At 52.0% G+C, this 51331-nt stretch carries 40 protein-coding genes; 16 read left to right on the top strand and 24 right to left on the bottom strand.

Annotation, left to right across the window (positions count from 1 at the left end; genetic code table 11):
• Positions 1 to 316: 316 nt before the first annotated feature.
• The gene (aspA, locus tag ACRPFF_RS06155) at positions 317 to 1714 is read left to right on the top strand and encodes an aspartate ammonia-lyase (RefSeq protein ID WP_411713149.1); all 1398 of its coding nucleotides are present in this window, start codon (positions 317 to 319) and stop codon (positions 1712 to 1714) included.
• A 66-nt stretch (positions 1715 to 1780) separates the two neighbouring features.
• Here the strand turns inward: aspA and ACRPFF_RS06150 are convergent, their stop codons facing one another.
• The 6 genes from ACRPFF_RS06150 to ybaK form a co-directional block, all read right to left on the bottom strand.
• Complete coding sequence (locus tag ACRPFF_RS06150; protein WP_411713150.1) at positions 1781 to 3271, bottom strand: surface lipoprotein assembly modifier; 1491 nt, start codon at positions 3269 to 3271, stop codon at positions 1781 to 1783.
• 270 nt (positions 3272 to 3541) lie between these two features.
• The gene (locus tag ACRPFF_RS06145) at positions 3542 to 4525 is read right to left on the bottom strand and encodes a Slam-dependent surface lipoprotein (RefSeq protein WP_411713151.1); all 984 of its coding nucleotides are present in this window, start codon (positions 4523 to 4525) and stop codon (positions 3542 to 3544) included.
• Between the two features lie 213 nt (positions 4526 to 4738).
• Positions 4739 to 8170 carry a TonB-dependent receptor domain-containing protein gene (locus ACRPFF_RS06140; protein ID WP_432674112.1) on the bottom strand — a complete coding sequence of 1144 codons (3432 nt, stop codon included), beginning with the start codon at positions 8168 to 8170 and terminating at the stop codon, positions 4739 to 4741.
• A gap of 204 nt (positions 8171 to 8374) precedes the next feature.
• Positions 8375 to 9250: an EamA/RhaT family transporter gene (locus ACRPFF_RS06135; RefSeq protein WP_432674111.1), complete on the bottom strand. Its 876-nt coding sequence runs from the start codon at positions 9248 to 9250 to the stop codon at positions 8375 to 8377.
• A gap of 1 nt (position 9251) precedes the next feature.
• Positions 9252 to 9944: a DnaJ domain-containing protein gene (locus tag ACRPFF_RS06130; protein ID WP_432674110.1), complete on the bottom strand. Its 693-nt coding sequence runs from the start codon at positions 9942 to 9944 to the stop codon at positions 9252 to 9254.
• Between the two features lie 21 nt (positions 9945 to 9965).
• Entirely contained in the window at positions 9966 to 10445 is a 480-nt protein-coding gene (gene ybaK, locus ACRPFF_RS06125; protein WP_002246942.1) for a Cys-tRNA(Pro) deacylase, read from the bottom strand.
• Positions 10446 to 10519: 74 nt separating this feature from the next.
• On the opposite strand from ybaK, the gene ACRPFF_RS06120 reads away from it, so the two are divergent.
• From ACRPFF_RS06120 to ttcA, 3 genes are all read left to right on the top strand, one after another.
• A complete protein-coding gene (locus ACRPFF_RS06120) occupies positions 10520 to 10882 on the top strand; it encodes a RidA family protein (protein ID WP_002241621.1) in 363 nt (120 codons plus the stop codon).
• 33 nt (positions 10883 to 10915) lie between these two features.
• Positions 10916 to 11779: a YgfZ/GcvT domain-containing protein gene (locus ACRPFF_RS06115; RefSeq protein ID WP_432674117.1), complete on the top strand. Its 864-nt coding sequence runs from the start codon at positions 10916 to 10918 to the stop codon at positions 11777 to 11779.
• Positions 11780 to 11876: 97 nt separating this feature from the next.
• Positions 11877 to 12836 carry a tRNA 2-thiocytidine(32) synthetase TtcA gene (gene ttcA / locus ACRPFF_RS06110; RefSeq protein WP_432674109.1) on the top strand — a complete coding sequence of 320 codons (960 nt, stop codon included), beginning with the start codon at positions 11877 to 11879 and terminating at the stop codon, positions 12834 to 12836.
• Between the two features lie 93 nt (positions 12837 to 12929).
• Here the strand turns inward: ttcA and ACRPFF_RS06105 are convergent, their stop codons facing one another.
• The 10 genes from ACRPFF_RS06105 to ACRPFF_RS06060 all read right to left on the bottom strand — a co-directional run bounded on the left by ACRPFF_RS06105 (position 12930) and on the right by ACRPFF_RS06060 (position 24046).
• Positions 12930 to 15869 carry a type III restriction-modification system endonuclease gene (locus ACRPFF_RS06105; RefSeq protein WP_432674108.1) on the bottom strand — a complete coding sequence of 980 codons (2940 nt, stop codon included), beginning with the start codon at positions 15867 to 15869 and terminating at the stop codon, positions 12930 to 12932.
• 12 nt (positions 15870 to 15881) lie between these two features.
• Entirely contained in the window at positions 15882 to 17810 is a 1929-nt protein-coding gene (locus tag ACRPFF_RS06100; protein ID WP_432674107.1) for a site-specific DNA-methyltransferase, read from the bottom strand.
• A 115-nt stretch (positions 17811 to 17925) separates the two neighbouring features.
• Complete coding sequence (locus ACRPFF_RS06095; RefSeq protein WP_411712890.1) at positions 17926 to 18483, bottom strand: peptidylprolyl isomerase; 558 nt, start codon at positions 18481 to 18483, stop codon at positions 17926 to 17928.
• A 64-nt stretch (positions 18484 to 18547) separates the two neighbouring features.
• A complete protein-coding gene (locus ACRPFF_RS06090) occupies positions 18548 to 19465 on the bottom strand; it encodes a CobW family GTP-binding protein (RefSeq protein ID WP_432674106.1) in 918 nt (305 codons plus the stop codon).
• Between the two features lie 60 nt (positions 19466 to 19525).
• Positions 19526 to 19918 carry a HepT-like ribonuclease domain-containing protein gene (locus ACRPFF_RS06085; RefSeq protein ID WP_432674105.1) on the bottom strand — a complete coding sequence of 131 codons (393 nt, stop codon included), beginning with the start codon at positions 19916 to 19918 and terminating at the stop codon, positions 19526 to 19528.
• Positions 19915 to 20208 carry a nucleotidyltransferase family protein gene (locus tag ACRPFF_RS06080; RefSeq protein WP_002222402.1) on the bottom strand — a complete coding sequence of 98 codons (294 nt, stop codon included), beginning with the start codon at positions 20206 to 20208 and terminating at the stop codon, positions 19915 to 19917. The genes ACRPFF_RS06085 and ACRPFF_RS06080 overlap by 4 nt, the downstream gene beginning before the upstream one ends.
• Positions 20209 to 20252: 44 nt before the next feature.
• Positions 20253 to 20729 (bottom strand): Fur family transcriptional regulator, encoded by a 477-nt coding sequence (locus ACRPFF_RS06075; protein WP_107997423.1) that lies wholly within the window; start codon positions 20727 to 20729, stop codon positions 20253 to 20255.
• 70 nt (positions 20730 to 20799) lie between these two features.
• Complete coding sequence (locus ACRPFF_RS06070) at positions 20800 to 21312, bottom strand: low molecular weight protein-tyrosine-phosphatase (RefSeq protein WP_432674104.1); 513 nt, start codon at positions 21310 to 21312, stop codon at positions 20800 to 20802.
• A gap of 7 nt (positions 21313 to 21319) precedes the next feature.
• Positions 21320 to 22426 carry a conjugal transfer protein gene (locus ACRPFF_RS06065; RefSeq protein ID WP_432674103.1) on the bottom strand — a complete coding sequence of 369 codons (1107 nt, stop codon included), beginning with the start codon at positions 22424 to 22426 and terminating at the stop codon, positions 21320 to 21322.
• Positions 22427 to 22507: 81 nt separating this feature from the next.
• Positions 22508 to 24046, bottom strand: coding sequence for a methyltransferase regulatory domain-containing protein (locus ACRPFF_RS06060; RefSeq protein WP_432674116.1), 1539 nt, complete (start codon positions 24044 to 24046; stop codon positions 22508 to 22510).
• A gap of 183 nt (positions 24047 to 24229) precedes the next feature.
• On the opposite strand from ACRPFF_RS06060, the gene ACRPFF_RS06055 reads away from it, so the two are divergent.
• Both ACRPFF_RS06055 and ACRPFF_RS06050 read left to right on the top strand, forming a co-directional pair.
• A complete protein-coding gene (locus ACRPFF_RS06055) occupies positions 24230 to 24376 on the top strand; it encodes a hypothetical protein (protein WP_432674102.1) in 147 nt (48 codons plus the stop codon).
• Entirely contained in the window at positions 24349 to 29577 is a 5229-nt protein-coding gene (locus tag ACRPFF_RS06050) for a RecQ family ATP-dependent DNA helicase (protein WP_432674101.1), read from the top strand. Before ACRPFF_RS06055 ends, ACRPFF_RS06050 begins: the two co-directional genes overlap by 28 nt.
• Before the next feature lie 72 nt (positions 29578 to 29649).
• On the opposite strand, the gene ACRPFF_RS06045 is transcribed toward ACRPFF_RS06050, so the two are convergent.
• Positions 29650 to 29868: a heavy-metal-associated domain-containing protein gene (locus ACRPFF_RS06045; protein WP_432674100.1), complete on the bottom strand. Its 219-nt coding sequence runs from the start codon at positions 29866 to 29868 to the stop codon at positions 29650 to 29652.
• 146 nt (positions 29869 to 30014) lie between these two features.
• Between ACRPFF_RS06045 and ACRPFF_RS06040 the strand changes: the two genes are divergently transcribed.
• From ACRPFF_RS06040 to ACRPFF_RS06000, 9 genes are all read left to right on the top strand, one after another.
• A complete protein-coding gene (locus ACRPFF_RS06040) occupies positions 30015 to 31172 on the top strand; it encodes a sugar transporter (RefSeq protein ID WP_432674099.1) in 1158 nt (385 codons plus the stop codon).
• A 129-nt stretch (positions 31173 to 31301) separates the two neighbouring features.
• The gene (locus ACRPFF_RS06035; protein WP_432674098.1) at positions 31302 to 32738 is read left to right on the top strand and encodes an MBOAT family O-acyltransferase; all 1437 of its coding nucleotides are present in this window, start codon (positions 31302 to 31304) and stop codon (positions 32736 to 32738) included.
• Between the two features lie 10 nt (positions 32739 to 32748).
• Positions 32749 to 33720 (top strand): peptidoglycan O-acetyltransferase PatB, encoded by a 972-nt coding sequence (patB, locus tag ACRPFF_RS06030; protein WP_432674097.1) that lies wholly within the window; start codon positions 32749 to 32751, stop codon positions 33718 to 33720.
• Entirely contained in the window at positions 33717 to 34910 is a 1194-nt protein-coding gene (locus ACRPFF_RS06025; protein ID WP_432674096.1) for a GDSL-type esterase/lipase family protein, read from the top strand. The genes patB and ACRPFF_RS06025 overlap by 4 nt, the downstream gene beginning before the upstream one ends.
• 105 nt (positions 34911 to 35015) lie before the next feature.
• On the top strand, positions 35016 to 36068 hold the full coding sequence (locus tag ACRPFF_RS06020) for a microcin C ABC transporter permease YejB (protein ID WP_432674115.1): 1053 nt from the start codon (positions 35016 to 35018) through the stop codon (positions 36066 to 36068).
• Between the two features lie 50 nt (positions 36069 to 36118).
• Positions 36119 to 37141 carry an ABC transporter permease gene (locus ACRPFF_RS06015; protein ID WP_432674095.1) on the top strand — a complete coding sequence of 341 codons (1023 nt, stop codon included), beginning with the start codon at positions 36119 to 36121 and terminating at the stop codon, positions 37139 to 37141.
• Between the two features lie 107 nt (positions 37142 to 37248).
• A complete protein-coding gene (locus ACRPFF_RS06010) occupies positions 37249 to 38796 on the top strand; it encodes a fatty acid--CoA ligase (protein ID WP_432674094.1) in 1548 nt (515 codons plus the stop codon).
• A 130-nt stretch (positions 38797 to 38926) separates the two neighbouring features.
• A complete protein-coding gene (locus tag ACRPFF_RS06005; protein ID WP_432674093.1) occupies positions 38927 to 40480 on the top strand; it encodes an ABC transporter ATP-binding protein in 1554 nt (517 codons plus the stop codon).
• 44 nt (positions 40481 to 40524) lie between these two features.
• Positions 40525 to 42537 (top strand): site-specific recombinase, encoded by a 2013-nt coding sequence (locus ACRPFF_RS06000; RefSeq protein ID WP_432674114.1) that lies wholly within the window; start codon positions 40525 to 40527, stop codon positions 42535 to 42537.
• 194 nt (positions 42538 to 42731) lie between these two features.
• Here ACRPFF_RS06000 and ACRPFF_RS05995 read toward each other — a convergent pair whose 3' ends face one another.
• The 7 genes from ACRPFF_RS05995 to trxB form a co-directional block, all read right to left on the bottom strand.
• The gene (locus tag ACRPFF_RS05995) at positions 42732 to 46781 is read right to left on the bottom strand and encodes a YadA-like family protein (protein ID WP_432674092.1); all 4050 of its coding nucleotides are present in this window, start codon (positions 46779 to 46781) and stop codon (positions 42732 to 42734) included.
• Between the two features lie 470 nt (positions 46782 to 47251).
• Positions 47252 to 48319: a lytic murein transglycosylase B gene (gene mltB, locus ACRPFF_RS05990; protein ID WP_432674091.1), complete on the bottom strand. Its 1068-nt coding sequence runs from the start codon at positions 48317 to 48319 to the stop codon at positions 47252 to 47254.
• A gap of 202 nt (positions 48320 to 48521) precedes the next feature.
• On the bottom strand, positions 48522 to 48923 hold the full coding sequence (gene rplI, locus ACRPFF_RS05985; protein ID WP_432674113.1) for a 50S ribosomal protein L9: 402 nt from the start codon (positions 48921 to 48923) through the stop codon (positions 48522 to 48524).
• 67 nt (positions 48924 to 48990) lie between these two features.
• On the bottom strand, positions 48991 to 49221 hold the full coding sequence (rpsR, locus tag ACRPFF_RS05980) for a 30S ribosomal protein S18 (RefSeq protein ID WP_002213306.1): 231 nt from the start codon (positions 49219 to 49221) through the stop codon (positions 48991 to 48993).
• Between the two features lie 6 nt (positions 49222 to 49227).
• Positions 49228 to 49530: a primosomal replication protein N gene (gene priB / locus ACRPFF_RS05975; protein WP_432674090.1), complete on the bottom strand. Its 303-nt coding sequence runs from the start codon at positions 49528 to 49530 to the stop codon at positions 49228 to 49230.
• Positions 49531 to 49899: a 30S ribosomal protein S6 gene (rpsF, locus tag ACRPFF_RS05970; protein WP_432674089.1), complete on the bottom strand. Its 369-nt coding sequence runs from the start codon at positions 49897 to 49899 to the stop codon at positions 49531 to 49533.
• A 155-nt stretch (positions 49900 to 50054) separates the two neighbouring features.
• Complete coding sequence (gene trxB, locus ACRPFF_RS05965; RefSeq protein ID WP_003710105.1) at positions 50055 to 51005, bottom strand: thioredoxin-disulfide reductase; 951 nt, start codon at positions 51003 to 51005, stop codon at positions 50055 to 50057.
• Between the two features lie 139 nt (positions 51006 to 51144).
• Between trxB and ACRPFF_RS05960 the strand changes: the two genes are divergently transcribed.
• The coding region (locus ACRPFF_RS05960; RefSeq protein ID WP_432674088.1) for a cation transporter at positions 51145 to 51331 on the top strand (187 nt) is incomplete at its 3' end.

Below are 51331 nucleotides of genomic sequence, written 5' to 3'. Positions count from 1 at the left end.
GACGAAGCCGCAGACAGTACAAATAGTACGGAACCGATTCACTTGGTGCTTCAGCACCTTAGAGAATCGTTCTCTTTGAGCTAAGGCGAGGCAACGCCGTACTGGTTTTTGTTAATCCACTATACAACCCGCCGCGCTATGTTTCGGCTGCCAGCAGAGCTTGCCGGAAAGCATGTCCTAAAACGGCGGTTCCCGTTTTCAGACGGCATACGATATAGACAATTTCATCCGAGTGGTATAGTGTTCGACTTCATGCGTTATCCTTCCGATACCGCATTTTTTCAATATTAATTATCCGACTTACAAAGGTAAAAACATGACTGTCCGTACCGAACACGATTTATTGGGCGACCGTGAGATTCCCGCCGAAGTGTATTGGGGCATCCACACCCTGCGCGCCATTGAAAACTTTAAAATTTCCACACAAAAAATTTCCGATGTACCGCAATTTGTCCGCAGCATGGTGATGGTCAAAAAGGCGACGGCACAGGCAAACGGCGAATTGGGTGCAGTAAAACCCGAAATCGCCGCCGCCATTGAAAAGGCTTGCGACGAAGTGTTGCTCAAAGGCCGCTGCCTCGACCAATTCCCGTCCGACGTGTATCAGGGCGGTGCCGGCACTTCGGTCAACATGAATACCAACGAAGTCATTGCCAACCTCGCATTGGAAGTCTTGGGATACGAAAAAGGCCGCTACGACATCGTCAATCCGATGGACCATGTCAACGCCAGCCAATCTACCAACGACGCCTACCCTACCGGATTCCGCCTTGCCGTGTATTACAGCATCGGCGAATTGCTCGACAAACTGACCGTCCTGAAAAACGTCTTTGCCGCCAAAGCCGAAGAGTTTAAAGATGTTTTGAAAATGGGCCGCACCCAGCTTCAAGATGCCGTGCCGATGACTGCCGGACAAGAATTCCAATCTTTCCAAGTGTTGTTGGAAGAGGAAATCCTCAACCTCGACCGCACGCGCCAACTGCTCTTGGAAGTCAATTTGGGCGCAACGGCAATCGGTACGGGCGTGAATACGCCTAAAGGCTACGCCGAACTGGTGGTCAAAAAACTCTCCGAAGTCAGCGGTTTGGCATGCAAACTGACTGAAAACCTGATTGAAGCGACCTCCGACTGCGGCGCATATGTGATGGTACACGGCGCATTGAAGCGCACGGCGGTCAAACTCTCCAAAATCTGCAACGACTTGCGCCTGCTCTCTTCCGGCCCGCGTGCCGGCTTGAAAGAAATCAACCTGCCCGAATTGCAGGCCGGTTCTTCCATCATGCCTGCCAAAGTCAATCCCGTGATTCCCGAAGTCGTCAACCAAGTCTGCTTCAAAGTCATCGGCAACGACACCACCATCACTTTCGCCGCCGAAGCAGGTCAGCTGCAGCTGAACGTTATGGAGCCGGTAATCGCCCAATGTATGTTTGAAACGATTTCCCTCTTGGGCAATGCCGCAGTCAACCTGTCCGACAAATGCGTCAAAGGCATTACGGTCAACCGCGAAATCTGCGAACGTTACGTTTTCAACTCCATCGGTTTGGTCACTTATCTGAATCCGTACATCGGCCACCACAACGGCGACTTGGTCGGCAAAATCTGCGCCCAGACCGGTAAAGGCGTGCGCGAAGTCGTACTGGAGCGCGGGCTGTTGAGCGAAGAAGAACTCAACCGCATCCTCTCCCCTGAGAACCTGATGAACCCCCATCTGTAACGTTGCAGGCAAATGCCGTCTGAAAGGAAGTGCCCTTTCAGACGGCATTTTTTATCACCCGACTGGTCAAAACCGATATTTAAAACCCAACAGCCATTCGTTTTGGCGGTAGCGGTAATACACCGCGTTGCTGTGTGCGATTGTTCGCCTGAAACGCAGTTCGGGATATACGCCTTTGATATTCCATTGCGGAAAACCCGCCGCAGCCATCATGATGTATTGCTTGTCGCTCCGCCGTTTGTTATCGCTGACGAAACTTGCCGCGTCATAAAGGCTGCGGCGGTAGAGCAGGACGGCGTTTAAATAAGTACCGCCCGAAAAAAGCCTATACGCGCCCAGCCGAGCCGTATATTCTTTGCTGGAAGAGGATTTTTCGGGATAGGCTTTGCGTGCGGCATTGAAATTTACAAGCAGGCCGCTTTTCGGCGTGATAGAAAATTCCGCCCCCGCGCCGAGTTCGTATTGTTTGAAATCGGCAAAATAAGTTTTGCTTTGTCCGCCGTATCCGGTCTTTTTTGCTCCGGCACGGGCGTTGATGCGCCAGCGCGGGGAGAGTGTGCGCGACCAGTCGGCATCCGCACCCCATGCGCGGTAGTGGGTGTGGCGGTTGCGGAAGTCGTATTCGAAATAAGGCAGCAGGGAAAAGGAGGAGCGTGCGTCGGCATAGGCGTATCCCGCGTACAGCGAACCGTTGCGATAGCCGTAATCCGGCATGGCCGCCGAATCTTTATCTTTTTCCGTGTAGCGGTTGCCGTACAGTACACCGCGCACCTGTACGCCGTGATGCCCTTTGAGTGGGACGGTTTTTTCGGCGGTCGCGCTATAGGATGAGAAGGTCGAATCCGTTGGCGCAGGCAGGGTGCGCTCCATCAGGCACATGCCCGCAATTTCCCACACGCATTGGTTGATGCCGTTGCCTTGGTTTACATTGCTGTTGTAGCCGTAGCCGAGGCTGATTTGGCCGTGCCAGCGGCGGCGTTTGCCCAGTTCGGACAGGTAGTTTTCCACGATGGGGCGGGTTTCAGCAGGAATATCTGTTTTCAGAACTTTCTCAAACGCGGCGGCGGACTCTTTGTTTTGGTTGTCTTCGGCATAAAACCGCCCCGCTTCGAGCAGAAGGCGGGAGTTGTCGGGTTCGGCTTCCAAGGCCGTCTGAAAACTGTTCCCCGCCGCGTGGAAATCCCCTTCGTCCCGTTTTTGCAGCGCATCGGCTAAATGAATCAGCGCAGGTTTGTGCCGGGGCAGTTTGGCGTAGCGGGCGGCGAACTGCCGCACCTTGTGCCACTGCCGCGTATTGAGGGCGTGGTAAATCGCGCTTTCCAGCTCTTCCGCCGTGTCGCCGACTTGGTAGACTGTACCGTCTATCATAATGTAGCCGTCGTTTTCCCCCACTTCCCCGCGTGCCTGTTCCGTGTCCAGCCAACCGCTTTCGCGGTATTGCTGCGTTTGGCGGCTACCCTCGTCCAGCAGGCGGCGGCGTTCGTCTGCGGGGTTGTCGGCGTGGGCGGTGATGGGCAGAAGCAGGCAGAAGAGGGCGAGGCTGAGTGGTTTGTTCATGGTTGCCTTCCGAAAAGATAAAGTAACGCAGGTTTTAATTGCGGTCCCAAAATGTCCGATAGGCCGAAACCGTATGGGATAGGCGATGTTTATTTACAAATATCAAATTTCAGGTAGCCTGTGTTGAACACGGGCTACCTGAAACCGAGCAGCAATCCGTATCGGACGGATGATTTATATGGCTTGGCAGTCGGCATAAAACGGCAGCTTGAAACTCCTCAGGGGTTAAATCCAGCCTAGCCGTTGCCAAACCAAATCGGATGGCAGCTGTTATTTGCGGGTCTCAATATCGGTGGCGCTACCGCCGAAAGCTACGTCATCGCCGACATTACCGGTACCACGTGTGGTATAGCCGGCCATGGCTGCCGCCTGGTTGCCGTAGAAGCGGCCGGTCATGCCTTGACTGGGATCGGCAAAGGTACCATTTCTGTTATCGATTTTGGCGTGATCAAAATCGACGTGATCGGAACTGCGGCTGATTCTGCCTGCCATCGTCCCGGTTATACCAGAACCGAAGGTGGCGGTTACCTGACCGGTATAGAAATCGTTCTGCCCCGGGGTGTGCTTATTGATACCCAGCACATTGTAGGTGGCGGTTCTCACACCGGCAGTATTGCCAGTCGGATTGTCGCCCACATACCAAACGGTGCGTTTACCATCCGCCATATTCAGGTCGGTGCTGATTTTCTGCGGGTTACCGGCACGCGGCGCCCATTCGCCGAAGAAGACGTTGCCGTTGCTGCCGCCCATGTCCGGCACTTTGGCGATTACCAGGCCGCCGAACTTGGGTGCGGCTGGGATTGCCGGGTTGGCTATCTGGCGTACACTGTACACTTCAGTGTTGTTGTGGCGGTTTTCATACCACACCTGACCCAACGTTGGGTTGTAGAACCAGCCGATAACCGGTTTCACATCACCTAAGTACAGATATTGCAGATTGCGCGTACCATCAACATTAGCATAGGGATCGTTGCCGTTAATCGGTGCCTGATATTTCGCACGGATATATTTGACCGGACCATCATCCAGATTGATGGATTTCGACCAACTTCCACCGTTATTGATACTGAATGCCAAACCGGCCTTACCGGCACCGAAAGGTTGCTTGTCAGAGGTGCCGGGGCGAACTGTCGTCGGGTCACTAATTGGATCTTGGCTTCCCCTTTGGCTGGAACCACCAGCCGGAGCAGCCGCAGCCACACCAAAAACGCCGCACAGCAAGACGGCCAACAGGGTTTTATTACGTATAAACATAATCGTTTCCTTAATTAAGAGTTAAACAAAAGCCACCGTTTTATTACCGCCGAACCGGCGGAAAAAACGGTAAAAACCATTACCTCGGATAAGCGGGGCCGGTTGGGTTTTGCGTCCGGAGTGTTCAATTGTTTGTTGTTATATCCAATCCGTTTTCAGGTAGCCTTCCCGCCATACCCGCAGGCTACCTGAAAACCCCACTCCGCCCTGCGGCTAGAACTTGGCAGTCAGCCCAAAGGTAACCGTCCGGCCCGGCCCGGGGGCGGCAACGTTGGACATCGGGTCGAGATAGTAGCGGTTGGTCAGGTTGGTGATGCCGAGGTTGACGTTGAGGTTTTTGTGCAGCTGGTACCGGCCGTATACGTCCCAAGTCAGCGAAGACCGCCAATGGTGGGGCTTGCCGGTGGTATCGAAGATGATGCCCAAATCCTTTTGCAGCAGTTGGTCGTATTGCTTGGTGTTGACCCGGCTGTGGTAGATGCCGCGCAGGCCGAGCTCCAGTTTCTCGCCCAACAGGCGCACCCCGGCATCCAGGTTTATTGAATATTTCGGCTGCAAGGCCTGATAGCCGCGCGTACTGCCGTAGCCGCCTTCGATGCAGATCGGCACGCCTTTGGCGCCATAAGGGTCGTAATCGAAAGTGGTATCGCGGTCACACATCTGCTGTTTCAGGCGGTAGGTGGCACCGAGCGCGGCAAAGAAGCGGCCGGTGTCGATGCGGCTCTGCCATTCCAGCCCGGCGGTGTCCTTGCGGTCATATTGCACGGTGCGGAAATAATCTGTGGTTTCGATCACATTTTGGATACGGTTGCGGTAGTAGGTCAGGCGCATATCGCCGGCACGCAGCCGGCTCCAATACGGGGCAAAATTGAAGCTGTAGCCGATTTCCCAGCTGCGACTGCGTTCCGGCTTGAAGCGGAAATTTGGGGCCTTCGGCATACCGACATAGGTCACGTCGTTATAAAAACTGCCCACCTCATACACGCTGGGGAAGCGGCTCATCTGCGCATAGCGTACGGACAGGCGGCTGTTGTCGGTCAGATCGTAGCTGACGGCGATGGTCGGCGCCCAGGCATGGGCACGGATCGGTTTGGGCTGCGCCCAATACTGTTCCTCGGTATAGTGCCGACCGATGATTTTGGAACCGGTATTGGTATCATCACTGTACTCGGGATAGCCGACTTCAAAATTGGTTACTTTTCCCGCATGGTTATGAGCAAGGCAAGAGGTCGCATCACTTCTTATACAGTCGAAAGTATTCCCCATGCCTGCCCAATATCGATAATGCGTCCCGTGCAGCCCCTGCGGATTGGTCACTTTTTCCTGATAATTGCTGACGAAATCATGAAAATGCTGGGGCAATGCGCCGCTGTCCAGCTTGCCGTTGACAAACGGCACATAAACGGGGCGCACCCGATAGAGCGGTTGGTTCTGTACCTCGTTAACCTCGCCGAACCGTCCGCCAGCAGAATAGGCACGGCCATCGTTGCCGATATACACATAACCATCGGTACGATACGAGCCGTCATAGTATTTCAGCAAATGGTAACGGGCACCGTGCGCCTGTTCTGCCTGTGCTGCCGCGGCAATGGCGGCAGCATCGCCTGACTGATACGCCTGCCGAAGCTGTTCGGCCACCACATTCCAGTCACGCCGCTCCTGATCGCCTGCCAGTTCGAAATACGGCAGATAGGCACCATCGGCATAATACTGGTTTCCATCGCCTGCCTGATAGCGCGGGTCACGGCGGGCACGCCCTTCCGCCAAGGCGGTATCGAAGCCCCGGAAGTTGTTGTAGCGGATGCCGGCGGAGATTTTCAGACGGTTGGTGGCCTGCCAGTCGAATACCAAATTAGTGCCCCATTCGCGCCGATCGCCGCCGCGCGGGCCGGCCAGCTTGGCCATGCTGGTGACCATGCCGGCCAGATTGAACAGGTCTTTTGAATTGACGATTTCCACTTCCTCCGCCAGTTTCTCTTTCTGATAATCGGCGGCCAAGGTCATGCTCAGGCGGTCGCTGAGGCGGAAGCGGTTGCTGATATCGAAACCGGTGCGGCTGACGCGGGTTTTCTGCTCGGCGCCGGAAATCACGCGGAATCGGCCGTTGTCATTCGGGGTCATGGCCAACACCTGTTCTTTGGTCGTGCCGTTGACGCCGAAATCATTCATCAGGTCGTTGCAGCTGCTGTAGTTGTCGACGTGCTCGGGCGGTATCCGGCCGCGTTGGGTACACCAATACCAAACGTCGTAGAAGGGATCGGGGTAGGCGGAAGACAAATCCATGCCGCCGCTCTGGTGGCGGGTGCTGTTGGTTTTGATGCGCCACAGGTTGGCCTGCAGGTCGACCCAGCGGCTGCCTTCCGGCTTCCAGGCCCAGCCGAGTTTGTAGGTATCGGTGCGGATGGTGGAATCAACGCTCTGCGCCTGTGGCGACAGTTCTTTGGGGCGGCTGCTGGGATTATGCTCTTCCATATTCATCACATAGGTGGTGTGGAAGGGGTTGATTTCGCCGAAGCGCACGTCGGTGCGCATATATTGCCAGCCGAGCCGATGGCTGCCGGGCAGGTGCCAGTTGTTTTTCAGCAGCAGGGTTTTGGTTTCGGTGTTGCTGTTGAGCACTTCCACGCCGGGATGGTAGATCTTGGCCATATTGGGTACGAAGGTGGCGGAATTTTTGCAGTCGAAGTCGCTGCCGCCTTTATCGTAGCATTTTTGCAGATCGTGCACCGGGTTATTCAGGTAGCCTTCCGCCCCCTTGGTGCCGGCAAAGTAGTTGCCTTTGTTGCGGTAGCTGTAGGCGGCCAGGCCGTCTGAAAGTTCGGTTTTGAAGGCGGCGGCGGCCATATAACTGCGGTCGCCGCCGAAGCGCCAGTTGTCGCGGCCGCTTTTGTGTGCGGGCGGGGTAAAGTTGTCTACCACCAACGCCTGCGGGCTTTGCTCGCCGGTGAGCGGGTCGACACCGCCGCCCGCGCCGTCGGCGGTGGCACCGAGCGGCAGGGTGCGGTAGTCTTCCCAGCCCAGCCATTGGTTGAGGTTGTTGGCTGGGCGGCGGCTGTTGTTGGCAAACTCGGTTTTCAGCTGGAAGCCGAATTTTTTCCCTTCCGGCACGATGTCGTCGGCTTCGATGGTGCGGATGGTTACCGCGCCGCCGACACCCGATTTCACGCCGCGTGTGAGCGCCGGGCTTTTTTCCACGGCGATGCTGCGGAACAGGGCGGGATCAAGATAGTTGCGGTCGCCCACGCCGTAGTTGTTCATCCATACGTCGATGGTTTGTTCGGTGCCGTCTATGGTAACCGGGATACGGCCCTTGCCGGTAATGCCGCGTATATTGGGCGTAATCGCGCCGCCGGCGGTGCGGGTGTTCATGTTGTACACGCCGTTCAAGCCTTTGAGCACGTCACCGGCGGATTGGACGCGGTAGCGTTCGAGGTATTCCTTGCCGACGTAAACGTTGGAGACGTTTTTGTAATACACGTCGTCCGCACCTTTTTGGTCGGCACTGGGTTTGCCATGGACGACTATGGTATTCAGTTCTTTCTGCTGTTCGGTATTGTTCGGGGTGTCTGCAAAAGCCAATGCGCCAAATGCACCTGCAAGGCTTAGGATAATGGTCTTAGGTTTGGGGGAGAATCCGGACATCATGTATTCCTTATTGAGAATATAAAATGAATTTATTAAGATACACTCACATAAGGATTATTTGAAATTTTTAATTATTATTAATATTTAAATTATCATTAATAATAATTATTATTGATTAAGTTTTGAATCTGCCCATATAACAAAATGCCGTCTGAAGCAGCATTTCCTGTTTCAGACGGCATTTAATTATATCAATCAGCCGGATTATATGCCGAACAGTGCCTTGACTTCCCCCCAATAAAACAGGCAGGCGATGGAACACAGTGCCAACACGATTCCCGCCGTATTGATTGTGTTGATTTTTTCCTTAAAAAACAGTGCGCCCGAAAGCGTCCCCAAAACAATCACGCCGATATTCATACCGGCAAAAACCAAGGTTGGATTATCCTTCATCATTTGGTGCGCNGTGATGTAGGTTACGATATTCATGAAGTTCAAACCGCCCAATAGTGCGCCGCCAGCCACACTCTCAATGCGCCATTTGACTGATTTGGACAATAGGTAGGCAAATATCAAAATACCGGACAAAGCAAATGCAATCAGAAGGTTGCCTGAAAATGCTGTTCCGCTTTTGGCAAGCTGCTTAAACAAGATATCGATAGTGCCGTAACCTGCCCATACGCCCAGCAGCAATACCACCTGCCGCCATGCGCTGCCTGATTTTTTGCCACCGCTGTGTTTCCAAAGCAGGCAGAACAGTGCAGCAAATGCGAGGCACAGCCCGATTAGTTTGCCTTCGCTGAGTTTTTCGCCAAACAGCGTCAAGGCGGCAACAATCGGCAAAAACAGCGACAAACGCTGCGCCGCGTCGGATTTGACGATACCGGCGGCTTCTACAGATTTGCCCATTATCACGAATACGGACGGCAGCAGCACGCCCAAAGCGGCAAACAGCGGCCACGTCGGCAAAAATGCGCCGATATTGCCGATATCCGGCTTCAATACCAGCAGGGTCAGTATGACCGCGACCACATAATTGACGGCGACTGCCTGCGCGATGTCGATTTTTTTCTTTCTTGCCATTTTCAGCAAAATGGAAACCGACACGCTGAACACGATGCTGATTAACAGGTAAGCCATACTATATCCATTTCTCGGGTGCAACCGCCCTGCCGCCGTTGAAGCGGATAAAGCCGACGATGATGCGGCAGAAATACCAGACGTTCGTTGCAATAATAATCAGCACGTCGATACCCAAAAGGGCAGTCAGCGCGCCCAAAAGATAAAGCCAAAATGTGCGCCAAAAGGTTTTAATCAGGTATTCGGCATGTGCGGCATAGACAATGCTGTCCAAACTGTTCCGTTTCATATAGGCGAAAATCACGCCGTCTATGGGCATGAACTGCATGATTGCACCCAAACCGAACAGGATGTAGGCGGCGAGGACATAGTTGCGCCCGCTTCCGCCGCCGGACGGTTCGTAAGCATGGCGCGAACGTGAGGCCTGCCGTTCAAACTCCTGTCTGAACGCCTGTTCGCGGCGCATCTGTTCGCGGTAAAACTGCTCCCTGCGCGCCTGTTCGCGGCGGAATGCCTCTTCCTGCCGCCCGCGTTCCTCATGCCGTCTGAAGGACGCGTCGTATTGCATCCGTTTCGACAGGTCGGAAAGCGTATCGTAAGCCCGTTGGATTTCTTTGAACTTTTCTTCCGCCTGCGGATTGCCCGGGTTGCGGTCGGGATGGTACTTCATCGCCAGCTTGCGGTAGGCGCGTTTGATTTCGTCCGCCCCCGCCTGCGGCGACACGCCCAATACGGCATACAAATCTTTGTCCATATTGCTCCTTATACTTCCCGGTCAAACCGCTGCCTGTATTGTTTTCGGGTTCAAAATATTTAAATCTCCGGGACGGATGCCGATAATGAACCCGCGTTTTCCGCCGTTGATATAGATGGTTTCCAAATCCATCACCGACTGTTCGACGTAAATATCCAATTTTGTCCGGATGCCGAACGGCGTTGTGCCGCCGACCAGATAGCCCGTCCACTTGTTTGCCTGTGCGGGCGTGGCGGGTTCGATGTGTTTCGCACCCAAATGCCGCGCCAGATTGCGGGTTGAAATCTGTTTGTCGCCGTGCATCAAGACAATCAGCCCCTTACCGTTTTCATCTTGCAAAACAATGGTTTTAATGACCAAGTGTTCGTCTTTGCCGAACAGTCGGGCAAACTGCGCCGTGCCGCCGTGTTCCTCATAGGCATAGGTAAAAGGTTCAAATTCGATGCCGTTTTCACGCAAAACGCGCACGGCAGGTGTTATCGGATAAGTGTGTTTACTCATTTTTCGTCATGCAAAACATGGAAATCGGCCAAGCGCAATGTTACCATATATCCCCTTTATCGAAGGAAACCGATATGGATATCCGATATTTCGGCACAACCCCCCGTTACTCGGAAGCAGTTTGCGTCGGCGATTTGATTTTCCTCTCCGGCATGGTTCCCGAAAACGGTGAAACGGCTGCCGAACAGACTGCCGACGTGCTTGCCCAAATTGACCGCTGGCTGGTGGAATGCGGCTCGGACAAGGCACACGTTTTGGATGCGGTCATCTATCTGCGCGATATGGGCGACTATGCGGAAATGAACGGCGTGTGGGACGCTTGGGTTGCCACCGGCAGAACGCCCGCCCGCGCCTGCGTGGAAGCGCGGCTCGCCCGTCCGGAGTGGCGCGTCGAAATCAAAGTAACCGCCGTGAAGAAAGATGCGGCAACCGCATAAACAGATTTCCTTATATTTCAGAGTAGGCAAATGATGAAAACCTTACTGCCCTTTTTCGGCGTGGCGCGCGTCAGCGGCGAAGACCGCCAAAGCTTCCTGCACGGACAGCTTTCCAACGACATCAACCATCTTCAGGCCGGACAGGCGTGTTACGCGACTTACAACACGCCCAAAGGCCGCGTCATCGCCAATATGATTGTCGTCAACCGAGGCGGCGATTTGCTGCTGATTATGGCGCAAGACCTGCTTGAAGCAACGATCAAACGCCTGCGGATGTTTGTCCTGCGTGCCAAAGTCGTTTTTGAAATCCTTGAAGATTACGCCGTCGGCGCGGAATTGGCAGCATCCGCCGAACCGCTTGCCGCGCAAGAACCCAGTCTCGCCTTTACCTCCGAATGCGTCTCAGACGGCATCTGTTCCGTCATCCTGCACCATCGGGGCATTTTGCACATCGCCCCCGAAACCGCCCTGCCCCCTTATGACGCTGCCGCCGAAAACGCGTGGCGGCTGCACGAAATCCGCAGCGGTTATCCGTGGATATGCGCGGCTACCAAAGAAACCGCCGTTGCCCAAATGCTCAACCAGCACATCATCGGCGGCGTACACTTCAAAAAAGGCTGCTATCCGGGACAGGAAATCATCGCGCGTGCCCAGTATCGGGGGCAGGTCAAACGCGGCTTGGCGGTATTGTCGGGAAATTCGGCCGTCGAAGCAGGAACCCTGCTGACGGCAGACGGTGAAGAGGCCGGCATCGTGCTCGACAGCGTTAAAGATTCGGAAAACTTTACCGCCCTTGCCGTGATTAAATTCTCCGCCGCACAAAAAGAACTGACCGTCCCAAACGGCGGTATCTTCAAAGCGGTTCATCTCTTCTTTAAAACCGAAAATGCAGAATAATCCCTCTAATGCCGTCTGAACCTTTTTCAGACGGCATTTTAAAACCGCCCCTGTTTTCGGTTACAATGCCGCATCCCTAATTTTTCAAACCACCGCCATGTCCAAAAAAACCAAACAAGAACTGGAAAACAACAAACTCAGCAAACGCCTGCGCCACGCCGTCGGCGACGCGATTAACGATTTCAACATGATCGAGCCGGGCGACAAAATCATGGTCTGCCTCTCCGGCGGCAAAGACAGCTACGCCCTTTTAGATATCCTGCGCCAGCTCCAAGCCAGCGCGCCGATTGATTTTGAACTGGTCGCTGTCAATCTCGACCAAAAGCAGCCGGGCTTCCCCGAAGAAGTATTGCCGACCTATCTCGAAAGCATCGGCGTGCCGTACAAAATCGTCGAAGAAGACACCTACTCCACCGTCAAACGCGTATTGGACGAAGGCAAAACGACTTGTTCGCTGTGCAGCCGCCTGCGCCGCGGCATCCTCTACCGCACCGCAAAAGAATTGGGCTGCACCAAAATCGCCTTAGGACACCACCGTGACGACATCCTTGCCACCATGTTTTTAAATATGTTTTACGGTGGAAAACTCAAAGCCATGCCGCCCAAGCTGGTGAGCGACAACGGCGAACACATCGTCATCCGCCCCTTGGCTTATGTGAAAGAAAAAGACTTAATCAAATACGCCGAATTAAAGCAATTCCCCATCATCCCGTGCAACCTCTGCGGCTCGCAGCCCAACCTGCAACGCCAAGTCATCGGCGATATGCTGCGCGATTGGGACAAACGCTTCCCCGGCCGCATCGAATCGATGTTTTCCGCCCTGCAAAACGTCGTCCCTTCCCACCTTGCCGATACCGAACTCTTTGACTTTGTCGGATTGGAACGCGGTCAAAGCCTGAAACACGGCGGCGATTTGGCGTTTGACAGCGAAAAAATGCCCGAACGCTTCTCCGACGGCAGCGAAGAAGATGAGAGCGAAATCAAAATCGAGTCGCAAAAAGCCGAACGCAAAGTCATCAACATTCTGGCGAACAAGCCGAAAACCTGCGGCGCGTAAACCTCCGCCGTCAAAAATGCCGTCTGAAGCCCGTTTGGCGTTTCAGACGGCATTTTAAAATCCCGAAGCAGACGGCTTCCAAACATTTGTTTCTCAGTGTCCGTTTTCAGAATGCCCGCCTGCGGGCATATTTTGCCCGATCAGTTCGGCTATCCTCTCGCCGTCAAACTGCGTTTTGAACACCACCTTGATTTCTTTGGAAATCTCGGCAAACAGCTTTTCGGCATGTTTGATTTTCCGCTCTTCGCTTTTTCGCAAATCTTCCGCCCCGTCAGTCCCTTTGGCTTCAATCACAAAGTTCAGAATCTCGCCGCTTTGGGTTTTCACGATATAGGCAAAGTCGGGCGAATACGTGCCGCCGCCGGCAACAGGGATTTTAATGGAGTTTCTCGGTATTTTGGTGAATACGGTTACGCCTTCAATTTGGTTGTTGGCGACATTTTCATGTTCTATATCCGAATCGTAGAAAATCTCGCCGAAGAGATAGCCGGCGGCAGGCCGGTGCTCCGTATCTTCAAATCTGCCCAAATCTGCTTTTTTCACCGCGCGCGGTTTGCCGTCTTTATCGGTAAATTTGGTCGGATGGATTTTGCTGCCGACAAGCCAGTAATCCAGTTCGAATTTATGGAAGGAATGATGAAGCAAAAACCGGTTGAAGCCGTTTTTGATTTGGGCGATAGTCTGCATATTCAAAAAATCGCCAATGTTCAGTTCGTTGCGGACGCGGTAAAACGCCTGATGCAAAGTCTGCATGCGGATTTTTGCCGTTTGTGCCAGTTTTTCCAGAAACTCTCGGTAAGTCATTGTGTTGAAACAGATAAAATCTTCATCTTCAAAACTGTCTATGCGGCGGGAAAGCATAAGCCCGTTGTTGATATAAGCTTCGTTTACCGCCGTGCGTATGCCTGCCTGCGGGAATTTGGCGGCGTTTTCACGCAAATAGGCGGTAAATAAATCGACAAATTCGGCTTCATCCTTGATTTTGTACTGCAAAACGGCTTTATGGTGAATCAGCTCCCACAAGGCTTTGAGTTCTTCATATTTGCCTTCGCGCATGATGATGGTGTCTTTGCCCTCGTCTTTGGCGTTGCTGACTTTGCCTTTGTCCAAACCTTTGGGGAAGGCTTCGGGATAGGCGGCTTTTAATTTGTCATAGCCGTCTTCGGCAAAGTTTTCATTGTCGTCAATGATGCCGTCTGAAAATAGTTTGTTTAACAATACCAGCGGTTTGATATCGGGGTATTTTTGCAATATTTTTTGTTTCAAGTCCTCGGTAAACTTTTTGGAGATTTCTTCCTGAAAAGAATTGTCGTTGATTTCGCCGACAAGCTGCTTCACAAAGTCTTTTTCGCTGCTATCGACAAAATAATTCAGCTTGTACGGCACATCGCGCACCCGCGCCATCAGCTCGTTTACCGGCAGGCGCAGGCCGCGTCCGACTTCTTGCAGCTTGGAAGTCGTGCTGCCGCTGGAACGCAGTTTGCAAATCTGGAAAACGTTGGGATTGTCCCAGCCTTCGCGCAGCGTCCATTTGGAAAAAATAAAGCGGCGCGGGTTGTCCAAAGACAGCAGTTTTTCCTTATCGTGCAGAATCTCATTGATTTCCTGCTCGATTCTATCGTCGCTGTCTGTATTGTCTTTGGAAAAATAACCGCCGTGGCAGGCGGATACATCGTCCAACGTCTTTTGCAGGTAATCGCGGTAAAACGGGTCGCTTTCCGTTTTCAGGCGGCGTGCGGCTTCCGCGCGGATCCAGCTTTCAAATTTATCTTTCAGGCTGCCTGAAAGTTCGTTGCCGCTGCGGTAGCCCGCAATATCGTCAATAAAAAACAGCGTCAGCGGCTTGATTTTGGGCTGTGGCGCGCGTTCTGCCAAAAGTGCGCGTTCCAGCTTGAAATGTTCGGCAACCGCCCGCTGCATCATCGCATCCTGCACCGTTTGCGAATAGGAATAAGGGTTGATGACGGCCCCCGTTTTCAACTCCAAGCCGTTGCTTAATACCACCACGGTTTTATTCATTTTGTCGATTTTCAAATCCGAAATAGCGGGATGGATTTTCGACAAATCTTCGCCTTTTGCCAGTTTGAAGGTCTGCTTTTTGTCCTTTTCGTTTAATTCAAATTTCGCTTCTTTGCCGTCCGACGACACCAGTTTTACCGCCGCATCCATGCCGCCCTGCATTTCTTCCTGAAACACGCGCACGCCTTTGACCAGCCCGTCGTTAAACGCGTCCACCGCCGTCAGACGGTAAAGCAGGTTGTAATATTCATCGTTAAATGTCGCACCGTAGCGCAAAATATATTGCGGTTTTAATCGTTTAATATTGCCCCACGTTTTCGCGCTATCTCGGGTCGGGAATTTATGCGGTTCGTCCACAATCACAAACGGGCGCACGGCAGCCAATGCATCAACGGGATTGTCAAACAAATCCTTCAATGCCTTGTCGCCCGTATCGGTCATGGACGACGAATTAACCATGCCCGCGTTAATCAGCAGCACATGGATTTCCTTTTTATTTTCCGCTTTGACAAATTGCTCAATCGTGATGGGCGCATTGGACTTTTTGCCCTTATTCTTTTTCGCGCTTTCCACCACATAGGTTTTCAGGCGCACGCCTTCATAATCTCCGCCGAAATCCTGTTCAAAATGCTCTGCCAAAGCCTTGCTTTGCAAAAACTGCTGTGTTCCCGCCTTAATGGACAAAGTCGGCACGACCACGATAAATTTGAACACGCCCAGCCAACGGTGCAGCTCGAACATGGTTTGTGTGTAGGTATAGGTTTTGCCCGTGCCCGTTTCCATGGAAATATCAAGGATATTTTGGTCGTCCGAACGGTCGGGGAATCGGCCGCCTATGCCGTTTTGGCTTTGCACTTTCAGGATATTGTTTGCGTATTGTTTTGCAGCAAACAAAAGTTCGGGATTTTCGTCTGCCGTCCGATATTTGGGCGTTGCCCCGTCAAACACGCCCAAAACTGCCGAAACCGCCCGCATTTGGTGCGGCTGGTTTTTCTCGTAATTAAAACCGCTCATAAACTTTCTCCGTCAAACCCTGATAATCACGTTTAACTCAATCTCTTTTTTATTGGTATAACCGCGTACCGCCTGGTCAAGTTCGTGCTGCATGGCGCTTGCCATATTGCTGCCGAATACAATCACGCGGTTGGGATTGAAATCCGCATCGTCGTCCAGCTTGCGGATAAACGCCAACAAATCGGCGGAAGTAAAACCGGCATTCATCAGATACAGCCGTTTTTCGCACAGATACGCCGTGTAAGCCCCTAACCGCACAGGCTCAACCGGCGTGGTCAGTGCCGCCCCGTCATACAGCGTCCAGGTGGTCAGAAGCGTTTGCAGCTGTTCTTTGCTTAATTCATCGTTAAGCGGCAAATCCGGTTGTTCGGGCGAAAAATCCTTGTCCGGATACTGCCTGAAATTGTCTGCCGTTTGAAAGATTTTGAAGCCCAAATCGCCGGTGTAATCAGGATGTTCGGCGCGGATTTTGGCGGAGGCTTTTTCTATGCGGGCTTTGGTGATGTCGAAGATGGTTGGGTAGCCTGCTTTACGGGCTTCGGATTTTTCACCGGTTTTTTCGGGAAGCTGCACGCAGATATAGCGGCGGCTGCCGTTTTGTTCTTCGGCGTTAAGCTGCATCACGGCGTGGGCGGTCGTGCCGCTGCCTGCGAAGAAGTCTAGGATTAGGTCGTCTGGATTTGTGGTTAATCGCAATGTTTGTACAATCAAACGAATTGGCTTCGGTGTATCAAAATAACTATCGCCATCAAATAATTTACGCAATTCTTGGCTTGCTTCTTGATTGTGTCCAACTTCATTAAATTTCCAAATTGAAATGGCTTTCGTACCATCTTGAACTTCGCTTAAAAAGCGTTTGATACGAGGAACATTTCTACCGTCTTCACCAAACCAAATGCGATTATCGGCAACCATTTCGGTAAATTTAGTTTGCGAAACACGCCAGCTTCTACCGCTGGGTGGATTGTATTGTGTACCGTTTGGCGTTGTAATTGTATAAATTCCGCTTTGTTGCACATCTTTACGCAATAAATCTCCCGAAGTCCAAGCACCGCGTGGGTCATTATCAATATTTTTATAACGAGCATTTGTTCCTTCTGTACGCGGTAATAATTTGATTTCCAATTCAGTAATATTTTTTGCGTAACAAATTAAATAATCGTGATTTTCTGAAAAATATTTTGCATCATTTTGGGGGCTGAATTTCTTTTCCCAAATAATCTGTTCTACAAAATTCCCTTCCCCAAACACTTCATCACACAACAACTTCAACTGTGCCGCTTCGTTATCGTCAATCGAGATAAAAATCACGCCGTCGTCCTTTAACAGTTCGCGGGCGATATACAGGCGCGGATACATAAAGGTGAGCCATGCGCTGTGCGAGTTTGAGCCTTTGTCGGTGAAATCTAAAATCCGCGCGGCTTCGTCTTCGTCAATATTCGCCAGGAGGGCAAGTTCGGCGGGTGTGAATTTGCGGTCGTCCTGATAGACAAAGCCGTCCGATCCGGTGTTGTAGGGCGGGTCGATGTAAATCATCTTCACGCTGTTTGTGTAGGCGTTTTTTAAGTGTTTCAACACTTCTAGATTATCACCACGAATCAGCAGGTTTTGGCTGCCTGCATTTTCGGGCTTGGCGTTGTGCGTTTTGTCTTCACTTATCAGGGTTTCGGGCGGCAGGTTGCGAAGCAGGCGGGCATAGGATTTGCCCAGCCAGTTCATTTCGTAAAATTCGCGTCCGATGTCGGTCTGTGGCGCAATTTCGGCTTGTAATCTGTCGATAAGGAAATTTCCGTCTGCGTCAAAACAGGCGGGAAACAGTTTTTTGAGCTGTTCGAGTTGGGTAGAGTTGGCGGTAATGCCGTCTGAAGTGTAGATTGCCTCAGTGTTCGCCCCGGCTGTGTCGATTAGGTCAGGGCTTGGCTTGGCTTGGCTTGGCAGCATTTTAAAATCCTCGGTTTGAATTTGTCAATATCAACTGTCTGTTTTAAAATATTTTTTCACTTCAGACGGCGTTTTTTGGGAAACGGACGACACCGTCTGAACGTCTGTCTGCGTGTTACTGTCCGACAACAACGCGGCGGATTTTGACGGGCTGTACGGGTACGTTTTGATAAAGGCCGCGCGTGGCGGTTTTAACGCGGGCGATTTTGGAAACGGTGTCCATTCCGCTTTCGACCCTGCCGAAAACGGTATAGCCGTATTGTCCGTTTTTGTAGTTGAGTGAATCATTGTCCGCCAGATTGATAAAGAATTGGCTGGTGGCGGAATCCGGATCGGCCGTCCGCGCCATGGCGATGGTACCGGCAGTGTTTTTCAAGCCGTTACCGGATTCGTTGGCAACGGCTTTATCGGTTGCCTTTTGTACCAAGTCTTCGGTAAATCCGCCGCCCTGGATAACGAAACCGTCGATAACGCGGTGAAAAATCGTATTGTCGTAAAAGCCTTTTCGGGCATAGCGCACGAAATTGGCAACGGTTTTGGGTGCTTTGGACTCGTCCAAAACCAAACGGATATTGCCCATATCGGTTTCCATCAAAACATGGGTTGCCGCCATAGACGGCAGGAAAGCCGCCAAAAGCAGCGCGGTTAAAACGGTTTTGAATTTGGGTTTCATCCCGTCCTCCTCAGACCTTCAGACGGCATTTTCATTTCCTATGCCGTCTGAAGGCGCGTGAACGCTATTCCAATGCGTCTTTAAGTTTTTGTTCGATTAAATCCGCGTCAAACGATTTGGCAATCAATTCAAAACGCGAATCGCGCCGCCAAGACACTTGGTTTGCACCCCATTGTCCGTCCACCCAGTTGAGCCATACCCACGTTCCCAATACTTGGAACACGCCTTTGGCACGGACGAGTCCTTCGGTCATTTTGGGCAAATCATTGAAGAAGTTGGTCAGCTTTTCGCCGTCGAAATCGCGTCCTGCGGGGAAAGTGAAACCTTGCGACTGGAAGCCCATGGTGTTGTCCGGCAGGGCTTTGAGGCGGTAGCGTGATTTTTCGACGACGGGAATATCGAGCCACCGGATGTCGAGCTGTGCGTTTTGGACTTCGACCACTTTGGCCTTGGGCGGGAACAGTTTTGCCGCTTTGTCGTGAAATTCGGCCAGCTGTTCGGGTGTGCATAAATCGGTTTTGCTGGCGACCAATACGTCGCAGATGCCGATTTGGTCTTTATACAATGCCTGTTGCGCGTAATCGGGGTTGACGAACTGGCGCGGATCGACGACGGTAAAGACCGCGCCGATTTCCAAAAGGCTGTCCAGCGGTTTGGCTTTGAGTTCGTCGATGACGCTGGCTGCGTGCGCCAGTCCGCTTGCTTCAATCATCAGGCGGTCGGGCTTGGCGTCGCGCAGCATTTTCTGTACGGTTACGCCCATTTGCGGGCCGGCGGTGCAACACAAACAGCCGCCGGCGATTTCTGCCACAGGGATGCCGTTGTCGCTCAATACCGCGCCGTCAATGCCGATTTCGCCAAACTCGTTGACGATGATGACCCATTTTTCGTTCGGGTCTTTCTGCGCCATCAGGCTTTTGAGCGCGGTGGTTTTGCCTGTTCCCAGAAAACCTGAAATCAGGTGGACTTTGGTTTTTTTCATTTCTATATGATGTCCCACTTTAAAATTTGAAGATAGGGTGTTTTAAATGATTAAATAATATTAAAAGTGATGGCAGTTGTTATCATGTTCTTCATCGATTGACAACTGTTCCAGCAAATTCGATATATCGGCCGACATCGGCGGTATGGCGTTCAAAACCGTCTCCCAAACGACAGACAGGTTCATTTCAAAGTAGCCATGGGCAATCCTATTGCGCATACCCCTCATCCCTATCCAATTCAAATATTTGGTTTCCTCGGCAAATTCCGGATACGATTTAAGGATATGGGTTGCGTTTTCACCGATAAGGAACAAATTAAAAACGACTGCCTGCACAGTCTTTGTGTCGGCAGAAAATTGCCCATAATCTATTTTGTCGGTATATAGCCGGATATATTGCGCTGCCTGCAATATCTGTTTCAAATAGACCGACAATTCTTTCTGCATTTTCATAATGCGACAGCCTCAGTCAACACCTTATCTCTAAAGTGGGCCGAGATGTCATCGGGTGTCAGCAAATCGACCTTTATGCCCAAGAGTTTCTGCAATTCCTCTTGCAGCCCGCCCAAATCCAATAATGTTGTCCCTGTTTTTGCATCCACCAACAAATCAATGTCGCTGTTTTCCGTATCATCTCCGCGAGAAACCGAACCGAATACCCTTGGATTGCAAATCAATGGATATTTCCCGAAAACTGCCAATATTTCTTTCTTTCTGCTTTGCAACAAAAGAGACGGTTTCATTATCTGCTCCTTCCAAAAGGCTTATTATCAATGCAAACCACCGATTACTTCTGACATTTTTTACAAATCCCGGTTAAAACGACGTGTTCTTCTTTCAGCGCGAAGCCGCTTTCGGCAACGCCTGCGCGCAATGCCGCCCACTCGTGGCTGAGGGTTTGCTCGTCCGCCGTGCCGCATTCGGTGCAGACCAAAATAAACGCGCTGTGGTGCGCTTCGGCTTCTTCGTGGTCGTGGCAATGGTCGTTGCACTCGTGCTGCGCGTGGCTGCACAAAATATAGCCGTTGACCGCCGCCACTTTGTGCAAAACGCCCTGCTCCGCCCAAAAATCAAGGGCGCGGTAGGCGGTAGGCGGCGCAACCACGCCTTCGCTTTGCTGCTGCATCTGCGACAAAACATTGTAGGCTTTAATCACGCCGCTTTGCTGCAAAACGATATCGAGTACCTGCTCGCGCAAAGCGGTTACCTGCAAGCCCTCTCTGCGTGCCTGTTCGATAATTTTCTGTTTGAAATTTGTTTTCATAAATTCCCTGTTTATGCCGTCTGAACAACCAATACGGCAGGAGGCGGTTTTATATTTGTATTCAATTACTTTATTTGGAAATCTTTTCCAACAATGCCCGACAGCCCGCATCCGCAAGCCTGTATGTTTCTTCAAAATCACCCATGTACCAAGGGTCGGGGACATGGTCGTAACCGCTTTCGGGTATCAGGTCGGTCAGCTTGAATATTTTTTCCGGCTGCCTACCGAAGGTTTTTTCCAATTCGGACAAATTCTTGCCGTCCATGGCGATAATGTAGTCAAACGCCGCCGCATCGCTTTGGCGGATTTTGCGGCTGGTAAAGCCTGAAGCATCGATACCGTGTTTTTCCAATATCTTTGCCGTTTCACGGTGCATATCCTCGCCGTCGTGCCAGCCCGATGTCCCCGCGCTGTCCGCTTCAAGGAGAATCCCTGCTTCGGCGGCGCGGCGGCGCAAAATGTATTCCGCCATCGGCGAACGGCAGATGTTGCCGAGACAGACAAAAAGGATTTTCGGTTTTTTCATATCCGCACCCTGTTCCAACACGATGCCGTCTGAAGCGGAAACCCTTTCAGACGGCATCGGCAGGTCAATCGTATTGTGTACTGAAAAACGGATTGTGCCCTTCCCGTTTCAACGCTTCCGCATAGCTCGGGATGTTTTCCTGTTCGCCCAAGGGATTGTGCAGCAGGTAAACGTGTTCTACACGGCATTCTGCCATTAAATCCAAAAAATTTTGCTGAACAACGGCGATGTTGTCGGTAAAGGAAAGCTGCCACGAAAACACCTGCGGCACGACTTCAAACGCGCCGTCTGTCGCATTAAACCCGAATAAAACCTGCCCGCCCGCCTTTGCCGCAGCGACCACGCCGACGCGCGGGCTCTGCATACGGACGGCGCGTATCGCGTTTGCCGCAAAAACATCCATCGCCATACGTTGGCGCGTGTGGCTGCCGTCTGAAAGCGCGCGTACCGGAGAATCCGGGGAAAGCGGATTGGCAAACAGCGTAACGCCTTCCGATGCGAGATTTTCCTGCCATACCTGCATTAAGGGCAGGCCTGCCTGAAGAAGGTTCTGACCCAATGCCGTCTGAACTTTGCCGCTGCCGAAACCCAGTGCATAGACCACATGGACAGATTGTCCTTCAGGCATGACGAGCGGACGTTCCTCAAAACTGCGCAAATGTCTGGCAGCCGCCTCTTCGTTCTGTTTTGCGCGCCACCATATATCGGGGGTAACGGCACTTAAATCGGACGAATGCACAAGATAAGGCAGCCATTGTGTCTCTTGCGTCAACGCGCGCAGGTGCGGATAGTTTTGCAAACAGGCAAACAATGCCTCCGTCGGCAGCTTCATCTCGATTGCCCGTTCTTTCTTGCAGCCTGACACCAGCACGACCGGCAGGGCGAACCACTGCACTTCGCCTTCTTTCTCGCAATCGAGTACCGCGTTCACACTGGAAAGCAGCGCGGCATAAGTTCCGGCATCGGGCGACATCGTCAGCGCGAGGGAAAGGTTGATATAGTGGTTTTGCTCAAGCATCCCCCTGATTTCGGTTTGAAGTTGGCCGGACGAGAGTTTGCGCGAAGCCTGGGAAGAATTATGCGCCAACTGGTAGGCATTGAGCAGCAGGTGGTTTTTAATCGGATTTTGGGGATACGGGCGCGTATCGGGCAAGGTAAATGTCTGGTTCATATGTGTCGTGTACCGCTTTTCGCAGTGTGTGTCTTTCCTGTCTGAAAATATATCGGACGGATTGCCGCCGAGCCTTGCCCGTCAATCCGCCGAAACGAGAAAATGCCTGTCTGCCAAGTCTGCCAATATTTCTTCCACATACACTTCGGCAGGCGGATGGAATGTCAAACCGTCGGGCGTGGTGCTGACGATGTTCAAGTTTTCGGCAACCGCATCTATCACCGCCTGTTTGCTCGTCGGCCGCGACAATTGCCGCATAATGTACAAATGCCCGTACCCGAATGAGGGCGTGCTTTCGTTGTAACGGTTGGCAGGCCGGACAAACGCTCCCGCACCATGTTCCACAAAGGCAGCGACATAATCTGTAAAACGCGTCGGCACATAGGTTTTATGGTCTTCAAAAAATGGTTTGCCCGCATTGTCTGATGAAACAGAAAAACGCCCGAGAATGGTTTGCAATAAAAGCTGGGAATTGATTTTCATGCGGTCGAATGTCAAACCGGGAAATCGGCGGGCAAGATTTTCCGCAACATCTTCCGTTTTAAACGGCTCTCCGGTTTTCATCACATCGCGTATACCCGAAAGCAGGGTATCGTTTTCATCAAAGTTGATTGTTCCCCCTCTTGCCGGGCGGAAATTCAAACTTTCTATCACTTCGACAGTAACCGACTCATCACGCCTGATAGTATCCCCAACTTCCTCACGGCATAAAAGCGAACAGCGGAATTGGCGGTCAGATAAAATATCGCTGTAAAATTCTTTGGCAATATAATCGTCCCCTGCCAATGCCAGAATCCGCTCCCGCGTATGCTCCGCCATCCAAGAAACAAAAGACACGTACAAATCGGTATCCCCGATATACGCCAGCCGGTGGCGGTTTGCCCATTCAATGAAGCCGTTGACGTAAATCGGGTCGTTGAATATTTCCATATATTCGTGTGCGACATAATAAGTATTGTGATTCAATATTTTTTGAATCGCCGGAAGTTTGCCGCCGCCGCCCAAGCCCTTGTCGTTTTCCAAAATTTCTGCCAACGCCTTGAGCGCGTCCAAGCCTTTCCGCGTTCGCGCTTCCAAGGGTTCTTCAAGCACATCCCTGCCGGCAAAGTACATAATTTCGCGCAACTGCTCCTGCCGTTTCCAGCCCGGGTAAACATTGTATGAAATATAGGCAATGCCGTGTTCGGTCAGGTTGTTCCGGCAAATCGAAAAGATTTTGTCTTTAACTGCGTCAGGCACCCACGACCAAATGCCGTGGACGATGATATAGTCGAATTTTCCGAATGACTCATCGATGGTCAAAATATCTTTTTCTTCCAGACGCACATTTTCCAAGCCCATTTTTTCAATGATGGCATTGCCCTGCGCAACCTGCCTGCCGGACAAGTCAATACCGACAAATTCCGCATCCGGGTAATAAAGTGCCTGCGTGATGATATTGCCGCCCATTGAACAGCCCAGCTCCAAGACCTTGGCTTTTGCCGCTGCCGCAGGCTTCAGACCCATCATGCGGGCGCGTGCCTCCAAATTACTGATGGCGGTTTGAGGGAACGCGCTGGATTCGTACATCAAATCATCATATGAATTTTTGATGTACGATATTTCCGAAGGTTCCGCCATATGGGAGGCGGGACTGCCAACAACCGTCTGCCGCGCTTTCTTCGCCATGACGGGGTGCGCGGAAGCGGCTTTTTTCTTTTTGTTCGACATATTCTGTTCACTCTAAAGACAATATGCCCGCAAGTTTAACCAATTCGCCTGCCTACTTCAACCGCACGAAAATTATCGGGCTTCCGAACAAGTATGCCGTCTGAAGGTATGCGCATACGTCCGGACGCATCCCTCCGCCGTCTTGCCAAAATCAGGGATAAAGGCGCAACACTATGGTATATTGACCGTTTTATGCCAGCATCCCGACCGCCATGGATTTTGCCGTACCTGCCGTTTTAATCATCGACTTGGAAATTAACCCCAAAACCGATACCGTCTTCAAAATCGGTGCATACCGGCCCGACCTTGACCTCGGGTTTGAACGAAGCTTCCGCCATGAAGAAGGATTCAGGAAGGCATTGGAGGAAATGCTACCCCTTGCGGAAGGTGCGGAATGGCTGATGGGGCACAACTTCCTCGAACACGACCTGCCGTATTTGAAAAAAGCCGCGCCCGACCGGGCGTGGCTTTCATTGCCCGTTATCGATACGCTGAAGCTGTCGCCGCTCGCCTTTCCGCAAAACCCGTACCACCGTCTGATTAAAAACTACAAAATCATCTCTTCCGAACTCAACTCTCCGTTGGCGGATTGCCGCGCCTGTTGGCAGCTTTTTCAAGACCAGTGTGCCGCATTCGGCAAAATTAAAACCGAAAGACCCGATGAATTTACCCTGTGGGCGGCATTGTCCGATATGCGTCTGCCGTATCGTTCTTCAGACGGCATCTCCTTCGCCGAACGTACCGAACACCCGGACACCAACCGATTGATACGCATTATTTGGATGATGATGCAGGACAACGAAGGGAAAGGGCGTTTGAAAGTCTGCCGCACGCGTTTTTTAGAGTTGATGAAAACCGACATCCGCAATCGCGACATCTATCCTTCGCTTGCCTATGCCCTGTCATGGCTGAACGTCTCCGGCGGCAACTCCGTGCTTGCCCCGTGGGTGCGGAGCCGTTTTCCGGAAACGGCGCGGCTGATTGCCGAACTGCGCGATCACGACTGCGGCGACAGCAACTGCAACTACTGCACCGACATGCTCAATCCCGAAGCCCAGTTGCAGCGTTATTTCAAACTGTCCGCATTCCGCGATTTCAAAGGTTTCGAAGGCGGTCAGCGCGCCATTGTGCAGTCGGGGATGAAAGGTCTGCACACGCTGGCAGTCCTGCCCACGGGCGGCGGAAAATCCCTGTGTTATCAAGTTCCCGCACTCAACCGCTATTACCGTAACGGCGGGCTGACCGTCGTTATTTCGCCCCTGCAGTCGCTGATGAAAGACCAGCTGGACGGAATGCTCAGAAAAAACATTACCTGCGCCGCTATGCTCAACGGTCTGGTCGAAGTGGTCGAACGTGCCGAAATATTGGACAAAACCGCATTGGGCGACATCGGCATCCTGCTGGTTGCCCCCGAACAGTTCCGCAACGACAGTTTCATTTCCGCCATTTCCCAACGTCAAATCAACGGCTGGGTATTTGATGAGGCGCACTGCCTGTCCAAATGGGGGCACGATTTTCGACCCGATTACCTGTATGCGGTCAAATTCATCGCCGAACACGGCAGGAAAAACGGCGGCACCGCACCGGTAAGCTGCTTTACCGCCACCGCCAAACCCGATGTACTTGCCGACATTACCGATAATTTCCGCGAGCAGGCCGGCATAGAATTCAGGCAATTTATCGGCGACAACGCGCGCGACAACCTGTCTTACGAAGTTTTCGAAGCTTCAGACGGCATCAAAAAACAAAAAATCGACGAGCTGCTCCACCGCGAACTCGACCATCAAAGGGGCGGCGCAGTCGTTTTCGTCGGCAGGCGCAAAAGTGCGGAAGGCTATAACGAATACCTCCAAAAACAAGGCTGGGCGTGCGAATACTTCCACGCAGGTCTGGAAACCAATGCCAAAGCAGACATACAGAACCGCTTTATCGAGGGCGGCTTGCGCGTCATCGTCGCCACCAACGCCTTCGGCATGGGCGTGGACAAACCTGATGTGCGGCTGGTCATTCATGCCGAAATCACCGGTTCGCTGGAAAATTACCTTCAAGAAGCCGGTCGCGCCGGACGGGACCGCGCAGAGGCAAAATGCATCCTGCTTTATGAAAAAAGCGATGTGGATACCCAATTTAGCATCAGCAAAATGTCGCAAATAGAATTGCGCGACCTCAAAACGGTATGGCGCAAAATCGGCATGCTCAACGCGGCGGCACACGGCAAGGACGGTTGCGGCGAAGTCGTCGCCACCGGCGGCGAGATTCTGAAAGACAGCGAAGAATATATGAGCTTCGACAGGGACGACCGCCAGTCGGACACCAAAATCAAAACCGCCATTTCCTGGCTGGAACGTGCCGAACTGCTCGACCGCAAAGAAAACCGCACCAGAATCTTCCCTTCACGCTCGGGCAAACTGACTCTGGAACAGGCTTCGGAGCTGATTCAAAAAGGCCGGTTCGCCCGACGGCTCAAAGAAATCTACCTGACCATTGCCGAAATCGTATTCAACGCACCGGATGACAAGCCGCTCAGTACCGACGACCTGATACAGGCGACCGCATGCAGCTTGGAAGAATTGCGCGGACACCTGCGCAGCCTCGAAGAAATGGGCATATTGACCAACGATACGCGTATGACCGTTATCCTGCGTACCGACAACATCAAACCATCGTCGGGACTTTTGGAAAAAATAACCCGATGGGAAGAAAAACTCTGGCAGATATTGAAAACGGAAATTCCCGATGCCGACCAAGGAATATGGCAAAATCTCGCCGTCAATGCCGTCTGCTATGAAATGCACGATTCCGGCCTGGAAAGCACGCCCGCTGAAATCAAGCAGCTCATCCTGTCTTTTGCGGACGACAAATCCGCACTCGAATCCAATAAAAACGGCAGCTTTGAAATCCGCGACTTCGGCAACGGCTGCCTGAAAATCCGTTTCAAAAACAATGACAGCTGGGAAAATATTCAGGAAACCGCCCTTTTGCGCCGCAACATCTGCGCCCGCATCCTGTCCTTTCTCGTCGGCAAGACAGAGGGTGTCCGGCGGAAAGATGTCGTCGTGGAAACCGGAATCGGCGAAATGGTGCAGCAGCTTGCCGACGATATGCAATTGTCGGTACAGATTCCGGCAAACCGCCGCGAAACCCTGCTCAAGCAGGCGCTGCTGTTCATGCACAAACTGGGCATCATCAAACTGAACCACGGCATTACCATCCTGCGCCACGCGATGACCATCGTCCCCAACCGGAACGCGCTGGAATCCAAACGGCAATACCTCAAATCGGACTACCGCCCCTTGGAAACGTTTTACGGGGAAAAACGTTTCCAAATCCACGTCATGCGCGAATATGCGGAACGCGCGCTCAAAAACATCACCGAAGCCTTAAACCTGGTCGCCGACTATTTTAAAACGGATGAAAAATCATTTAAGGACAAATGGTTCTCAGGAAGGCTGAAAGAATTGGAAGAACCCGTCTCCCCGGATACCCTCCATGCCGTCACGGACGGTCTGAACAGCGTGCAAAAAGCCGTCGTTACCGATCAGAGCGGCAGGAACCGCTTGGTACTTGCCGGACCCGGTTCCGGCAAAACGCGCATCATCGTCCACCGTGTCGCCTATCTTCTGCGCGTCCAACACGTTCCGGCATCCTCCATCATCGTCCTGACCTTTACCCGACTTGCCGCGCTGGAAGTCAAACGCCGCCTGCACGGACTGGTCGGCAACCTTGCCCGGGCCGTTACCGTCCTGACTTACGACGGTATGGCAATGCGGCTTTTAGGCGTACGTTTCGACAGCAAAGGCTTCGACAGCAAAAGCAGAGAACAGGAGGAACAGAAAACCGAAGAACAGTTTGAAAAATGGTGTGAAGCCGCCACCGCCATGCTTTCAGACGGCATCGGCGGCGGCGACGGGGACGAAGCGCGCGAGCGCATCATGTCGGGATTCCGCTATATCCTCGTAGACGAGTACCAAGACATCAGCGAACGGCATTACAGGCTGGTTTCCGCACTGGCAGGCAGGAAACGCGATGATGAAGACAAGCTGACCATTCTTGCAGTCGGCGACGACGACCAAAATATCTTTGCCTACAACGGCAGCAGCAACGAATACATCCGCCGTTTTCAGGAAGAATACGGCGTGGATTCGCCCGATTTCCTGACTTTCAACTACCGCAGCACGCAAAACATCATCACCGCCGCCAACCGCGTGATAAGCGGAATGCCCGACCGCCTGAAAAACCTGCACCCTATCGCCGTCAATCCCGAAAGGCAGCAAGACCCCGACGGCGGCGGCTGGGCGAAAACCGACCCCGAACGCCAAGGCCGCGTCCGCGTCATCCGCCTGCACCCCGAGTTCCACCGGAGAAAACGCTTCAACATCCAATCCCAAGCCGTCATTGCGGAAATACAGCGTTTGCGGAATTTGGCGGATATCTCTTGGAACAGCATCGCCGTCCTTGCCCGCAACAACGCCTCACTCAACCCCATGCAGGCATGGTGCGAACAAAACGGCATTCCCTACTTCCTGAAAAACGAACAAAGCCTGTCTTTATGCAAAACACGCGAATTTGTCCGTCTGGTGCACGGCATCGAAACGGCGGGGGACGGTATGCTTTCTTCGGCGGATTTCTGTCGGTTGATAGAGAAGGAAATCGGACGCAGCGGCAAGAAATGGGAAAACTGGTTCGCACAGCTTAAAACCGACTTCCTCAACGAATTCCCCATTACCAGGCCGTCTGAAAACACCGACGCGCAACAACATCCTGCGGCATTTCTGAAAAACTGGCTGTACGAATATGTCGGCAACGAAAAAATCAGCCGTTCAGACGGCATATTCTTGGGAACGGCGCATTCGTCCAAAGGTTTGGAATTCGACCACGTCTTTATCCTGGACGACGGCTGGGAAGAGCGCAGCGACGAAAACCGCCGCCTCTATTATGTCGCAATGACCCGTGCCAAAAAGACGCTGACGCTGATCCACCACACGCCACACCACGCATGGATAAACACATTGCCCGAAGACGTAGAGTGCATAGACCGCACCTTTGCCGAACTGCCTGAATTGAATGTCGAATATAGGATGCTTTCCAACTATGGCGAACTTGATATCGGGTTCATAGCGAGGGATAAAGAAAGCGAGAATCCAAGCTATGAAAACGTCCGCCAACGCATTGAAGCTGCTGAACAACTGGAAGTTGGAGACAGTTTGACCATCAAACCTTTCTATTACGGAGGTTATCTGTTCTGCTCAGGAGATATTCCTGTCGCTCTCACAGCTAAAGACTTCCGAGAGAAGATTCCCCATCATGCCAAAGCAGTGGTGGCTGCCATTACTGTCGGCTATAGAAAAAATAACGATGAGGAGTATATCCACGAGTTTCCTGAAGAAGCCGATATGTGGTCAATCATCATCCCTATGCTGGTCATTCCGCCCAAACCGTAGGCGGCACAAAGAAAAATGCCGTCTGAAACCCCGAATCCGAGGCTTCAGACGACATTGCCTTGCCATATGGTTTCAACCTTGCTTCAACGCGGCATCATAGCCGCCGTCTTCTACGGCTTCAATCAACGCCCCCGCATCGGTTTGCGCGGGGTCGTATCCGACGGTCGCGCTTTTGTTTTCAAGGCTGACTTCGACGCTTGCCACGCCTTTGACGCTTTCCAATATCCGGGTAACGCTTTTGACGCAGCCGCCGCAGCTCATTCCGCCGATGTCGAGGATCAGGGTTTCCATGGTTTTTCCTTTCGTTGGTACTGCATTCTGACGGGCGTTATTGTAAGTCGGGGCGTGAACTTGGGCAAACGCGGAAACGGTGCGGCGGTTTGAAAAAATACGGACGCTTGCGCATAATGGCGGCAATTCCCATCAGGACAACAACAATGAACGCTTCGCAAAAACCNTGGTTGAGCATCGTTGCCTTGGCAATCGGCGCATTTATTTTCAACACGACCGAATACATCCCCATCGCACTTTTGAGCGACATCGGACAAAGCTTCGGCATGGCGGCAACCGAAACGGGTGTGATGATTACGGTTTACGCTTGGGTTGTCGCGCTGACTTCGCTGCCGCTGATGCTGCTGACGCGCCATATGGAACGGCGCGGCCTGCTGCTGGTTCTGTTTGCGCTGTTTACCGTCAGCCACATCCTGTCGTTTGCCTCGTGGCGGTTTGAAATCCTGCTTGCCAGCCGCGTGGGGATTGCGCTGACCCATGCGGTCTTCTGGTCCATTACGGCTTCGCTGGCAGTACGCATCGCCCCCGCCGGAAAAGGAAATCAGGCTTTAGGCCTGCTCAGTACGGGGACGGTAATGGCGATGGTGGCGGGGATTCCGCTCGGGCGTATGGTCGGACAATATTTGGGCTGGCAGGCGAGTTTTCTGCTGATTGGTTTGTGTGCGGCGGCGGTGATGGCTGTGCTTGCCAAAAGCCTGCCGCGCCTGCCGAGCGTGAATGCCGGTTCTTTAAGCAGCCTGCCCCTGCTTTTAAAACGGAAAAAACTGATGCTGCTGTATGCGATGACGGTACTGGTCATCACGGCACACTTTACCGCATACAGCTACATCGAGCCCTTCGTCATCCAAATCGGCGGTTTCTCCGCCCGGCAGGTTACGGTGGTTCTGAGCCTGTACGGTCTGGCGGGCTTTGCCGCGTCTTACCTGTTCGGCAAATGGTTTGCCAAACATCCGCGCGCATTTTTGGCGGGCGCGGTATCGCTTATCGCCCTGTCTTCGGGGCTTTTGCTACCTTTGGCGCATTTGCCTGCCGCCATTTACGCGCTGGTGTTCGTATGGGGGACGGCGATTGTGGTCGTCAGCTTGGGGATGGTTTCCAAAGTTTTGGATTTCGCCTCCGATGCCGCAGACCTTGCCAACTCGATTTATTCGGGACTTTACAACGTCGGTATCGGCGGCGGCGCGCTGCTGGGGCATTGGGTAACGCAATATGCCGGCATTTCCCGTATCGGCATCGCCGGTATGCTGACGGCAGCGGCAGGTTTGTGGATCTGCCTGAATTTGAACCGCCATATCCGAACCTGACCGCGCGATGCCGTCTGAAGCCCCTCCTGCCCTTCAGACGGCATTTTGATTGAAGAAATATCCGCCCCTGCTTAAAATAACGGGCTTTGCCGTGTTTTAACGCCTATTTTCTTATTCCAAGGATGGTTTATGCCGCTGCTGTCTGTCGAATTCGCACTGTTCTTTCTCGCCTTCCTGCCGATTTACTGGGGCTGGACGAAATACCCGTCCGTCCAAAACCTGCTGCTTTTGGCTGCCGGTATGGGCTGGCTCTACCATATCGGCCCTGTATTTGCGGCAATCATCGTCCTTTATTCCTCCTGCGTGTACCTTTTGAGCGAACTGCTCCGTTCCGATCGCGAAGGTACGCGCCGTTTCTGGCTGGGGTGCGGCATTGCCGTCTCGCTGACCGTCTTGGGCTTTTTCAAATATTTCGATTTTTTCCGCCCGCTGATTGCCCAATATGCCGGAAAAGGCGGCGCAATCGACATCCTGATGCCGCTGGGGCTTTCGTATTACACCTTCCAGTCGATCGCCTATCTGGTTTACTGCTTCCGTGCGCCGCACGCCGCGCGTTTCGGGTGGCACGAGCTGCTGCTGCACCTGAGTTTCTTTCCCACCGTTACCTCCGGCCCGATTATCCGCGCCGCCGCATTCAAAAGCGCGGACGGCGAGCAGGCGGGCGCACTGGCGCAAATCCGTACCCACCAACCGCGTTCTCCCGTCCGCCCCGCACTCGCCGTTTCCCTGATTCTGCTGGGTATTGCTAAAAAATGGTGGCTGGCGGGGATGCTGGCGGAAAACTGGGTGTCGCCCGTATTTGAAAATCCCGCCCAATTCGACGGCTGGGGCGTGTTGGCAGGCGTGTACGGCTATACCTTCCAACTCTTCCTGGACTTTTCCGGATATTCCGATTTGGTTATCGGCATGGCAATGCTGCTGGGCTTCCGCCTGCCCAAAAACTTCTCCGCACCGCTTCGTGCCGCGAATATCCGTGCATTTTGGGACAAATGGCACATCAGCCTTTCCACCTGGATACGCGACTACATCTACATCCCCTTGGGCGGCAGCAAAAAAGGCTTTTTGCGGACACAGTTCAACCTGATGGCGGCAATGGTGCTCTCGGGCATCTGGCACGGCTACGGCTGGAACTTCCTCATTTGGGGCGCGCTGCACGGCACGGCACTGGTGCTGCTCAACACGGGAGACCGCTATTTCGGACGCAACGCGCTATGCCGTCTGAAATACCTTGCGCCGCTCTCGTGGCTCATCACCTTCCATTTTGTCTGCCTGACCTTCGTCGTCTTCAATACCGCAAACCCCGACGATGCAGGCGCAGTTTTCAGTGCCCTCTTTGCTAATGCCAACGGCTGGAATGCGCCGCAACGGGCGGATATGCTGCTGCTTGCCTCGTTTGCATCCGTGATGCTGCTCTACCCTTACCTGCAACGCGCTTTCGACGGCGCGGTCAAAGGTTTGGAAAAAATCCCGATGTGGCTGTGGTTTATCCCGATTTCCATCATCCTGCTGCTGATTATCGTCCTCGCCCCCTCGGGGATACCCGGTTTTATTTATGCCAATTTTTAAGGGTTTGAACATGAAAAACTTTCTTTCCCTTTTCGCCTCCATACTGATGTCTGCCCTGATTGCCGTGTGGTTCAGCCAAAACCCCATCAACGCCTACTGGCAGCAGACCTACCACCGCAACAGCCCGCTCGAACCGCTTGCCGCCTACGGATGGTGGCGGAGCGGTGCGGCGTTGCAAGAAAACGCCTACGCCCTTTCAGACGGCATCAAAGCCTTCCTGTCCGGCGAAACGCTGCCAACGGCTCAAGGCGGCGGTTCGGCAGATATGCCGTCTGAAGCCGCCGCATCCGAAGCCACCCCTCAAACCGGCGAAATCCAAGAATGGAAACAGGACACCGACACCGCCGCCGTCCGCAGCGGCGACAAAGTCTTTTTTGCCGGCGATTCGCTGATGCAGGGTGTTGCACCCTTCGTGCAAAAAAGCCTGAAACAACAATACGGCATCGAATCCGTCAACCTCAGCAAACAAAGCACGGGGCTGTCCTACCCCTCATTCTTCGACTGGCCGAAAACGATTGAAGAAACCCTGCAAAAACATCCCGAAATCAGCGTACTCGCCGTCTTCCTCGGCCCGAACGACCCGTGGGATTTTCCCGTCGGCAAACGCTACCTCAAATTCGCTTCCGACGAATGGGCGCAAGAATACCTGAAACGCGTCGACCGCATCCTTGAAGCCGCACACACGCACCACGTCCAAGTCGTCTGGCTCGGCATCCCCTACATGAAAAAAGCCAAGCTCGACGGGCAGATGCGCTACCTTGACAAACTGCTTTCGGAACACCTGGAAGGCAAAATCATCCTGATTCCCACCGCGCACACCTTGAGCGGCGGGGAAGACCGCTACACCGACTCCGTCAACGTCAACGGCAAATCCGTCCGCTACCGCAGTAAAGACGGCATACACTTTACCGCCGAAGGACAAAAACTGCTGGCGGAAAAAATAATGGAAAAACTCACTTTTACACCAGGCAGACAACCATGAACCTCAGACACTTCATCACATTTTCCGCCCTGTTCGCCGCAACCCAGGCAAACGCCCTGCCCATTGCCTCCGTCAGCCTCGACACCGTTACCGTTTCCCCGTCCGCGCCCTACACCGGCGAAGACGGCCTCTTGACCGATTACAGCAACGCCGCCGCCTCGCCTTGGATGAAAAAACTCCAATCCGTCGCACAAGGCAGCGGCGAGACCTTCCGCATCCTGCAAATCGGCGACTCGCATACCGCCGGCGACTTCTTTACCGACACCCTGCGCAAACGCCTGCAAAAAACATGGGGCGACGGCGGCATAGGCTGGGTCTACCCCGCCAACGTCAAAGGGCAGCGCATGGCGGCCGTCCGTTACAGCGGCAACTGGCAAAGCCTCACCAGCAGGAACAATACCGGAGACTTCCCGCTCGGCGGCATCTTTGCCCGAACAGGCGACAACGGCAGCATGACCCTGACCGCATCCGACGGCCAGACCGGCAAACAGCGCATTTCCCTGTTTGCCAAACCCCTGCTCGCCGAACAAACCCTGACCGTCAACGGCAACACCGTCTCTGCCAACAGCAGCGGCTGGCAGGTACTGGACACCCGCGCGGCACTGCCCCTGACCATACAGACCGAAATGCCGTGGGACATCGGCTTCATCAACATCGAAAATCCCGCCGGCGGCATTACCGTTTCCGCCATGGGCATCAACGGCGCACAATTGACCCAGTGGTCGAAATGGCGTGCCGACCGTATGAACGACCTTGCTCAAACCGGTGCCGATCTAGTCATCCTTGCCTACGGTACCAACGAAGCCTTCGGCGACAACATCGACATTGCCGACACCGAACAGAAATGGCTGGATACCGTCCGCCAAATCCACGACAGCCTGCCCGCCGCCGGCATCCTCATCATCGGTGCACCCGAATCCCTGAAAAACACGCTCGGCGTATGCGGCACACGCCCCGTCCGCCTGACCGAAGTCCAACAGATGCAGCGGCGCGTCGCCCGGCAGGGACAAACCATGTTCTGGTCTTGGCAAAACGCCATGGGCGGCATATGCAGCATGAAAAACTGGCTCAACCACGGATGGGCCGCAAAAGACGGCGTACACTTTTCCGCCAAAGGCTACCAACGGTCGGCAGAAATGCTCGCCGACAACTTGGAAGAACTCGTCCGTTCCGCCACGATAAAGCAATAATCGAACAGGGGTCGGGCAGTATTTCCACAACAGGGAATGCCGTCTGAAACAGATACCTTCATATTGCTTCAGACGGCATATCCAAATTCCAATTGCGAGAATCCCATGTACCGCTACATCCTCCACCGCCTATTGCTCTTAATCCCCACGCTGTTGGGGATTTTGGCGATTACTTTTGCCGTTATCCAATTCGTTCCGGGCGGGCCGGTGGAGCAGATGGTGCAGCAGTTGACGCATGGTGCGGTCAGCGGCGAGACGGCGAACGCGGCGGCAGGCGGCATGATGAAAAACGGCAACCGCATCAGTCCGGAAGATTTGGCGGCGTTAAATGCGCTGTACGGTTTCGACAAGCCGCCGCTGACGCGGTTTGCGGATATGGTGTGGCGGTTTGCCCGTTTTGATTTGGGCGAGAGTTTTTTCCATCATGAAACCGTGTTCGAGCTGGTCAAACAGAAAATGCCGGTGTCGATGAGTTTGGGCTTGTGGACGTTTTTCCTGACTTATCTGATTTGTATTCCGTTGGGCATTGCCAAGGCGGTGCGCGACGGCAGCCGTTTTGATGCGGTAACGGGGATGGTGGTGCTGGTCGGTTATACCATACCGCCGTTTGTGTTGGGTTTGATGCTGCTGGTGTTGTTCGGCGGCGGCAGCTTTTTTGCATGGTTTCCGCAGGGCGGTTTGATCGGCGATGATTTCAACACACTGTCGTGGGCGGGCAAAATCAAGGATTATCTGTGGCACATGACGCTGCCGATTACGGCTTCAGTAGCCGGCAATCTGGCGGTGATGACCATCCTGACAAAAAACGTGTTTCTCGAAGAAATCCGCCGCCAATATGTCTATACCGCCCGCGCCAAAGGTTTGCCGGAAAAACAGATTTTGTGGAAACACGTTTTCCGCAATGCGATGATTCCGCTGATTACCGGCTTTCCCGCCGCCTTTATCGGCGCGTTTTTCACCGGCAGCCTGCTGATTGAAACCTTGTTCTCGCTCGACGGACTGGGGCTGCTTTCCTACGAGGCGGTGATGAAGCGCGATTATCCGGTGGTGATGGGGACGCTGTATGTGTTCACGCTAATGGGTTTGCTGGCAAAATTGGTGTCGGATATTTCTTATTCGTGGGTCGATCCGCGCATTCATTTCGGCGGACAGAAATAGGCCGTCTGAAAAATATGTTTCCGAATCATGACTAAAAACCTTTCCAAACCATGAAAACACGCACCTCAAACCCCACTTGGCAGGCATTCAAACAACACAAACGCGGCTGGTTCGCGTTGCGGGTTTTAGCCGTTTTGTTCGCCGTCGCGCTGCTTGCGCCTTTGTGGAGCAACGACAAGCCCTTGTGGATACGTTATCAGGGCGAATATTATTTTCCGCTGGTAAACGAATACAACGAAACCGTGTTCGGCGGCGATTTTGATACGCCTGCGGACTATTTGGATCCGCTTATCCGCCACAATATTACTTCAGACGGCAATTACGCCGTTTATCTGCCCAATCCTTATGATGCCGATACGCTCAATGATTTTGACACCCAACCCGATCCGGCAATGCCGTCTGAAAGGCACTTGCTCGGCACGGACGACCGAGGCCGTGATGTCTTGGCGCGTTTGATTTACGGATTCCGCGATTCCCTGCTGTTTGCCCTTGCATTGACCTTTGTAACGACCGTAATCGGCGTGATTACCGGTGCGGTTCAGGGTTATTTCGGCGGCAAGACCGACCTCTTGATGCAGCGTTTTATCGAAATCTGGGGCGGGATGCCGGAACTTTATCTGCTGATTATCCTGTCTTCGTTTTTTAATCCCAGTTTACTGATTTTGCTGGTGTTGCTGTCGCTGTTCGGCTGGATGGGGTTGTCGGACTACGTCCGCGCCGAATTTTTGAAAAACCGTCAGGCGGATTACGTTTTGGCGGCGCGTTCGATGGGTGTGGGCAACCGCGCGATTATGTGGCGGCACATCCTGCCCAACAGCCTCACGCCTGTATTGGCGTTCCTGCCTTTCCGCATCTCCGGCGCAGTGCTTGCGCTGACCAGCTTGGATTTCCTCGGTTTGGGCGTTCCCGCGTCGCAGGCAAGCTTGGGCGAACTTCTGTCTCAGGGCAAGGACAACTTAGATGCTTGGTGGATAGGCTTGTCTACTGTCGGCATGCTGACTATCATGCTGCTTTTGCTGGTAACGATAGGCGAAGGCTTGCGGCAGGCGTTTGACGTGCGCGCAAGGGGATAGTATAAGCACGGAGCCTTTGCGGGCGTACATCAATGCGCGACCCGTGCCTTCAGGAGCTTCAGACGACCTCTATAATATTTTATCCACTTCATTTTTAAAGAATTTCAATGAATCAAACAAACAACACCAACTTCTACGAAATGCTGACCGCTGCCTGCCGTAAAAACGGCAACGGCACGGCAGTGTTCAACGATAAAGAAAAAACCACTTACGATGCGCTCAAGCGGGAAGTCGATGCCGTAGCGGCATATCTGCAAAATATGGGGGTCAGATTCGGCGACAAAGTCGCTCTGGCGGTATCCAATTCGCCGGAATTTATCAGCGCCTATTTTGCCGTTTCTGCCATCGGCGCGGTTGCCGTACCGATGAATACGTTTTTGAAAAACAACGAATACGCGTATATTTTGAACGACTGCAAAGCGCGGTTCATGTTTGCTTCGGCAGGTTTGCAGAAAGAATTGAAGGGGCTGAAAAAACAGACCCGCGTCGAGAAAATCATTTGGATAGATGAGGCAAAAGCGGCAGACGAAGCCGATGTGCGTTTTGAAGAAGCGCGCCGTTTTTCGGGTACACCCGATTTGAGCCGCCAGCCGAAAATCAATGATTTGGCGCATATTATTTACACTTCCGGCACGACAGGCCACCCCAAAGGCGCATTAATCAGCTATGGCAACCTGTTTTCCAACCTTGAAGGCATCGAGCGCATTTTTAAGATTACCAAACGCGACCGCTTCGTCGTGTTCCTGCCGATGTTCCACAGCTTTACGCTGACGGCTATGGTGTTGCTGCCGATTTATATGGCGTGTTCGATTATTTTGGTGAAATCCGTTTTCCCGTTCTCCAACGTTTTGAAACAGGTTTTGCTCAAACGCGCGACCGTGTTTTTGGGCGTACCCGCGATTTACACTGCCATGAGTAAAGCGAAAATCCCTTGGTATTTCAGATGGTTCAACCGCGTCCGTCTGTTTATCAGCGGCGGTGCGCCTTTGGCGGAACAAACCATCCTTGATTTTAAAGCGAAGTTCCCGCGCGCCAAGCTTTTGGAAGGTTACGGTTTGAGCGAATGCTCGCCTGTCGTCGCCGTCAACACGCCCGAAAGGCAGAAAGCCCGCAGCGTCGGCATCGCCTTGCCCGGATTGGAAGTCAAAGCCGTCGACGAGGAATTGGTCGAAGTACCGACGGGCGAAGTGGGCGAACTCATCGTCAAGGGCGGTTCGGTCATGCAGGGCTACCTGAATATGAGTGATGCCACGGATGAAACCATCGTTAACGGCTGGTTGAAAACAGGCGATTTTGTCACGATAGACGAAGACGGCTTCATCTTTATCGTCGACCGCAAAAAAGACCTGATTATTTCCAAAGGGCAAAACGTTTATCCGCGCGAGATTGAAGAAGCGATTTACAAACTCGACGCCGTCGAAGCTGCAGCCGTCATCGGCGTGAAAGACCAATATGCCGACGAAGAAATCATCGCCTTTATCCAGCTCAAAGAAGGGACCGAACTGGATGAAGCCACCGTCCGCAACCATGTACGCGCGCAATTGGCAAATTTCAAAGTTCCCAAACAGATTTACTTCAAAGACGAGCTGCCGCGCAACGCCACAGGCAAGGTTCTGAAACGGGTATTGAAAGAACAGTTCGAGCAAGGGAAATGAAAAATACCGCCTAAAGACAAGAGGCATACGGATACCGTTCCGGTTTTTATATCGGCACAACACTGCCCCTTATCCTAGCAAATACCGCTTCCATCATTTTGGCAAACCTCCTTTTCAGACGGCATCCGATATGACCCGCCCCATCCTTGAGATTGAAAACCTAAACGCCTCGTTCCCCGGCAAGCAAGTCCTGCACGATGTCAGCCTGACCGTACAGACCGGCAGGAAACTAGCATTGGTCGGCGAGAGCGGCAGTGGTAAAACCGTGCTGGCGCAGGGCATTATGCGGCTGAATCCGCTGGTGTCGTTTGAAGGGCATCTGAAATTTGACGGCAACGATTTGCTGACCCAATCCGAACGCGCCCTACAAAAGCTGCGCGGACGGGAAATCGGCATGGTGTTTCAAGAACCGATGACCGCGCTCAATCCCGTGATGCGCGTCGGCGCGCAGATTGCCGAAGTGCTGACCCTGCATCTGGGTTTAGATAAAAAACAGGCATGGGCGAGGGCGGTCGAACTCTTGGCGGAAACCGGCATCCGCGAGCCGGAGCAGAAAGCCTTTGCCTATCCCTTCCAGCTTTCCGGCGGACAGCGGCAGCGGGCAATGATTGCGATGGCGGTTGCCGCCGAACCCAAGCTCCTGATTGCCGACGAACCAACCACCGCCTTGGATGTCTCCGTGCAGGCGCAGATTCTCGATTTGTTGGCGCGCTTGCAACAGGCGCACAACATGACCATGCTCTACATTACCCACGACCTGAACCTTGTCCGCTGCTTTGCAGACGACGTTGCCGTGATGCGCGGCGGACGTATTGTCGAAACGGGCGCGGCGGCGGAAGTGTTTGCCCGCCCGCAACACGAATACACGAAAATGCTGTTGAACGCCGGCGCCACGCGCAAGGTTGTCCCTTTGGTGGACAACCCCGCCACCGTCTTGCAGGCGAAGCAGCTTTCCGTTGCCGTCAAAGAAACAGCAGGTTGGTTCAAAAAACGCAACAAAACCCTGCTGGAGCCGGTTTCCTTCGATTTGAAAGCGGGTGAAACGCTGGGCATCATCGGCGAAAGCGGCTGCGGCAAAACCACGCTGGCAAAAGCCGTCATGCACCTTATCGACGCGGAAGGTCGTCTGAAAATCAACGGCGAAGACTGGAAACACGAATCCAGACGCGATATACAAATGGTGTTTCAAGACCCTTTCGGAGCATTCAACCCGCGCATGAACGTCTTTAACATCGTTTCCGAAGCCCTGCGCGTCCACGAACCCGATTTGTCCCGCGCAGAAATGCGGCAGCGCGTGCAAGACGTATTGCGGCAGGTCGGGCTGCCCGAAGACGCGCTCGAACGCTATCCGCACGCCTTTTCCGGCGGACAACGCCAGCGGCTCGCCATCGCCCGCGCCATCATTGTCCGCCCGAAAATCCTCGTTTTGGACGAACCCACCAGCGCGCTCGACGTACAATGGCAGCAACAGATTCTGGAGTTGCTCGCCGATTTGCAGAAAAAACACGGCCTCAGCCTCATCATCATCAGCCACGACCTCGCCGTCATCCGCGCCCTGTCGCACCGCGTGATGGTGCTGAAAGACGGCAAAATCGTCGAAGAGGGCGACTGCGAAACCGTATTTGCCAACCCTTCCAGCGATTACACACGCCATCTGATGAAGTTCCGGCATATATTAGATTAGCAAACCCCTCTTATAGGGTATCTACTGAAAATCAATACAGTATAATTACAAATATGAAGAAAATTACCCGGCAAAACCTGCATCCGCTCCTTTCCGAAAGTCTGAACGATACCGATTTCGTCCTTATCCTGAATGCGTTAATCAAATTCATCCGCCGCGGCGGCAAAAAACAGGCTGCGGAACACTTCGATTTAATCATTACCACGCTCAAACAAGACGAAGCACTCTGCCGCCATTTCAGCCGACGCTTCTATACATGGCTTTCCCAAGTCCACATCTACCCCGCCCTTATCAAACTCGGTATTTTCTCGCGCCACAGCTTTTCCCGGGAAATGGGTATACGCATATACGAACGCTTCAGCCCATCCTACAAAGACTTTGCCAACCTGCGTGAAGTATTCCTCTACCTTTTCCACTCCGAAAACGACGACAAATGGCTGCAAACCCTCCATATCCGCCAGTGGCTGGGCCTATACGAGCTTATCCGCGCCAATGCCGAACCCGCACTGTTGCAAACAGCATGCCGACAACTTGCCGATGCCCGGCTGCGCGCCATTGAAATGCTTGCCATTTGGATTGCCTCCGAAGCCATCGAACCCGACCTCATCCGCATTGCACCTCGCCTGCTTGAGGCAGACTCGCCTTTTGTCGCCCTCCAACGCGAAACTGCCAAGCTGGTCGAACACTACCGAAAAGAGCACAATCCTTACGATACCGCACATCTTGAAGTTATGTTCGACCAATGCGGAACCCAAATCGACTACTTGCGCCGTCGAGGTACGGGTGCGGGTTCGGGATCATCCGTAAAGGTTGCCCACCTGCTCGAACGACTCCAACAGACCCTATGCCGTCTGAAACTCCTGACCGACATTCAAACCGATATCAGCAACCACAGCCGGCTAACCATTGCCCTGATGAACTCCCTCATCTATGCCGCAGTCGAACAATACAGCACCCGCCACCTGCGCCGCAGCAGCATCAGGATGCTCGCACGCAGCATTACTGAAAATAAAAGCAACCACGGCGAACACTACATTACCCGCAACCGCAAAGAATATTTCAAAATGTTCTACTCCGCAGCGGGCGGCGGCGTCATCATCTCCCTGATGGCACTGCACAAAATCCATATCGGCACACTTGGTTTCAGCCCCTTTGCCACAGCCTTCCTATCCGGGCTTAACTACGGCATAGGCTTCATGCTCATCCACATACTGCATTGCACTGTTGCAACGAAACAGCCCGCCATGACCGCCGCCAGCTTCGCCGAACAGGTCGATCTCAACGAAGGAGGCAAAGCAGCGGACAATAAACTCGCCAAACTCCTAATCGACGTATGCCGCTCGCAAAGTGTCGCCGTTTTCGGCAATGTCTCCGTCGCCATCCTTTTGGCATGTACCATATCAATCGGCTATACCCATCTGTACCGACAACCCATACTCGATACCCATACCACCACCTACCAATTCAAATCAATCGATATTTTTACCCAACCCACCCTCTGGTATGCCGCCATCGCAGGAGTATGGCTCTTTTGTTCCGGAATCATCGCAGGTTTTTTCGATAACCGTGCCGACTACCTCAACCTTCGCCAGCGTCTTCCCTTTAACCCGCTGCTGCGCAAAATCATGCGCCCCAAACCCCGCCGGGCCCTTGCTTCCTACATACACAAACACTACGGCTCCTTGGCCGGCAACTTTATCTTCGGGATGCTGCTGGGTATGACGGGTTACATCGGCCAACTTATCGGCCTCCCCCTGGACATCCGCCACGTCGCATTCTCATCCGCCAACCTCGGCTATGCCGCCGTTAGCGGCAATATCGGTATTATCAGCTTCACCCTTGGCATTCTAAACATTCTTGCCATCGGCCTGGTCAACCTCTGCGTGAGTTTCAGCCTTGCACTATTTGTCGCCCTCAGGGCACGAGGCACAAAAATCAGCAGCATCCGCAACCTAGTCAAAAGTTTCTGGAATCAGATTAAAACCAATCCCTTTATACTTTTCCTTCCACCATCGACAGAACAAGAACGAAAATCTCCAACCTCAAACAAACCCTGATCAGAAAATGCCGTCTTAAACAAGTTTGACCCTAAACCGCATATTCACAGGCAGATGATTGATAAAAAATCCCGTCCGAATATAATCGGACGGGATTAAATATCAGACTGTAAAAAGATGCCGGCTAACCATCTGACGGTAACAGTATCATAAAAACTAAAACAGAAACCAAATCAGATAATCTCAAGCCCTTTCTACCATTGGAACCCGATACCTGCACCAACATTATAATCACCGGCAGTAGAGGCAGAACCACTTATCTTCAAGATAACCCTATTATTGTCACTTACCTTTGAATAACCGATGGCAAATGCATTCTGACCCCTATAATTACCTACAGCAAGGCTGAGCATACTGTTACTGCTACCATTTGCCTGCGGAAGATTTGCAATTGCAGTCGCACCTGCAACACCTCCACGCAGTTTTTTATCGGCCGACTTCCACTCATCACGAATAGAATCCACATAAGCCTTGTTTGCCGCATCAGTTGCATGGCGTGGAGACTGAACATTTGTAATACGACGTTCATGACCAGCCGAACCGACAGAAACCGTGTAATCCTCAGAAGCCACAGAACCATTACCCAAAGCAACCGAACCTGTTCCACTAGCAAACGCATGGTTGCCGATTACAGTGGAATCATTGCCCTTCGCTTCCGAACCATAGCCCAAAGCAGTTGAATCAATACCTACTGCCCGCGCACTATCCCGACTACCTGCATTATCAGCAGCAAAAGAAACCTTGCCATCCTTACCAATCAAACCAGAAGATTCGATTTTCTGAAGCGCACCAGCCGCTTCGTCTCTGGCTGCTTCAGCTTTACCTTGGGCTGTTACAGCAGCATCCTTCGCTGCTTCTGCACCGGTCTTGGCGGTTTCTGCACCGGCTTTGGCGGTTTCTGCCGCATCTTTCGCTGCTTCCGCACCGGTCTTGGCGGTTTCCGCCGCATTTTTAGCTTCTACTGCACCAGCTTTCGCATTTCCTGCCTCTGTTGCGGATGCCGCTGCCGCTTCTTTCGCTGCTTCTGCACCAGCTTTAGCATCTCTTGCCTCTGTTGCAGATGTCGCTGCCTCGTTTTTAGCTGCTACTGCTGGATTTTTTGCTGCTATTGCACCAGCTTTGGCTTCTTCTGCACCAGCTTGGGCATCTCTCGCCTCTGTCGCAGAATTGGCGGCATTCGTTTCGGATGCCGCTGCCGCTTCTTTCGCTTCTACTGCCGCATTCTTGGCATTTACTGCCTCTGTTGCGGATGTCGCTGCCGCTTCTTTCGCTGCGACTGCATTATCCCTGGCTGTTTCTGCCTTACCTTGGGCTGCTTCTGCACCGGCTTTGGCGGTTTCTGCCGCATTTTTGGCAGCTTCCGCACCGGTTTTGGCTGTTGCCGCATCTGCTGCAGATGTCGCTGCCTCGTTTTTAGCTGCTACTGCTGCAGTTTTTGCTGCTTCTGCACCGGTCTTCGCTGTTACTGCTGCATCTTTCGCTGCTTCTGCTTTACCTTGTGCTGTCACTGCCGCGTCTTTGGCGGTTTCTGCTGCAGTTTTTGCGCTTGCCGCATCTGCCGCGGATGCCACTGCCTCGTTTTTGGCTGCTACTGCCCCATCTCTAGCACTTACCGCATCTGCTGCGGATATCATTGCCGCATCTTTCGCTGCTACTGCCGCATTCTTGGCATTTTCTGCCTCTATTACGGAATTGGCGGCATTCGTGGCGGATGTCGCAGCCGCTTCTTTCGCTGCTTCTGCCGCAGTTTTCGCTGCTTCGGCATCAGTCTTAGCTGCCTCTGCCTTACCCGCAGCTGCTTCGGCACCAGTTTTCGCTTCTCTTGCCTCTGTTGCGAATGCCGCTGCCTCGTTTTTGGCTGCCTCTGCACCAGCTTGGGCTGCTACTGCATCGGCTTTGGCTCTTACTGCCGCATCTTTCGCTGCTTCTGCATCAGTCTTCGCTGTTACTGCCGCATCTTTGGCATTTACTGCCTCTGTTGCAGATGTCGCTGCCGCTGTTGCCGAATTGGCGGCATTCGTTGCGGATGCCGCTGCCGCTGCTTTGGCTTCTTCTGCCGCAGTTTTGGCGGTTTCCGCACCGGTTTTGGCTGTTGCCGCATCTGCTGCGGATGCCGCTGCCGCTGTTGCCGAATTGGTGGCATTCGTTGCGGATACCGCTGCCGCTTCTTTGGCTTCTTCTGCCGCATTTTTAGCTTCTACTGCACCAGCTTTGGCTTCTTCTGCCGCATCTTTGGCTGCTACTGCCGCATTCTTGGCACTTTCTGCCTCTGCTGCGGATGCCGCTGCCGCAGTTTTCGCTGCTTCTGCACCAGCTTTGGCTGCCTCTGCACCGGCTTTGGCATTTCCTGCCGCTGTTGCGGATGCCGCTGCCGCTTCTTTGGCATTTACCGCATCTGCTGCGTATATCCCTGCCGCTACTTTGGCTGCTTCTGCCGCATTCTTGGCACTTTCTGCCTCTGTTGCGGATGTCTCNGCCGCTGCTTGGGCTGCTTCTGCTTTACTCGCAGCTGTTTCGGCTCGTGCAACAGATTGATTAATCTGGTCAAGTTTAGCAGTTACAGTTTGTGCTGCGGTTTTAGCATCTGCAATTGCTTGCTTAGAATCGGCATTTAATTTATAAGTTACTGCATCATTTTCATATGCAACATCTAACCCATCGCCAGCTTTGAAATTAAGCACATTATTAGCATTATTGGTTGCTGATGTGCCTTTGTTGCTCATAGTTTTAATATCCGAGCCATTTACTTGAAACTTATATTCTGTTTTAGCAATTTCATCGGCAGCTTTGATTACATGGTAAAGTTGTGAACCAGTGATTACATCACTCGATGTCTCAGAGATTTCACCAGCTCCAACATTTTGGATCTGGCGTCTAATAGTGCTATTACCAAAACTTACAGTGCCATTATTGGTTGCGGCAACGCCTTTAGATAAGGTTGCATCACCAATTTTGATATCACTTACTGTATGTTTAGTCGATGTACTTGAAGATTGACCAATAGCAATATCACCTGAATTATTAGCAACCGCACTTTGACCTAGTGCAATCCCATTTGCTGCAGACGCTACCACTTGAGCTCGATCACCAATACTAATCCCTGTTGCTCCAGCTGTTTTAGCATTGTTACCTAAAGTAACAGAATATGTTGCATTATCCGTTGCTTGCGCTCCATTACCGATAACAATGGAGTAGTCTTTCTCTGCTGTCGCTTTTGCATCACCAATACCACCAATCACAATAGATTTTGAGCCTTTGGCTGTCGCTTCTGGGCCAATTGCAACTGTTCTATCCCCTTCTGCTTTTGCGTAAGCACCAATGGCGACAACCCTTTCTCTCGTTGCGCTTGCATTTTGACCGATAACAACAGAGTTTTCTCTTTCTACAGTTACATTTGTACCTATCGCAACAGAATTCTCACGTTTCGCCGTAGTGGAATTACCTAAGGCAACCGAATTTTCACGATTAGCTGTAGCGGAATTACCCATGGCAATCGAATTTTCACGCTCAACAGTCGCACTATTGCCAATTGCTACCGCATTTGTCGCACCATTACCGCTACCCGTATTTATAGCGGTAATATTTGCTGCATTACCAATCGCAATTGCGCCGCTTGCAGCTGTAATTTTGCTATTATTACCAATCGCAATTGCATTATTCGCCCCTAGATTATAAGATTCATTCCTAAGAATCGTACTTCCTCTGCCAAATGCGATTGCACCGGCAGACCCTTCAACCTGAGCGTGTTTGCCAATTGCAATACCGGCAACTGCCTCATTTCGCTGAGATCCCCAATAGTTATTTACATTCGCTCCGGTACCAATGGCAATCGAATCCTTTGACAAAGCATTGGCATAAACACCTGACGCGATGGAACGAGCACCTACCGCTCCACTCGTACCAACGGTTTTATTATCATTTACCGGTCCTCCAGGGTTTCTTCCTTCATAATTGAGCCTCAAATTAACAGGAGTAGTACCATCCTCACCCATTTTCTGAAAGAAGGCTTCATTCCTTTCTGCATTCTCCCCATTCACATTGATATATGAATTATCTGCCGCCGCCGCAAAACCTACCGATGCCAAACACAAGGAAAGCATGGTCAATCTGGACACTTGTTTGGAAAATATAGATTTATTCTGCAGAGTTGACGAAGATGCTTTACCTTCGGCTTTTGCCAGCTCCGATACAACTTCATATCTGCCAGTCGCCTTATTGTAAACCACCTTGAAAATCTTATTCATTATGAGTAATCCCCGTTTAATATGATTAAATTTATTCTATCCCTGTTTTTTGATGGCATAGCCTGCCAATATACTGTAATTTGCCAGGATAGGTATATGTGGTTGGCATTTTATATAGAACGGGTTTGGAAAACTAATAAAATTACTTAAATTAACCAAACATTTATTTCCTTAATACATTTCCTACACACCTTCTATAATAACCAAATCTTCTCCACAGAAAAAAAAGGGTTTGCCGACCTGCCTATCAATTGCCGATACTGTCAACCATAAAGATAATGTATTGGTAACATTATATGATTCATGAATCTATAGTGGATTAAATTTAAACCAGTACGGCGTTGCCTCGCCTTGCCGTACTATTTGTACTGTCTGCGGCTTCGTCGCCTTGTCCTGATTTGTGTTAATCCACTATACATAGACATTCCGTATCGTTTATATTTTCTTAAAACGATATCTGAAAAGAAATATTAGAGCCTCCTATTTCCAAGCGAGTTGGCAATATCCCTGACTGCCGTTACATACATCCGGCTGTGATTGTATTGCCAAACCGTATAAAAATTGTTTAAACCTAAATAATATTCAAATACGCCGGGCTTAACCTCCAAGCTGAACAAGATTGCCTTTTCATGATCTGCAAGCTCTTCCTGAGGTTTGATGCCATAAGCCTTCAGATCTGCAACTGTCCGCACCAATGCCGTTTTTTCTCCAATTATGGCTTGAATATCCGCACTCGGCGTCAGCGTAACGGGTACCAGCATTTTTCCTCCGGTCACCCAACCGTGCTGTTTCATATAATTGGCAATCGAGGCTGCTACATCGCCAACATTTCCCCATATGTCCCGATGTCCGTCTCCGTCATAATCTACCGCCCATTTCCGGTAGCTCGAAGGCATAAATTGCGGCATACCCATTGCACCCGCATAACTGCCCTTAAAAGCAAAAACATCACTGCCTTCTTCTTTTGCCAACCGCAAAAGCTCAACCAATTCTTTTTGGAAGAACTCGGCACGGCGGGGATAATCAAAGCCCAAAGTTGCTAATGCATCGGCACCCCGGAAGCTGCCCATATTCTTACCGTAATTCGTTTCAATCCCGATAATCGCCACGATAAGCTCGGCAGGCACGCCATATTCATCCGCCACTCTTTCAATTACCGCCTGATTTTCAGAATAAAACTTTCGGGCCCCGTTAAATTTTGCAGCTCCTGAATTACCAACCTTAAATTCATACCACGGTCTGGATGTAGAAGGTTTGTACATGATATTGATAATGTTTGCCTTATAAACCGCATTATCAAAAAAATTCCCTAATTCCACTCGGGAAAAATCTCCCTTTTCAACCTCATAATCCACAAAACGGCGGACATTGGCATTGGCGGCAAATCCGCTGCTGGATACTGATTCTGCCACAACATCAAATTGCGGACGTTCATTTTGCGGACGTTCATTTCCTTCTTTCTCAATTGTCTTAACCGTCGTACAGGCAGACAAAGCTGCCAAACAAATTGCCAACGGAAGTATTTTTATCGTTTTCATAGAAAACCCCAAACAGATACAGAAAATAAAAATAGTTACGGCAACATAACATTATTAACCGACACACCAACGATACTGATATGCGGAAGCAGCAAAAAAACTGCACACTTTCCTCATCGGAAATTTAAAAGTAAAAGAAATGCCGTCTGAAACCTTACCGATAATCGGAACATGGTTTCAGACGGCATTCTGATAATTTCAATTACTCAGCTGCAGCAACGACGGCAACGGTAATTTTAGCAACGGCATCAGTGTGCAAAGCCACTTCTACTTCATACTCGCCAACTGCTTTCAGAGGACCGTTCGGCAGGCGTACATTCGCTTTGGCAGCTTCGATGCCGGTCGCAACGATTGCAGCCGCAATGTCCGCATTGGTAACGGAACCAAACAGACGGCCGTCCACACCGGCTTTTTGTGCAACGGTAATGGTTTGGCCATCCAATTTTTCTTGACGGGCTTGGGCATCTGCCAAAATTTCAGCCTGTTTGGCTTCCAGTTCTGCGCGGCGTGCTTCAAACTCTTTCATGTTCGCTTCAGTAGCACGTTTTGCCTTACCTGCGGGAATCAAGAAGTTGCGGGCATAACCGTTTTTTACGGTAACGATGTCGCCCTAATTCCCCAAACCGCCGATTTTTTCTAACAGAATAATTTGCATGATTTAAACTCCAAAATCATTTGTGTTGATCGGTATAAGGCAGGAGTGCCAAGAAACGTGCACGTTTTACGGCAACAGCCAATTGGCGTTGATAGAATGCCTTCGTTCCTGTAATGCGGGCAGGAATGATTTTACCGTTTTCAGAGATAAAGTCTTTCAGCAAATCAACTTGTTTGTAATCGACTTCTTGGATTTTTTCAGCCGTAAAACGGCAGAATTTTCTACGTTTGAATGATTGACGAGCCATTGTCGTTTAACCTTTATATTCTTTAATATTTTGTATTCTGAGCATCGGCATATGGGAACGTCTGCTTTTTTGAGCTAAAAAACCTTCGACGTGAACATATACACCTTGCCGATACTGCCACTCTTCCGCCTGCCTGCCTAAAATCCGTGCTGGAATTTCCAATTGGATAAGACATTGCTGCCCATTTTCTTTCTGCCATGATTCATGCTTTAAAATAATATCTAAGACAGAGATTCCGGCAGGCGTATATCGAATAGGGAAAACCTTTTCAATCAACGCGGCAAGCGAAACAAGATTATTGAATCCCAATTATTGGGCAACCGCTTCTTCAGACGCACCGCTCAGCAGGTTCTTAGCCTTTTCGCCACCCAACATAGGGGAAGCTTCGGTAACGGCGTGTTTGGTTTTGCTGGTCAGATGACGCAATACCGCATCATTGAAACGGAACGCGGTTTCCAACTCCCCAACAACTTCGGGAGTGGTTTCGATGTTCATCAAAACATAATGTGCTTTGTGGATTTTGTTAATCGGGTAAGCCAGTTGGCGGCGACCCCAATCTTCTAGACGGTGAATCTTACCGTTTGCCTCGGTAATCATGGTTTTGTAACGTTCAACCATAGCGGGCACTTGCTCGCTTTGATCAGGATGAACGATAAACACGATCTCGTAATGACGCATGTTATCTCCTTATGGATGGTAAAAACAGCCTTCTGCCATGCGAAAGCAGAAGGCAAGGTTCAAAGAGCAGGCATTATATTGGGGTTTGCCGACGGAATCAAGGATTTGGTACGAAAAACTTGCATTCCGCCGAAAATTCCGGTTTCAGACGGCATTCAAATGTTTTGGCTGCCCAGCCAGCGTTCCGCGTCCAAAGCCGCCTGACAGCCGGAAGCCGCGCTGGTAATTGCCTGACGGTAGGTATGGTCTTTTACATCTCCCGCCGCCCATACGCCTTCGATATTGGTTGCACCGACATTGTCCGCCGTCCCGCCTTTTGTTTTCAGGTAGCCGGCTTCGTCCATTTCCAACTGCCCTTTGAAAATATCGGTATTCGGCTTGTGCCCGATGGCGATAAAGATGCCACTGACGGCAATTTGTTGCTCAGAACCGTCGTTGTTTTTTAATAATGCGCCGTTTACGCCCCGATCGTCGCCCAAGACTTCTTGCAGATTGCTTTCCAGCTTGAGGATGATTTTGCCCTCTTCCACGCGTTTCATCAGTTTGTCTATCATGATTTTTTCGGCACGGAACTCGCTGCGGCGGTGAATCAGCGTAACGGTTTTGGCGATATTGGCAAGGTAGAGTGCTTCCTCAACTGCCGTATTGCCGCCGCCGACTACGGCAACATCTTGGTTTTTGTAGAAGAAACCGTCGCAGGTGGCACAAGCGGAAACGCCTTTTCCGGCAAACGCTTCCTCACTCGGCAAACCGAGGTATTTTGCGGACGCGCCTGTTGCTACAATCAGGGCATCGCAAGTGTACTCGCCCATATCGCCTTTGAGTGCGAACGGGCGTTTTTGCAGATCGACGGCGTTGATTTGGTCAAAAATAATTTCTGTTCCGAAACGTTCGGCGTGGGCGAGAAACCGCGCCATCAATTCCGGCCCTTGCACGCCGTCGGCATCGGCAGGCCAGTTGTCCACTTCGGTCGTTGTCATCAGTTGCCCGCCTTGAGCGATACCTGTAATAATGACGGGGTTTAAATTAGCGCGCGCGGCATAGACGGCGGCGGTGTATCCGGCGGGGCCGGAACCCAAAATAATCAGTTTGCGGTGTTGGGACATTGTTTTTCCTTTGCTGTGTCAAGTTTTCGGATTCTACTCGAATTATCGGCGCGTTTGAGAAATTTTGACCATACCGGCGTTTCAGACGGCATCCCGCAGCCTTGACTGCCGTCTGAACATCAAAACAGGAATCACGCTTATGCAACAAAAAATCCGTTTCCAAATCGAAGGTATGACCTGCCAGGCATGTGCTTCGCGCATTGAAAAAGTGTTGAACAAAAAAGATTTTGTCGAATCGGCGGGGGTGAACTTCGCCAGCGAAGAGGCGCAGGTTACGTTTGACGACAGCAAAACGTCGGTAGCCGACATTGCCAAAATCATTGAGA

The sequence above is a fragment of the Neisseria sp. SLRRB23 genome, from assembly GCF_050896295.1.
Taxonomy (GTDB): domain Bacteria; phylum Pseudomonadota; class Gammaproteobacteria; order Burkholderiales; family Neisseriaceae; genus Neisseria.
The sequence above is the reverse complement of the archived record's forward strand: the minus strand, read 5'-3'. Positions and strand labels throughout refer to the sequence as shown.

Bases quoted from the DNA above. Each gene is read 5' to 3' on its own strand.
- ACRPFF_RS06085 (WP_432674105.1), bottom strand. From the start codon at position 19,918: ATGAAAATGCAGAAAGAATTGTCGGTCTATTTGAAACAGATATTGCAG.
- rpsF (WP_432674089.1), bottom strand. From the start codon at position 49,899: ATGCGTCATTACGAGATCGTGTTTATCGTTCATCCTGATCAAAGCGAG.
- ACRPFF_RS06100 (WP_432674107.1), bottom strand. From the start codon at position 17,810: ATGCTGCCAAGCCAAGCCAAGCCAAGCCCTGACCTAATCGACACAGCC.
- ybaK (WP_002246942.1), bottom strand. From the start codon at position 10,445: ATGAGTAAACACACTTATCCGATAACACCTGCCGTGCGCGTTTTGCGT.
- ACRPFF_RS06090 (WP_432674106.1), bottom strand. From the start codon at position 19,465: ATGAAAAAAACCAAAGTCCACCTGATTTCAGGTTTTCTGGGAACAGGC.
- ACRPFF_RS06075 (WP_107997423.1), bottom strand. From the start codon at position 20,729: ATGAAAACAAATTTCAAACAGAAAATTATCGAACAGGCACGCAGAGAG.
- ACRPFF_RS06120 (WP_002241621.1), top strand. From the start codon at position 10,520: ATGGATATCCGATATTTCGGCACAACCCCCCGTTACTCGGAAGCAGTT.
- ACRPFF_RS06055 (WP_432674102.1), top strand. From the start codon at position 24,230: ATGCCGTCTGAAGGTATGCGCATACGTCCGGACGCATCCCTCCGCCGT.
- ACRPFF_RS06025 (WP_432674096.1), top strand. From the start codon at position 33,717: ATGAACCTCAGACACTTCATCACATTTTCCGCCCTGTTCGCCGCAACC.
- ACRPFF_RS06060 (WP_432674116.1), bottom strand. From the start codon at position 24,046: ATGGCGGAACCTTCGGAAATATCGTACATCAAAAATTCATATGATGAT.
- ACRPFF_RS06105 (WP_432674108.1), bottom strand. From the start codon at position 15,869: ATGAGCGGTTTTAATTACGAGAAAAACCAGCCGCACCAAATGCGGGCG.
- ACRPFF_RS06140 (WP_432674112.1), bottom strand. From the start codon at position 8,170: ATGATGTCCGGATTCTCCCCCAAACCTAAGACCATTATCCTAAGCCTT.
- rpsR (WP_002213306.1), bottom strand. From the start codon at position 49,221: ATGGCTCGTCAATCATTCAAACGTAGAAAATTCTGCCGTTTTACGGCT.
- ACRPFF_RS06015 (WP_432674095.1), top strand. From the start codon at position 36,119: ATGAAAACACGCACCTCAAACCCCACTTGGCAGGCATTCAAACAACAC.
- ACRPFF_RS06035 (WP_432674098.1), top strand. From the start codon at position 31,302: ATGCCGCTGCTGTCTGTCGAATTCGCACTGTTCTTTCTCGCCTTCCTG.
- ACRPFF_RS06070 (WP_432674104.1), bottom strand. From the start codon at position 21,312: ATGCCGTCTGAAAGGGTTTCCGCTTCAGACGGCATCGTGTTGGAACAG.
- ACRPFF_RS06145 (WP_411713151.1), bottom strand. From the start codon at position 4,525: ATGTTTATACGTAATAAAACCCTGTTGGCCGTCTTGCTGTGCGGCGTT.
- ACRPFF_RS06010 (WP_432674094.1), top strand. From the start codon at position 37,249: ATGAATCAAACAAACAACACCAACTTCTACGAAATGCTGACCGCTGCC.
- ACRPFF_RS06095 (WP_411712890.1), bottom strand. From the start codon at position 18,483: ATGAAACCCAAATTCAAAACCGTTTTAACCGCGCTGCTTTTGGCGGCT.
- ACRPFF_RS06115 (WP_432674117.1), top strand. From the start codon at position 10,916: ATGAAAACCTTACTGCCCTTTTTCGGCGTGGCGCGCGTCAGCGGCGAA.
- aspA (WP_411713149.1), top strand. From the start codon at position 317: ATGACTGTCCGTACCGAACACGATTTATTGGGCGACCGTGAGATTCCC.
- ttcA (WP_432674109.1), top strand. From the start codon at position 11,877: ATGTCCAAAAAAACCAAACAAGAACTGGAAAACAACAAACTCAGCAAA.
- patB (WP_432674097.1), top strand. From the start codon at position 32,749: ATGAAAAACTTTCTTTCCCTTTTCGCCTCCATACTGATGTCTGCCCTG.
- ACRPFF_RS06130 (WP_432674110.1), bottom strand. From the start codon at position 9,944: ATGGACAAAGATTTGTATGCCGTATTGGGCGTGTCGCCGCAGGCGGGG.
- ACRPFF_RS06045 (WP_432674100.1), bottom strand. From the start codon at position 29,868: ATGGAAACCCTGATCCTCGACATCGGCGGAATGAGCTGCGGCGGCTGC.
- ACRPFF_RS06150 (WP_411713150.1), bottom strand. From the start codon at position 3,271: ATGAACAAACCACTCAGCCTCGCCCTCTTCTGCCTGCTTCTGCCCATC.
- ACRPFF_RS06050 (WP_432674101.1), top strand. From the start codon at position 24,349: ATGGATTTTGCCGTACCTGCCGTTTTAATCATCGACTTGGAAATTAAC.
- ACRPFF_RS06005 (WP_432674093.1), top strand. From the start codon at position 38,927: ATGACCCGCCCCATCCTTGAGATTGAAAACCTAAACGCCTCGTTCCCC.
- ACRPFF_RS06065 (WP_432674103.1), bottom strand. From the start codon at position 22,426: ATGAACCAGACATTTACCTTGCCCGATACGCGCCCGTATCCCCAAAAT.
- ACRPFF_RS06020 (WP_432674115.1), top strand. From the start codon at position 35,016: ATGTACCGCTACATCCTCCACCGCCTATTGCTCTTAATCCCCACGCTG.
- mltB (WP_432674091.1), bottom strand. From the start codon at position 48,319: ATGAAAACGATAAAAATACTTCCGTTGGCAATTTGTTTGGCAGCTTTG.
- trxB (WP_003710105.1), bottom strand. From the start codon at position 51,005: ATGTCCCAACACCGCAAACTGATTATTTTGGGTTCCGGCCCCGCCGGA.
- ACRPFF_RS06080 (WP_002222402.1), bottom strand. From the start codon at position 20,208: ATGAAACCGTCTCTTTTGTTGCAAAGCAGAAAGAAAGAAATATTGGCA.